Origin of the sequence: Mesorhizobium sp. M0698 (genome assembly GCF_040320455.1) — a bacterium.
Classification (GTDB): Bacteria; Pseudomonadota; Alphaproteobacteria; order Rhizobiales; family Rhizobiaceae; genus Mesorhizobium.
In genome coordinates this window covers 55,551-110,855 of record NZ_JAMYPQ010000002.1, presented here as the reverse complement: position 1 = coordinate 110,855, position 55,305 = coordinate 55,551, and the positions used below count along the sequence as shown (strand labels likewise).

The 55,305-nt window shown below is 63.3% G+C and carries 55 protein-coding genes, 2 pseudogenes and 1 riboswitch (1 of these 58 cut by a window edge); of the genes and pseudogenes, 32 read left to right on the top strand and 25 right to left on the bottom strand.

The window, feature by feature from the left end; all coding sequences use genetic code 11:
* Positions 1–31: 31 nt before the first annotated feature.
* Positions 32–1,891: pseudogene (locus NKI16_RS05140) on the bottom strand (ABC transporter ATP-binding protein).
* A gap of 374 nt (positions 1,892–2,265) precedes the next feature.
* On the opposite strand from NKI16_RS05140, the gene NKI16_RS05135 reads away from it, so the two are divergent.
* Positions 2,266–2,853, top strand: a complete 588-nt coding sequence (locus NKI16_RS05135; protein ID WP_023677958.1) for a YqaA family protein — start codon at positions 2,266–2,268, stop codon at positions 2,851–2,853.
* A gap of 29 nt (positions 2,854–2,882) precedes the next feature.
* Complete coding sequence (locus tag NKI16_RS05130) at positions 2,883–3,401, top strand: disulfide bond formation protein B (protein WP_352621668.1); 519 nt, start codon at positions 2,883–2,885, stop codon at positions 3,399–3,401.
* A 151-nt stretch (positions 3,402–3,552) separates the two neighbouring features.
* On the opposite strand, the gene NKI16_RS05125 is transcribed toward NKI16_RS05130, so the two are convergent.
* Together NKI16_RS05125 and NKI16_RS05120 are read right to left on the bottom strand one after the other, a co-directional pair.
* Positions 3,553–4,110: an HNH endonuclease gene (locus NKI16_RS05125; protein WP_023677956.1), complete on the bottom strand. Its 558-nt coding sequence runs from the start codon at positions 4,108–4,110 to the stop codon at positions 3,553–3,555.
* A 129-nt stretch (positions 4,111–4,239) separates the two neighbouring features.
* Positions 4,240–4,881, bottom strand: coding sequence for a DNA-3-methyladenine glycosylase family protein (locus NKI16_RS05120; RefSeq protein ID WP_352621666.1), 642 nt, complete (start codon positions 4,879–4,881; stop codon positions 4,240–4,242).
* 122 nt (positions 4,882–5,003) lie between these two features.
* Between NKI16_RS05120 and gluQRS the strand changes: the two genes are divergently transcribed.
* The gene (gene gluQRS / locus NKI16_RS05115; RefSeq protein WP_352782650.1) at positions 5,004–5,879 is read left to right on the top strand and encodes a tRNA glutamyl-Q(34) synthetase GluQRS; all 876 of its coding nucleotides are present in this window, start codon (positions 5,004–5,006) and stop codon (positions 5,877–5,879) included.
* A gap of 149 nt (positions 5,880–6,028) precedes the next feature.
* The gene (locus NKI16_RS05110) at positions 6,029–6,919 is read left to right on the top strand and encodes a DMT family transporter (protein ID WP_352456675.1); all 891 of its coding nucleotides are present in this window, start codon (positions 6,029–6,031) and stop codon (positions 6,917–6,919) included.
* Here the strand turns inward: NKI16_RS05110 and NKI16_RS05105 are convergent.
* Positions 6,886–7,740 (bottom strand): YihY/virulence factor BrkB family protein, encoded by an 855-nt coding sequence (locus NKI16_RS05105; protein ID WP_031212039.1) that lies wholly within the window; start codon positions 7,738–7,740, stop codon positions 6,886–6,888. The two genes, NKI16_RS05110 and NKI16_RS05105, sit on opposite strands and share 34 nt — an antisense overlap.
* Positions 7,741–7,797: 57 nt before the next feature.
* Between NKI16_RS05105 and NKI16_RS05100 the strand changes: the two are divergent.
* The 7 genes and pseudogenes from NKI16_RS05100 (at position 7,798) to NKI16_RS05070 (ending at position 13,219) form a co-directional block, all read left to right on the top strand.
* Positions 7,798–8,663: pseudogene (locus tag NKI16_RS05100) on the top strand (SDR family oxidoreductase).
* A gap of 24 nt (positions 8,664–8,687) precedes the next feature.
* Positions 8,688–8,879 carry a twin transmembrane helix small protein gene (locus NKI16_RS05095; RefSeq protein WP_023677950.1) on the top strand — a complete coding sequence of 64 codons (192 nt, stop codon included), beginning with the start codon at positions 8,688–8,690 and terminating at the stop codon, positions 8,877–8,879.
* A 29-nt stretch (positions 8,880–8,908) separates the two neighbouring features.
* Positions 8,909–9,490: a cob(I)yrinic acid a,c-diamide adenosyltransferase gene (locus NKI16_RS05090; protein ID WP_352621660.1), complete on the top strand. Its 582-nt coding sequence runs from the start codon at positions 8,909–8,911 to the stop codon at positions 9,488–9,490.
* A gap of 25 nt (positions 9,491–9,515) precedes the next feature.
* Positions 9,516–10,319, top strand: coding sequence for a rhomboid family intramembrane serine protease (locus NKI16_RS05085; protein WP_352456677.1), 804 nt, complete (start codon positions 9,516–9,518; stop codon positions 10,317–10,319).
* A gap of 208 nt (positions 10,320–10,527) precedes the next feature.
* Positions 10,528–11,277 (top strand): electron transfer flavoprotein subunit beta/FixA family protein, encoded by a 750-nt coding sequence (locus NKI16_RS05080; RefSeq protein ID WP_352456678.1) that lies wholly within the window; start codon positions 10,528–10,530, stop codon positions 11,275–11,277.
* A 19-nt stretch (positions 11,278–11,296) separates the two neighbouring features.
* A complete protein-coding gene (locus NKI16_RS05075; RefSeq protein ID WP_352577196.1) occupies positions 11,297–12,226 on the top strand; it encodes an electron transfer flavoprotein subunit alpha/FixB family protein in 930 nt (309 codons plus the stop codon).
* Positions 12,227–12,340: 114 nt separating this feature from the next.
* The gene (locus NKI16_RS05070; RefSeq protein WP_023677945.1) at positions 12,341–13,219 is read left to right on the top strand and encodes a 3-hydroxybutyryl-CoA dehydrogenase; all 879 of its coding nucleotides are present in this window, start codon (positions 12,341–12,343) and stop codon (positions 13,217–13,219) included.
* Between the two features lie 8 nt (positions 13,220–13,227).
* Here NKI16_RS05070 and NKI16_RS05065 read toward each other — a convergent pair whose 3' ends face one another.
* Both NKI16_RS05065 and NKI16_RS05060 read right to left on the bottom strand, forming a co-directional pair.
* Positions 13,228–13,866 carry an NrsF family protein gene (locus NKI16_RS05065; protein WP_352456681.1) on the bottom strand — a complete coding sequence of 213 codons (639 nt, stop codon included), beginning with the start codon at positions 13,864–13,866 and terminating at the stop codon, positions 13,228–13,230.
* 1 nt (position 13,867) lies between these two features.
* Positions 13,868–14,410 carry a sigma-70 family RNA polymerase sigma factor gene (locus NKI16_RS05060; protein WP_352621657.1) on the bottom strand — a complete coding sequence of 181 codons (543 nt, stop codon included), beginning with the start codon at positions 14,408–14,410 and terminating at the stop codon, positions 13,868–13,870.
* Between the two features lie 202 nt (positions 14,411–14,612).
* Here NKI16_RS05060 and NKI16_RS05055 point away from each other — a divergent pair, with 202 nt between their 5' ends.
* The 3 genes from NKI16_RS05055 (at position 14,613) to NKI16_RS05045 (ending at position 18,452) form a co-directional block, all read left to right on the top strand.
* A complete protein-coding gene (locus NKI16_RS05055) occupies positions 14,613–15,620 on the top strand; it encodes an iron ABC transporter substrate-binding protein (RefSeq protein ID WP_352922305.1) in 1,008 nt (335 codons plus the stop codon).
* Between the two features lie 169 nt (positions 15,621–15,789).
* Positions 15,790–17,373, top strand: coding sequence for an ABC transporter permease (locus NKI16_RS05050; RefSeq protein WP_352621655.1), 1,584 nt, complete (start codon positions 15,790–15,792; stop codon positions 17,371–17,373).
* Positions 17,370–18,452: an ABC transporter ATP-binding protein gene (locus NKI16_RS05045; protein WP_352621653.1), complete on the top strand. Its 1,083-nt coding sequence runs from the start codon at positions 17,370–17,372 to the stop codon at positions 18,450–18,452. The genes NKI16_RS05050 and NKI16_RS05045 overlap by 4 nt, the downstream gene beginning before the upstream one ends.
* Before the next feature lie 22 nt (positions 18,453–18,474).
* Here NKI16_RS05045 and ugpC read toward each other — a convergent pair whose 3' ends face one another.
* From ugpC to ugpB, 4 genes are all read right to left on the bottom strand, one after another.
* Positions 18,475–19,542, bottom strand: a complete 1,068-nt coding sequence (ugpC, locus tag NKI16_RS05040; protein WP_352621652.1) for a sn-glycerol-3-phosphate ABC transporter ATP-binding protein UgpC — start codon at positions 19,540–19,542, stop codon at positions 18,475–18,477.
* A 7-nt stretch (positions 19,543–19,549) separates the two neighbouring features.
* Positions 19,550–20,398 carry a sn-glycerol-3-phosphate ABC transporter permease UgpE gene (gene ugpE / locus NKI16_RS05035; protein WP_352621650.1) on the bottom strand — a complete coding sequence of 283 codons (849 nt, stop codon included), beginning with the start codon at positions 20,396–20,398 and terminating at the stop codon, positions 19,550–19,552.
* A gap of 8 nt (positions 20,399–20,406) precedes the next feature.
* Positions 20,407–21,291 carry a sn-glycerol-3-phosphate ABC transporter permease UgpA gene (ugpA, locus tag NKI16_RS05030; protein ID WP_023677936.1) on the bottom strand — a complete coding sequence of 295 codons (885 nt, stop codon included), beginning with the start codon at positions 21,289–21,291 and terminating at the stop codon, positions 20,407–20,409.
* A gap of 81 nt (positions 21,292–21,372) precedes the next feature.
* Entirely contained in the window at positions 21,373–22,683 is a 1,311-nt protein-coding gene (gene ugpB, locus NKI16_RS05025; protein WP_352618936.1) for a sn-glycerol-3-phosphate ABC transporter substrate-binding protein UgpB, read from the bottom strand.
* A gap of 296 nt (positions 22,684–22,979) precedes the next feature.
* Here ugpB and NKI16_RS05020 point away from each other — a divergent pair, with 296 nt between their 5' ends.
* Positions 22,980–25,412, top strand: a complete 2,433-nt coding sequence (locus NKI16_RS05020) for a bifunctional diguanylate cyclase/phosphodiesterase (RefSeq protein ID WP_352621648.1) — start codon at positions 22,980–22,982, stop codon at positions 25,410–25,412.
* A gap of 2 nt (positions 25,413–25,414) precedes the next feature.
* On the opposite strand, the gene tlpA is transcribed toward NKI16_RS05020, so the two are convergent.
* Positions 25,415–26,098 carry a thiol:disulfide interchange protein TlpA gene (gene tlpA / locus NKI16_RS05015; RefSeq protein ID WP_023677933.1) on the bottom strand — a complete coding sequence of 228 codons (684 nt, stop codon included), beginning with the start codon at positions 26,096–26,098 and terminating at the stop codon, positions 25,415–25,417.
* A gap of 35 nt (positions 26,099–26,133) precedes the next feature.
* Here tlpA and argH point away from each other — a divergent pair, with 35 nt between their 5' ends.
* The 3 genes from argH (at position 26,134) to lysA (ending at position 29,096) form a co-directional block, all read left to right on the top strand.
* Positions 26,134–27,534, top strand: a complete 1,401-nt coding sequence (gene argH, locus NKI16_RS05010; RefSeq protein WP_023677932.1) for an argininosuccinate lyase — start codon at positions 26,134–26,136, stop codon at positions 27,532–27,534.
* Between the two features lie 71 nt (positions 27,535–27,605).
* Positions 27,606–27,812, top strand: coding sequence for a hypothetical protein (locus NKI16_RS05005; RefSeq protein ID WP_023677931.1), 207 nt, complete (start codon positions 27,606–27,608; stop codon positions 27,810–27,812).
* A 15-nt stretch (positions 27,813–27,827) separates the two neighbouring features.
* Entirely contained in the window at positions 27,828–29,096 is a 1,269-nt protein-coding gene (lysA, locus tag NKI16_RS05000) for a diaminopimelate decarboxylase (RefSeq protein ID WP_352621646.1), read from the top strand.
* A 92-nt stretch (positions 29,097–29,188) separates the two neighbouring features.
* Here lysA and NKI16_RS04995 read toward each other — a convergent pair whose 3' ends face one another.
* Entirely contained in the window at positions 29,189–29,491 is a 303-nt protein-coding gene (locus NKI16_RS04995; protein ID WP_352621645.1) for an ArsR/SmtB family transcription factor, read from the bottom strand.
* A gap of 50 nt (positions 29,492–29,541) precedes the next feature.
* Between NKI16_RS04995 and NKI16_RS04990 the strand changes: the two genes are divergently transcribed.
* Together NKI16_RS04990 and NKI16_RS04985 are read left to right on the top strand one after the other, a co-directional pair.
* On the top strand, positions 29,542–30,483 hold the full coding sequence (locus tag NKI16_RS04990) for a threonine/serine dehydratase (protein ID WP_352621643.1): 942 nt from the start codon (positions 29,542–29,544) through the stop codon (positions 30,481–30,483).
* A gap of 209 nt (positions 30,484–30,692) precedes the next feature.
* Positions 30,693–33,308: a TIGR02302 family protein gene (locus NKI16_RS04985; protein ID WP_352621641.1), complete on the top strand. Its 2,616-nt coding sequence runs from the start codon at positions 30,693–30,695 to the stop codon at positions 33,306–33,308.
* A gap of 73 nt (positions 33,309–33,381) precedes the next feature.
* Here the strand turns inward: NKI16_RS04985 and NKI16_RS04980 are convergent, their stop codons facing one another.
* Positions 33,382–34,239, bottom strand: coding sequence for a LysR substrate-binding domain-containing protein (locus tag NKI16_RS04980; RefSeq protein WP_352621639.1), 858 nt, complete (start codon positions 34,237–34,239; stop codon positions 33,382–33,384).
* 222 nt (positions 34,240–34,461) lie between these two features.
* Between NKI16_RS04980 and NKI16_RS04975 the strand changes: the two genes are divergently transcribed.
* Positions 34,462–35,412: a DMT family transporter gene (locus NKI16_RS04975; protein ID WP_352621637.1), complete on the top strand. Its 951-nt coding sequence runs from the start codon at positions 34,462–34,464 to the stop codon at positions 35,410–35,412.
* Positions 35,413–35,431: 19 nt separating this feature from the next.
* Here the strand turns inward: NKI16_RS04975 and NKI16_RS04970 are convergent, their stop codons facing one another.
* The 3 genes from NKI16_RS04970 to NKI16_RS04960 form a co-directional block, all read right to left on the bottom strand.
* On the bottom strand, positions 35,432–35,803 hold the full coding sequence (locus NKI16_RS04970) for a response regulator (RefSeq protein ID WP_023677925.1): 372 nt from the start codon (positions 35,801–35,803) through the stop codon (positions 35,432–35,434).
* A gap of 179 nt (positions 35,804–35,982) precedes the next feature.
* On the bottom strand, positions 35,983–36,525 hold the full coding sequence (hpt, locus tag NKI16_RS04965; protein WP_254816654.1) for a hypoxanthine phosphoribosyltransferase: 543 nt from the start codon (positions 36,523–36,525) through the stop codon (positions 35,983–35,985).
* Positions 36,526–36,710: 185 nt separating this feature from the next.
* A complete protein-coding gene (locus NKI16_RS04960) occupies positions 36,711–37,001 on the bottom strand; it encodes a hypothetical protein (protein WP_352456694.1) in 291 nt (96 codons plus the stop codon).
* 236 nt (positions 37,002–37,237) lie between these two features.
* On the opposite strand from NKI16_RS04960, the gene ftsE reads away from it, so the two are divergent.
* From ftsE to NKI16_RS04945, 3 genes are all read left to right on the top strand, one after another.
* Positions 37,238–37,897 carry a cell division ATP-binding protein FtsE gene (gene ftsE / locus NKI16_RS04955; RefSeq protein WP_023677923.1) on the top strand — a complete coding sequence of 220 codons (660 nt, stop codon included), beginning with the start codon at positions 37,238–37,240 and terminating at the stop codon, positions 37,895–37,897.
* The gene (locus tag NKI16_RS04950; RefSeq protein WP_352621635.1) at positions 37,890–38,873 is read left to right on the top strand and encodes a cell division protein FtsX; all 984 of its coding nucleotides are present in this window, start codon (positions 37,890–37,892) and stop codon (positions 38,871–38,873) included. Before ftsE ends, NKI16_RS04950 begins: the two co-directional genes overlap by 8 nt.
* 262 nt (positions 38,874–39,135) lie before the next feature.
* Positions 39,136–39,726: a YdcF family protein gene (locus NKI16_RS04945; RefSeq protein WP_502897573.1), complete on the top strand. Its 591-nt coding sequence runs from the start codon at positions 39,136–39,138 to the stop codon at positions 39,724–39,726.
* Positions 39,727–39,741: 15 nt separating this feature from the next.
* On the opposite strand, the gene NKI16_RS04940 is transcribed toward NKI16_RS04945, so the two are convergent.
* The gene (locus NKI16_RS04940; protein ID WP_352621631.1) at positions 39,742–40,362 is read right to left on the bottom strand and encodes a pyridoxamine 5'-phosphate oxidase family protein; all 621 of its coding nucleotides are present in this window, start codon (positions 40,360–40,362) and stop codon (positions 39,742–39,744) included.
* Positions 40,363–40,493: 131 nt separating this feature from the next.
* On the opposite strand from NKI16_RS04940, the gene NKI16_RS04935 reads away from it, so the two are divergent.
* Positions 40,494–41,402 (top strand): LysR family transcriptional regulator, encoded by a 909-nt coding sequence (locus NKI16_RS04935; protein ID WP_352621630.1) that lies wholly within the window; start codon positions 40,494–40,496, stop codon positions 41,400–41,402.
* Positions 41,403–41,509: 107 nt separating this feature from the next.
* Complete coding sequence (locus tag NKI16_RS04930; RefSeq protein ID WP_352621628.1) at positions 41,510–42,310, top strand: lysophospholipid acyltransferase family protein; 801 nt, start codon at positions 41,510–41,512, stop codon at positions 42,308–42,310.
* A 27-nt stretch (positions 42,311–42,337) separates the two neighbouring features.
* Here the strand turns inward: NKI16_RS04930 and NKI16_RS04925 are convergent, their stop codons facing one another.
* Together NKI16_RS04925 and NKI16_RS04920 are read right to left on the bottom strand one after the other, a co-directional pair.
* Entirely contained in the window at positions 42,338–42,958 is a 621-nt protein-coding gene (locus NKI16_RS04925) for a LysE family translocator (protein ID WP_352621626.1), read from the bottom strand.
* A gap of 78 nt (positions 42,959–43,036) precedes the next feature.
* Positions 43,037–43,984, bottom strand: a complete 948-nt coding sequence (locus tag NKI16_RS04920; protein WP_352621624.1) for an aldo/keto reductase — start codon at positions 43,982–43,984, stop codon at positions 43,037–43,039.
* Positions 43,985–44,329: 345 nt separating this feature from the next.
* Between NKI16_RS04920 and NKI16_RS04915 the strand changes: the two genes are divergently transcribed.
* Positions 44,330–45,310: a quinone oxidoreductase family protein gene (locus tag NKI16_RS04915; protein ID WP_023677915.1), complete on the top strand. Its 981-nt coding sequence runs from the start codon at positions 44,330–44,332 to the stop codon at positions 45,308–45,310.
* A 44-nt stretch (positions 45,311–45,354) separates the two neighbouring features.
* Here the strand turns inward: NKI16_RS04915 and NKI16_RS04910 are convergent, their stop codons facing one another.
* The gene (locus NKI16_RS04910; RefSeq protein WP_352616048.1) at positions 45,355–45,888 is read right to left on the bottom strand and encodes a gamma-glutamylcyclotransferase; all 534 of its coding nucleotides are present in this window, start codon (positions 45,886–45,888) and stop codon (positions 45,355–45,357) included.
* Between the two features lie 114 nt (positions 45,889–46,002).
* On the opposite strand from NKI16_RS04910, the gene NKI16_RS04905 reads away from it, so the two are divergent.
* A complete protein-coding gene (locus tag NKI16_RS04905) occupies positions 46,003–47,004 on the top strand; it encodes a DUF2125 domain-containing protein (RefSeq protein WP_352621622.1) in 1,002 nt (333 codons plus the stop codon).
* A gap of 134 nt (positions 47,005–47,138) precedes the next feature.
* Here the strand turns inward: NKI16_RS04905 and NKI16_RS04900 are convergent, their stop codons facing one another.
* Complete coding sequence (locus NKI16_RS04900) at positions 47,139–48,074, bottom strand: prephenate/arogenate dehydrogenase family protein (RefSeq protein ID WP_352621620.1); 936 nt, start codon at positions 48,072–48,074, stop codon at positions 47,139–47,141.
* 6 nt (positions 48,075–48,080) lie between these two features.
* Positions 48,081–49,190, bottom strand: a complete 1,110-nt coding sequence (gene hisC, locus NKI16_RS04895) for a histidinol-phosphate transaminase (RefSeq protein WP_352621618.1) — start codon at positions 49,188–49,190, stop codon at positions 48,081–48,083.
* A 138-nt stretch (positions 49,191–49,328) separates the two neighbouring features.
* Positions 49,329–49,406: riboswitch (SAM riboswitch) on the top strand.
* A gap of 92 nt (positions 49,407–49,498) precedes the next feature.
* Here hisC and metX point away from each other — a divergent pair.
* Positions 49,499–50,668, top strand: coding sequence for a homoserine O-acetyltransferase MetX (gene metX / locus NKI16_RS04890; protein ID WP_352621616.1), 1,170 nt, complete (start codon positions 49,499–49,501; stop codon positions 50,666–50,668).
* 115 nt (positions 50,669–50,783) lie between these two features.
* On the top strand, positions 50,784–51,398 hold the full coding sequence (gene metW / locus NKI16_RS04885) for a methionine biosynthesis protein MetW (protein ID WP_352621614.1): 615 nt from the start codon (positions 50,784–50,786) through the stop codon (positions 51,396–51,398).
* 25 nt (positions 51,399–51,423) lie between these two features.
* On the opposite strand, the gene NKI16_RS04880 is transcribed toward metW, so the two are convergent.
* Positions 51,424–51,744: a DUF1330 domain-containing protein gene (locus NKI16_RS04880; RefSeq protein ID WP_352621612.1), complete on the bottom strand. Its 321-nt coding sequence runs from the start codon at positions 51,742–51,744 to the stop codon at positions 51,424–51,426.
* A 270-nt stretch (positions 51,745–52,014) separates the two neighbouring features.
* Here NKI16_RS04880 and NKI16_RS04875 point away from each other — a divergent pair, with 270 nt between their 5' ends.
* Together NKI16_RS04875 and NKI16_RS04870 are read left to right on the top strand one after the other, a co-directional pair.
* Entirely contained in the window at positions 52,015–52,761 is a 747-nt protein-coding gene (locus NKI16_RS04875) for an SDR family NAD(P)-dependent oxidoreductase (protein ID WP_352452472.1), read from the top strand.
* 42 nt (positions 52,762–52,803) lie between these two features.
* Positions 52,804–53,829, top strand: coding sequence for an RNA polymerase subunit sigma-70 (locus tag NKI16_RS04870; protein WP_352621610.1), 1,026 nt, complete (start codon positions 52,804–52,806; stop codon positions 53,827–53,829).
* An 18-nt stretch (positions 53,830–53,847) separates the two neighbouring features.
* On the opposite strand, the gene NKI16_RS04865 is transcribed toward NKI16_RS04870, so the two are convergent.
* A complete protein-coding gene (locus NKI16_RS04865; RefSeq protein WP_023677905.1) occupies positions 53,848–54,654 on the bottom strand; it encodes a DUF1194 domain-containing protein in 807 nt (268 codons plus the stop codon).
* A 76-nt stretch (positions 54,655–54,730) separates the two neighbouring features.
* On the bottom strand, positions 54,731–55,305 hold the 3' end of the coding sequence (locus tag NKI16_RS04860; protein WP_352621608.1) for an ABC transporter ATP-binding protein/permease. Its footprint extends 1,258 nt past the window's final position; only the last 575 of its 1,833 coding nucleotides appear in the window; its start codon lies beyond the right edge, outside the window; the stop codon is at positions 54,731–54,733.

Sequence of the window (55,305 nt, the reverse complement as noted above, 5' to 3'; positions counted from 1 at the left end):
CCATGAGCAAAACATCATCACCGAGGGCGGCTCACATCTCCTCGAGGGCGTCGGCAATATAGCCGCCGGTCTGAAGCTTCCACAGTCGGGCATAGAGCCCGTCGCGCTCCAGCAGCGCCGATGGTTTTCCCTCCTCGACGATGCGGCCTTTGTCGAGGACGACGATCCGGTCCATCCTGGCAATCGTCGACAGGCGATGGGCGATGGCGATCACAGTTTTGCCTTCCATCAGAAGAGCGAGCTTGTCCTGGACCGCCGCCTCGGCCTCGCTGTCCAATGCGGACGTCGCCTCATCGAGAACCAGGATTGGCGCGTCCTTGAGCAACACCCGGGCGATCGCGACGCGCTGACGCTGGCCGCCGGAAAGTTTTACCCCGCGGTCGCCGACGAAAGCGTCGTAGCCGGTGCGGCCTTCGCCATCTCTGAGATCGGCGATGAAGCCGTCGGCCTCGGCCAGCATCGCGGCGCGCTCCAACGCCTCCGGCGGGGCATCGGGCCGGCCATAACGGATGTTGTCGCCGACGGAGCGATTCAGCAGTGAGACGTCCTGGGTGACGACGCCGATGCTCTCCCGAAGGCTGGCCTGGGTCACGCTGCGGAGATCCTGCCCATCGATCAGGATCGCGCCGCCCTTCAGCTCGAAGAACCTCAGGAGCAGGCTGACAAGGGTCGACTTGCCGGCCCCGGAGAGGCCGACGAGCCCGACCTTCTCGCCGGCGCGCACGGTGAGCGACAGGTCTTCGATCACCCGTTGACCCTCGCGGTATTCGAACTGGATGTTCTTGAACTCGACTTCGCCGGCCGTGACGTCGAGCGGCTTGGCGTTCGGCGCGTCTTTTATGGTCGGCGGCGTCGTCACGACCAGCATTGCGTCGCGGATCGTGCCCACCGCCTGGAAAATCTGCTGGCCCATCTGCAGGAAGGCACGGGAGTTGGCATTGAGCCGCTGCACGATGGCGATCGAAGCGGCGAACTGACCAACCGTGACGAAGCCGGCGACAAATCCCCAGAGCCCTATGGCAACGTTGGTGAGAAAGAGGGCAACGTTGAGCAGGACGACGCCCATATCGGTCGTCAGATAGATGCGCCTTTCGCGCTGCTGGGTCTCGATGGCGTTTTCCATCACGGTCCGCATCGCGCCCGCCTCGCTGTCTTCCGCCGCAAACAGCTTGACCATCTGAATGTTGCTGTAGAGGTCGGTCATGGCGCCGACCACGAGGCTTCGCCCCGCGCCGAGCGGCGCGACCGCTCGGAATATTGGGGTACCGCCACCACCGCAATGGCGATGTTGGCGGAGATCCAGAGGAAAACCGGAAGCGCCAGCGGCCAGGACAACGCGCCAAGCAGAACGAGCGACCCGACGAGTTGCACCAGAAACAGCGGTATTCTGTAGAAGGCCACGACGATCTGCTGCTGCACGGCGGATGCGACTTGCGAAATGCGCGACGCCACCTGACCTGCGAAGAGGTCGTGGAAGAAGGCAAGATCCTGACGTTCCACCGCCTTGTGGCCCTGCCACTGCATCGCCGCCGGCATGCATACGGCCACCGTCTGCGAGTTCAGCGCATTGCCCACGAAGATGAGCAACGGCAGCACGGGGAAAACCAGCACGCCGAGCACGACCAGCGTCGGCCAGTCCTCCTGCAGGAAAACCGCCGCGCCCTTCGCGCTCACCCCATCGACGACGAACGAGGCCCCCCCAAATCGTCGCAAGGTTGATCCCCTCGACCGCCATCATCAGGACGGTAATGGCCGCAAGGGTGCCGCGGAACATCCGCGCAAAATGCAGGAGCAGTGCAAACGGCCCGCTCGCAGGCAGCGGCGCGGGTGGAATATCCAGCGGACGGATGAGCTTCTCAAAGGGGCGATAAATGAAATCAGACAACGACATGGCGGCGCAAAGGGCGAAGCAGGGAGAGAGGATGCGACAGGAATCGCCGGTATTTAAACACGGATCGTGTTCGACCGGAAAACCCACGATGTAATTGGAAACTGCCTTGACGCACTTCAGGCGGGCAAGTGTTCGACGCCATGGCTTGCTCGTCAACTGGCCAAATCCCGACATCTGGGCTCGCTCAAGCCTCAGCCTTTCGATTTCGTGAAGCAGCTGCCATTGTGCAGCGCGGAAAATCTTTCTAGACAGGCGGCGCATGTCATTGAAGCGCACCTTGTCCGACGAGGTTGATGCGGGGCGCTTCCAAGTCTTGTTTGTACATGTCGTGATCCCAAGACCGCTTCTGGTTTGGGCGTGCATTAGGAGTGCCGATGCTTCGCGGACTTTACGACTGGACCTTGTCGCTGGCGGCGAGCAAATCGGCCGAATGGTGGCTGGCCTTCATCGCCTTCGTCGAGAGCTCGGTGTTCCTGGTGCCGGCCGACGTCCTCTATCTGCCGATGGCGCTGTCGCGGCCGGATCGCGCCTATCGTTACGCGCTGGTCGCCACCGTCGCCTCGGTGCTGGGCGGCATCGCCGGCTGGTTCATCGGCCATTATGCCTATGATGCGGTGGCGCGGCCGATCCTCGAATTTTATGGCAAATATGACGAGTTCGAAGCGATGCGCGTCTCATCGGGTGTCGGCTTCATCATCCTGATGCTGGTCACCTCCGGCCTCGCCCATCTGCCGCCGATCAAGGTTGTGACGATCCTGTCGGGCGTCATCGGTGTTCCTTTGCTGCTGTTCATCGTGCTCGCAATCGTGGCGCGCGGTGCTCGCTTCCTGTTTCTCGCGTGGCTGTTGCGCCGCTATGGCGAGCCGATCCGCCACTTCATCGAAAAGCGCCTTGGCCAGATTGCAGGCGCCGCCGCCGCTGCCCTGATTTTGCTCTATATCGTCGTCAAATACGCCGTCTGAACGGCATCGAACCGAATGGACTGAGTCCGATGACAGCGACCGTGAATGCCGATACCGGACGCCAGCGGCTGCGCACCGCCCTGTTTCTCGCTGTCGCCATGGCCGCCACGGTCGGCTCGGCGCTGGCCTTCCAGTATCTCGGCGGCTACATCCCCTGCAAGCTCTGCCTCGAGCAGCGCACCCCTTACTATGTCGGCGTGCCTTTGATGCTGCTGGCGGTGCTTGCGTCGGCCCTCAAGGCGCCCGCCTGGGTAAGCCGTGGCCTGCTGGCTATTGGCGGCCTGCTGATGCTCTACGGCGTCTATCTCGGCGTTTATCACTCCGGCGTCGAATGGGCGTGGTGGCCAGGCCCGACCGATTGCACCGCAGCCGCCGGGCCGGTGGACACCGGCGGCAAGGGCGTGCTCGATGCGCTCGACAAATTCGTCCCGCCCTCCTGCGACAAGGCGGCGCTCCGCATCCTCGGCCTGTCGCTGGCCGGCTGGAACGCCATCGCCAGCTTTGTCCTGGCAGTCGTAGCCTTCCGCAGCGCCTTTGCCCGCGACTGATTTAGCGCGACACGAGATCATCCAAGAATTCGGCAGGCTGAGTCGGGTGGAGTGATTGTCGAGAACCGAAGCGGAGCGGACATTGGTCCGTGAGCATCGGAAGCGCAGACAATCGCTTCAGACGGCCAGCCTCCCGAATTATCGGATGATCTCACGGCTCGAGTTCGACATCCCAGTACAGATAATCCATCCAGCTTTCGTGTAGATGGTTGGGCGGGAACAGCCGGCCGTTATTATGCAAATCATGCACCGTCGGCTGGTAGGGCTTCTGCAGCGGCCACATCTTGGCGTGGGCCGGCATCATGCCGCCCTTCCTCAGATTGCAGGGCGAGCAGGCAGCGACGACATTCTCCCAGGTCGTGGCGCCGCCGCGATGGCGAGGAATGACATGGTCGAACGTCAGATCGTCCGGCGTGCCGCAATATTGGCATTGGAAACGGTCACGCAGGAAGACGTTGAAACGGGTAAACGCCGGATGCCTCGACGGCTTCACGTAAGCCTTCAGGCTGACGACGCTCGGCAGCTTCATCGAAAAGGTCGGTGAAGAGACGGCGTGTTCGTATTCGGCGACGATGTTCACCCTCTCGAGAAACACCGCCTTGATGGCATCCTGCCAGGACCAGAGCGACAGGGGGTAATAGCTGAGCGGACGGTAATCCGCATTCAGCACCAGCGCTGGAAGCCCATCCGGAGATACGGCAACCGTCACGTCGTTGACCTCCTTCACCCTAGAACCGGTCGACGCGGATACTGTAAGCCCGACATGACAGGGATGTGAAGCGGATTGTCGATCATGCCGGGTCTCAAAAACGCATGATTTCAATGCTTTTTTGCGGATTCAGGCCGGAGGCGCGGCATCCCTGCCCTTCAATTCGCGATAATAAGCCCAGAAAAGCCGCGATGCGACACCGCGCCACGGGCTCCATGATTCGGCAAGCCGGATCAGCATTTTCTCCGGCGGACGCGGGTCGATGCCGAGCGCATGGCCGACCGCGCTCTGCAATGCTACGTCGCGCGCCGGAAAGATATCTGGATGTCCGGCGGCAAACAAAAGGTAGACTTCAGCCGTCCACGAGCCGATCCCCGGCACCTTGGTCATGGCCGCGATCGCCTCGCTTGCATCGAGCCGGCACAGGTGATCGAGGTCGAGTCCCTCGGCCACCGCCCGGGCGACGGCAACCAGGCCGCGCTGCTTGGGCCGCGACAGCCCGGCCTCGCGAAAGATCGCCTCGTCGGCGGCAAGTATCGCCTGCGGCGCCAGCGGATCGAGCAGTCTCGTCAGCCGGCCGAAGATGGCATCGGCGCTCGCGCGGGACACTTGTTGTGAAACGACGATCGAGGCAAGGCTCCTGAACCCCGGCTCCGACAGCCTGAGCGGCACCTCGCCGGCCATGCCGCGCACTTTTTCCAGGCGTGGGTCGAGTAAGCATAGCCTATCCAGCCCTTGCGCAATGTCGTCGAGACTGGCGATGCGTTGCATGTCTGCTTGTTCCAAAATCAAAAGTGCCGCACGCTTCGTCACGTGTCCCTCTGGACGCACGACGCCACCGGCGCAAAGTAGCAATTGGCGAAAGCGCCACACAACCCGATTGCCGCCGGACAATGACACTGCTGACATTCCGCTTCGCGCCGAGCCCGAACGGCGAACTGCATCTCGGCCATGCCTATTCGGCGCTGCTCAATCAGAAATTGGCAAAGGCGGCGGGCGGACGCCTGCTGCTGCGCATCGAGGATATCGACACGACGCGCTGCACGCCGGAATTCGAGGCAGGCATTTTTCGCGACCTGAAATGGCTGGGGCTTGGCTGGGAGGAACCGGTGCGCCGCCAGTCCGAGCATTTTGCCGAATATCGGGCGATGCTCGAGCGGCTGATCAAGGAAGAACTTGTCTACCCGGCCTTCATGAGCAGAAGTGAGATCCGCGCCTTTATCGCCGACAGCGAGAAGCGTGGCCGCGACTGGCCGCGCGACCCGGACGGCGTGCCGCTCTATCCCGCCGCCGACAAGGCGTTGACGGCGAGCGAACGCGAGCGGCGCGTCGCCGAAAATGTGCCATTTGCCTGGCGGCTGGACGTCGATGCTGCAATAGCGCGCGCCGGCAAGGACCTGTCATGGGCCGAATACACGGACGAGACGCTCTCCGCGACGCGTCGTGTCGAAGCCCATCCGCAGGATTGGGGCGACGTGGTCGTGGCGCGCCGCGAAATCCCGACCAGTTATCACCTCGCCGTCACCATGGACGACGCGCTGCAGGGCGTCAGCCATGTCGTGCGCGGCCAGGACCTTTATTCCGCGACCAGCGTGCAGCGGCTGCTTCAGCAACTGCTTGGCCTGCCGCAGCCGGCCTATTTTCACCATCGCCTGATCCTCGGCCCGGACGGACGAAAACTGTCGAAGAGCCTTGGCGATACCGGCCTTGCCGCCCAGCGTAAGGCGGGCGCATCGCCCGCCGATCTCAAGTGGCTGGTCGGTCTCTAGACTAGACCGGTGAGCTCGCGGCCATCAACGGCGCTCCTTCAATTCAAATGACTCTATGGATCAACCGTTTGGTTTTGCTTGCCGGCCCGAACGGCATTAAGCAGTCGCCGCAGTCGATCCCTCACCCGAATTCATCGCGGCCTCCGGAAATGCACAGCCTCAAGCGGTTCATCCCCGCCTCTTTCGTCGTCCTGTGGGCGACCGGCTTCATCGGCGCGCGCTATGCCATGCCGTGGGCGGAGCCCTTTACGTTCCTGGCCGCGCGCTTTGTCCTGGCCGCAATCCTGCTTGTCGCTTTGATGGCCGCACTTGGTTCGAGCCGCGCCACCCGCGATGAGGCGCTGCACGCGACCGGTGCCGGCATCCTGATGCATGGCATCTATCTCGGCGGCGTGTTCTGGGCAATCCACCGGGGCATGCCCGCCGGACTTTCAGCCCTGATCGTCGGCCTGCAGCCGCTGATCACGGCAGTGCTCGCCGGCCGGCTTCTCGGCGAGGCCATCCTGCCGCGCCACTGGGCCGGTCTCGGCCTCGGGTTGATCGGCGTGGTGATCGTGCTTTGGCCGAAGCTCGGTGCGCTCGGCGGCGGCGTGACGGCCGAGACACTGGGCGCCTCGCTGGTCTCGGTACTCGGCATGAGCGCCGGCACCATCTGGCAGAAGCGCTTTGCTTCCGGCGGCGATCTGGTGGCTGCCACGTTCTGGCAATATGTCGGCGGCGCATCGGTGATGGCTCTGGCCTCGCTCGCCTTCGAGACCCGAACGGTCATCGTCAACGGCGAGCTGATCTTCGCCATGACCTGGCTCGTGCTGGTGCTGTCGATCGGCGCCATCTTCCTGTTGATGGTGATGATCCGCGACGGCGAAATGTCGAAGGTCGCCTCGCTGTTTTACCTCGTGCCGGCTGTCACCGCGGTCATCGCCTGGGCATTGTTCGGTGAGCACTTGAGCCCGCTCCAGATCGCCGGCATGGCGATCGCGACGCTCGGCGTCGGGCTGGCGACGGCTCAGCCGCCGACGCGGGCACGCGCCTCTAAATAGCGGCTGATCGCGGCGTTGAGCTCGCCACCGAGGATGAAGATCGCTGAGACGATATAGAGGAACACGACGGCGATCATGATCGAGGCGAGGCCGGCATAGGTCGTCACATAGGACGAGAAATGATCGAGATAGGCGGCGAAGATGGTCGACCCGATGAGCCAGCCGACCAGCGTGAAGATGATGCCAGGCACGATCGAAACGAGGCGGCGCTTGCCGGCCGGCAACCAGAAATGCACGGCGAACAGGCCGCCGATGATGACTACAGAGGCGATGACGTAACGCCACAGCGTGATCGTGCCCATATAGGGTTTTATCCATTCGAAATGCGACTCGGCCAGCCGTGCCAGCAATGGCGCGAAGACCAGCAGCACGCTGATGGCCAAAAACCCGGCCGTCGCGATCAGCACGAAGATGATGCTCTGCACCCGCCGATAGATGATGCCGCGCGTTTCCGAGACACGATAGGCCCGGTTGAGCGAGGTGCGCAGCGCCTCGATGCCGTTCGAGGCGAAATATCCGGCAAGCACGATACCGTAGGTCAACAGGTCACTGCGCCGGACGGTAAGCACGTTGAGCACCTCGCGCGCGATCGGTTTGGCGATCTGCTCGGGCCATGTGTCGAACACAAGGTGCACGGCGGTGTCGGCGAAAGCCTGCGCGCCGAAAAAACTCGCCAGCGTCGTGGCGAAGATCAGGAAAGGAAAAAGCGCCATCAGCGCGGTGATCGCCAGATGGCTGGCCATTGCCCAGCCGTCGTCGGTGTTGAAATGGCCGAGCGCGTCGTAGAGGACGCGTTTGAGGGCTACGATCTTCCGCAACAAGAACCGCGTTCCCTTCGATTGTCCCGACGCCGCGAATATGGGAAGGGTTTGCGGTAAATGACAACCCTAGGCCAAACCACCATTCCTCCCGGAGAAGAGTTGCGCACCATCATTGTCACAGGTGCCTCTTCCGGTATAGGCGCCTATTGCGCCCATGCTCTTAAGAAGGAAGGCTGGCGGGTGTTCGCAACGGCCCGAAAGCCCGAAGATATCGCTGCGCTCGAGGCCGACGGCATCGAGGCCTTTTATCTGGACTACACCGAGCCCGGATCGATCGAGGCGCTGGTGGCGTCGGTGCTGGAACGGACCGACGGCCGGCTCGATGCGCTCTTCAACAATGGCGCCTACGGACAGCCCGGCGCCGTCGAGGACCTGCCGGTCGAGGCTTTACGGCAGCAGTTCGAGGCCAATGTCTTTGGCTGGCATGACCTCACTCGCCGTGTCGTACCGGTGATGCGCCGCCAAGGCCATGGTCGTCTCGTTCATTGCTCGTCGATCCTCGGCCTGGCGCCGGTGCCTTTCCGCGGCGCCTACTCGGCATCGAAGCACGCTATCGAAGGGCTGATGCTGTCCCTCTACCAAGAACTCCTCGGCAGCGGAATCCATGTTTCGCTGATCGAGCCGGGGCCGGTGAAATCGAAGATCGCCAGCAACAGCCTTGCGTGGTTCCTGGCGAATATCGATCACGAGAAGTCCGTTCATCGCCTCGCCTATGCGGCGCAACTCGAACGGCTGCGGGCCGGCGGCAGCACACGCGGCTGAAGCCCGGACCGGAGGTGGTTTATTCCGCCTTGCACCATGCGCTTCTGTCGCGGCGCCCGCGCCCGCATTATGTGGTAACTGTGCCGGCCAGGATCGGTGCGATCCTTAAACGCATCCTGCCGTCATCGGCACTCTACCGTCTGCTCGCCAAACGCGCCTGAACGCAATCCAACCTGGAACACACCATGGCAACCGTCTTCAACATCCTCGCCGTTCTCGTCATGGTCGCCGTGGTGATCGTGCTGATCCGCGGCCTCATCAACATGATGCGCGGCGGCTCCAGCATGACCTCCAACAAGCTGATGCAGACGCGCGTGCTCTTGCAGTTCGTGGCCTTGGTGCTGATCATGCTGGCGGTGTATTTCACCCGTAAGTGACGCAGCAGCCACCAGCCGGGAGGTAACCCGTGGTCAAGCTCAACAAGATCTACACCCGCACTGGCGACGATGGCACCACAGGCCTCGGCTCTGGCGAGCGGCGGCTGAAATCCGACCTTCGCATCGACGCCTACGGCACGGTCGACGAGGCCAATGCCTGCATCGGCATGGCCCGCATTCATACCGCGGCAGTAAATCCGGCGATCGATGCGATGCTCGGCCGCATCCAGAACGACCTTTTCGACCTCGGCGCCGATCTGGCAGTCCCCGATAATGGCAAGCCGCTCGACTACGAGCCGTTGCGCATCATCGCCTCGCAGACCGACCGCATCGAACAGGATATCGATCTCCTCAACAAGGACCTTGAGCCGCTCAAATCCTTCGTGCTCAACGGCGGTACGCCGGCAGCGGCTGCCCTTCACCTCGCCCGCACGGTGGCCCGCCGCGCCGAGCGCGTCATGGTGGCGCTGTCGCAAGACCCGGACGAGCACGTCAACCGCGAGGCGATAAGATACATAAACCGTGTCTCGGACTTTCTGTTCGTCGCCGCACGCGCGGTCAATGACAACGGAAATGCCGACGTGCTATGGGTTCCCGGCAAGAACCGCTGAATCCGCCGGAAGCGGGAGAGGCCCGATGTTCATCCCGCTTTACGACACCAACCGGCTGCGGCACATCAAGCTGCAATATGTGACGATCAGCCTGATCGCGCTCAACGTGCTGATCTACTTTGTCACCACACTGGGCGGCGAAGATTTCGCCAACGCCGCGGTGCTGGGCCTCGGTTTCATCCCGTCGGTTGTGCATGACAGCGTCGAGCTCGCTCCGCAATTTGTCGTCATTCCGGAGAGCCTGAGCTATCTGACCTATTCCTTCCTGCACGCGGATATCTTCCACCTCGGCGGCAACATGCTGTTCCTGTGGGTGTTCGGCGACAATGTCGAGGATGCACTCGGCCATGTCCGCTACCTCGTCTTCTACCTGCTTTGCGCCATCGCCGGCGCTTTCTTCCAGGGTCTGGTTGCCTGGGATTCGCAGGTGCCGCTGATTGGCGCGTCGGGCGCCATCGCCGGTGTGGTCGCCGCCTATCTGATCCTTTATCCGCGGGTGAAGGTATGGGTGCTGGTCTTCGCGCGCATCCCGTTGCGCATCCCGGCCTTCATCCCGCTGATCCTGTGGATCCTGTTCCAGATCTTCATGTTCGCCCAGGGGGGCGAGGATCAGGTTTCCTGGGCCTGCCATATTGGCGGCATCATCGCTGGAGCCGTGCTGGTGCTTGTCTTGCGCAGCCGCGGCGTACCGCTACTCGCCGGCGCAGACGAGGAGCCGGCCGTGGTCGCCGGTCCGGTGCCCGTAGCCGTGGAGCCGGCGCCAAGCGACCCACAACCTGCGCAGCCGGCGCCGCGCTGGGGCCGGGGGACCGTTTCCGGTCCGGACTGAACCGATTTGAGTGCTTCGCCGAGGATCCGAGTGCGCCCCGGATATTGACGCGCGGGGTCGCCGCAACTACGGAAGCGCCACCCTACTGGCGTGGCGAAGACCAGAATTCCGTCCGGAATGTCGGCTTTCGACAACTCTGAAGAGGTGCACGCTGCTATAGCGCGCCCGACGAGCGTGAAGAGACTATCGTGAAAGAGGTGACAGGCAAATGAAGATCCTTGTGCCCGTGAAGCGGGTTGTGGATGCGAACGTCAAGGTCCGGGTGAAGGCGGACGGTTCGGCGGTGGAACTCGCCAACGTCAAGATGGCGATGAACCCGTTCGACGAGATCGCGGTCGAAGAGGCGATCCGGCTGAAGGAAGCTGGCAAGGCCGAAGAGATCATCGTCGTGTCGATCGGGCCGCAGCAGGCACAGGAGACCTTGCGCACGGCGCTCGCCATGGGCGCCGACCGCGCCATCCTGGTCAAGACCGACGAGCAGACTGAGCCGCTGGGCGTCGCCAAGGTGCTGAAGGGCGTCGTCGAGGCAGAACAGCCCGGCCTTGTCATTCTCGGCAAGCAGGCGATCGACGACGATTCCAACCAGACCGGCCAGATGCTGGCCGCGCTTCTCGGCTGGGCGCAGGGCACCTTCGCCTCCAAGATCGTGCTCGACGGTGACAAGGCCACGGTGACGCGCGAGGTCGATGGCGGCCTGCAGACGCTGGAACTGAAGATGCCGGCGATCGTCACGGCCGATTTGCGGCTGAACCAGCCACGCTACGCGTCTCTGCCCAACATCATGAAGGCCAAGAAGAAGCCGCTCGACGAGAAGAGCCCTGCCGATTACGGCGCCGATGTCAAGCCGCGGCTTAAAGTGATCAAGACCGAGGAGCCGGGCGGCCGCAAGGCGGGCGTCAAGGTCAAGAGCGTCGCCGAACTGTTAGACAAGCTGAAAAACGAAGCCGGCGTGCTGTAAGGCCAGGAAGGGATAAAAAATGACAATTCTTCTGATTGCCGAACACGACAACGCTGCGCTTTCCGACCAGACCGCCAAGGCGCTTTCGGCGGCGCTGCAGATCGGTTCGGACGTGCATGTGCTGGTTGCCGGCAAAGGTGCCAAGCCGGCAGCGGACGCCGCCGCCAAGCTCAAGGGCGTCACCAAGGTGCTGCTCGCCGACGCCGACGAACTGACCGAGCGTCTCGCCGAACCGCTGGCGGCACTCGTCGTTTCGCTTGCTGAGCCATACGAGACGATCATCGCGCCGGCGACCTCGTCGGGCAAGAACGTCGCGCCCCGCGTGGCAGCGCTGCTCGATGTCGCCCAGATATCTGAAATCATCGAAGTCGTGTCGCCCGACACCTTCAAGCGGCCGATCTATGCCGGCAACGCCATCCAGACGGTGCAGTCCAGTGACGCCAAGAACGTCATCACGGTGCGTACCGCTTCCTTCCAGGCAGCACCCGAGGGCGGTTCCGCGCCGGTCGAGACGGTCCAGGCGGCGGCCAATCCCGGCCTGTCGAGCTTTGTCGAGAACAAGCTCTCCGAGACCGACCGTCCAGAGCTGACCTCGGCCAAGATCATCATCTCGGGCGGCCGTGCGCTGGGCTCCTCCGAGAAGTTCCAGGAGGTCATCCTGCCGGTCGCCGACAAGCTCGGTGCGGCGGTTGGCGCATCTCGCGCCGCCGTCGATGCCGGCTATGCGCCGAACGACTGGCAGGTCGGCCAGACCGGCAAGGTGGTAGCGCCCGACCTTTATATTGCCGTCGGCATCTCCGGTGCCATCCAGCACCTTGCCGGCATGAAGGATTCGAAGGTGATCGTTGCCATCAACAAGGACGAGGAAGCGCCGATCTTCCAGGTCGCCGACTACGGTCTCGTCGGCGATCTCTTCGTCATTCTGCCGGAACTGCAAAAGGCGCTTTGACGCCTTCTGCCAAAGCGTATTAAATTCTGAGGGGTGGGGTAGACGAAGTCGCCCCGCCCTTTTAGTTTGCACTGCACAAAAAACGGGCCGCAAAGGCCTCGACGGGATCGGGTAATGAGCAAGATCGAGACGATCGGCATCATCGGCGCGGGCCAGATGGGTGGCGGCATCGCCCATGTGTCGGCGCTGGCGGGCTATAAGGTGCTGGTTTACGATATTTCGCCCGACCGCATCGAAAAGGGCATCGCTACGATCAGCGGCAACATGGCCCGTCAGGTCGGCTCCGGCAAACTCGAGGAAAAGCTGCGCAATGAGGCGATGGCGCGCATTTCGGCGGCACCGGCCATGGCCGACCTTGCGGGCGCCGATCTGGTGATCGAAGCAGCGACCGAGGACGAGACGGTCAAGCGCAAGATCTATGCCCAGCTCTGCCCGCAGCTCAACCCCGAGGCCATCCTGGCGACGAACACGTCATCGATCTCGATCACACGGCTGGCTTCGCAGACCGACCGGCCGGAACGCTTCATCGGCATACATTTCATGAATCCGGTTCCGGTGATGAAGCTGGTCGAACTGGTGCGCGGCATCGCCACCGAGGACCAGACCTTCGAGGCGGCAAAAACCTATGTGAAGCAGCTCGACAAGACGATCACCGTCTCGGAGGATTTCCCGGCCTTCATCGTCAACCGCATCCTGCTGCCGATGATCAACGAGGCGATCTACACGCTCTATGAAGGTGTCGGCTCGGTCGACGCGATCGATACCGCCATGAAGCTCGGCGCCAACCATCCGATGGGGCCGCTGCAGCTTGCCGATTTCATCGGGCTCGATACCTGCCTGTCGATCATGCAGGTGCTGCATGACGGGCTGTCGGATTCGAAATACCGCCCCTGCCCGCTGCTGGTCAAATATGTCGAGGCCGGCTGGCTCGGCCGCAAGACCGGGCGCGGCTTCTACGACTATCGCGGCGAGCATCCCGTTCCGACACGCTGATCGCCTCGCTACCAGCGCACAAAAAGTCGTCCGCCGAGCGCCCCGAGCACGGCAAGGATGGCGACCGCGATCGTATACCAGGTGCCGACGAAAAGCGGCGAATCGTCGAAGCAATGCGCCGCATAGAAGGTCGCCGCCAGCCCGCCGGCAAGCAGGCCCGCGGCCGCACCGGCAAGCACCGGCCTTGTCGGCGCGCCATGGCGCAGCACCGCGAGAAAGACGGCAAGCGGGCCGATCCCGATCAACGGAATGAAGGTCAGGCAGATGACCATGTTCGTGCCGACCAGACGCGTGCCCCAGTCGGACGCAGGCACGGCGAAGAGTTCGAGAATCACAGCCACAATCACCAGCAGCGGCGCGGCGACCATCCAGCTCACCGCCCGGCCGGTCGATGCACCGGGCGTCGACAGCCCACGCACCAGGACAAAGGCGCTGGCGGCAAGAGCAATCGTGAAGACGAATTTGGACAGGAACCGCATCGTGTGCATGGCGATCGCAATGTCGGGGCGCGGGCCGATCGTCAGCCAGAAAACCGCGGCCGCGATCACGATGGCCGCGCCGGCGGCAAGCCACCAGGCGGTGCCTAGCGGCAGCGCCTTGCTGCGGGCATCGGCGTCGAGCGCCTTGATGAAATCTTCGGTCCTCATGTTATTCCCGCCCCGCCCTGAACCGTTTGGCAATGGCGGCAAGCCCGCGGTGCAGTGACACCCGCACAGCCGTCTCGCTGATGCCGAATTTGGCCGCGATCTCACCGATTGACCGGCCTTCGACCGATACGGCCGAGACGACGGAACGCTGTGCCGGCGACAGGCTGTCGAGCGCCCGGTTGACGTCGCGCTCGCTGACCGTCTCCGATTCCGGCTCGGCAAAGGTCTCGGCGATTTCGTCGATCTCGATCTCGATCCGCCGACCGCGCCGCCGGAACGCATCGATCAGCTTGAAGCGGGCTATTGCATAGACCCAAGGCAGCACCGGCGCATCATGGCGCCAGGTGTGTCGTTTCACATGAATGGCCAGCAAGGTTTCCTGCACGACATCCTCGGGATCCACCCCGCCCTGCACGATCTTGCGCCGGGCAAAGCCACGAACGAGCGCGGCGATCCGGTGCAGAAAGTCGGCATAGGCCCTTTCGTCTCCGGCGATCGCGGCCCGCAGCAGGCGTGAAAGCTCGGCTTCGTCCTTGCCGCTCACAAGAGTTCACTCCCCGATATTCGCGTCTCGGCGCTGATTTGTTACGGGGCCGGCGAAATAATGTCCAAGGCAAATTAGCTGAGCATCACGAAAGTTTGCTCCTTTTGAGCGATTGAGTGGGCCAGCAATGTTGACTGCACCAGTCAGGTATTGGTAGGTGCAGCGTGCCAAGCCAAAGACCATCGAAATCGAGGACGACGCCATGAAATATGCTCTTTCCGCCCTTGCCGGTGCGACAGCACTTGCAATCAGCCTGATCGCCGGCCCGGCAATAGCAGAGGACGAGGGCATCGTCGTCTACAACGCCCAGCACGAAAACCTGACCAAGGCCTGGGCGGAGGGATTCACCAAGGAAACCGGCATCAAGGTTACCGTCCGCAATGGCGGCGACAGCGATTTCTCCAATCAGATCGTTGCGGAAGGCACCGCTTCGCCCGCCGATGTATTCCTGACGGAGAATTCGCCGGCCATGGCATTAGTCGAGGCGGCCGGCCTGTTCGCACCGGTCGGCACCGAGACGCTGGCCCAGGTTCCGCAGGAGTACCAGCCGGCGAGCGGCAAATGGGTCGGCGTCGCCGCGCGCAGCACCGTCTTTGCCTACAACAAGCCCAAGCTGAGCGCCGACCAGCTGCCCAAATCGCTGCTCGATCTCGCCGATCCGAGCTGGAAGGGCCGCTGGGCCGCTTCGCCCTCCGGCGCCGATTTCCAGGCGATCGTCAGCGCGCTTCTGCAGCTCAAGGGTGAGGCGGCGACGGCCGAATGGCTGAAGGCGATGAAGGAGAATTTTACCGCCTATAAGGGCAACAGCACGGTGATGAAGGCGGTCAATGCCGGCGAGGTCGAAGGCGGCGTGATCTATCACTATTACTACTACGGCGATCAGGCCAAGACCGGCGAGAACAGCAAGAACGTCGAGTTGCACTATTTCAAGCATCAGGATCCCGGTGCTTTCGTCTCGATTTCCGGCGGCGGCGTGCTGGCCTCGAGCAAGCACCCGAAGGAAGCGCAGGCTTTCCTGAAATGGGTCACCGGCAATGGCGGCCAGGACGTGCTGAAAACAGGCGATTCGTTCGAATACGCAGTCGGCAAGGGCGCCGAGTCCAATCCGAAGCTGGTGCCGCTGGCCGATCTGCAGGCGCCGAAAGTCGACCCGACGACGCTGAACTCGAAAAAGGTGACCGACCTGATGACGGCGGCCGGCTTGCTTTAGCCGGCGTTCGTCCTAAAAGGGCAACCGACTGCGCTCCTGTGGGAATTCGCTTTCCACAGGAGCGCTCTGTTTTCAAGATGGCATTTGCCTATGACCACAAGCTACCCGCGAGATTATCCGCCGCCGATCGTTTCCGCCTCCGGGCGGAGCTGGCGCAACGTCTGATCTGATGCAATCCGCGATCGATCTCGCACGCCCAGGCTTGCCGGCCGACGCCACGGCCGTGCGGGCACGTCGTTGGTCGGTCTCATGGATTGCGTTGGCTGCCGTCTTTGTCTCGCTTTTCGCGCTGCTGCCGCTTGCCTTCATCGTCTGGGTGGCGGTGCAGACCGGCTGGGAAACGGTGGCGGCGCTGGTGTTCAGGCCGCGCGTCGGCGAACTTCTGGTCAACACCAGCCTGCTGGTGGTGTTGGCGGTGCCGATCTCGATCGTGCTGTCGGTCATGCTGGCCTGGCTGACCGAGCGCAGCGATCTGCCGGGTGCCCGCCTATGGGCCTGGCTGTCGGTGGCGCCGCTCGCCATTCCGGCCTTCGTCCACAGTTACGCCTGGGTCACCATGGTGCCCAGACTGCACGGCCTGTGGGCCGGCGTGCTTGTGTCGGTCATCGCCTATTTCCCCTTCCTTTATCTGCCGGTGGCGGCGGCATTGCGCCGGCTCGATCCCGCTCTCGAGGATGCAGCGGCAGCCCTTGGTCTCGGCCCGTGGCGTGTGTTCAGGCGTGTCGTGCTGCCGCAGCTCCGGCTCGCCATTTGCGGCGGCTCCCTGCTGGTCGGCCTGCATCTCCTGGCCGAATACGGGCTCTATGTCTTCATCCGCTTCGACACCTTCACCACCGCGATCGTCGACCAGTTCCAGTCGACCTTCAACGGTCCCGCCGCCAACATGCTGGCCGGCGTGCTGGTGACCTGCTGCCTTGTGCTGCTCGGGCTGGAGGTGCTGGTGCGCGGCGAGGAGCGCTATGCCCGCGTCGGTTCGGGTGCTGCGCGCCAGCAGCAGCGCACGGGCCTTGGGCGCGCCACCATTCCTTGCCTGCTGCTGCCTGCCATTACCACTCTGCTGGCGGTCGGCGTGCCGTTCGCCACTATCGGCCGCTGGCTCATGGCCGGCGGCGCCGATGTCTGGCGGCTCGACGAGATCGGCCTGGCGCTTGGCCAAACGCTGTTCCTAGCAATTGCCGGCGCACTGCTCGCCACCGTCGCGGCAATGCCGATGGCGTGGATTTCGATCCGCGCGCCGGGGCGGCTGCAACGCGTCCTGGAGGGCTGCAACTATATCGTCGGCGCGTTGCCCGGCGTTGTCATCGCCCTGGCGCTGGTCACCATCGCCGTGCGTATCGCCATGCCGCTCTACCAGACCCTGTTCACCATCCTGGTCGCCTATGCGCTGATGTTCCTGCCGCGCGCTCTGATTAGCCTCAGGGCGTCGATCGCACAGGCGCCGGTCGAGCTCGAACGCGCCGCCTCCAGCCTCGGCCGGTCGCCGCTCAAGGCGTTGTGGTCGACGACCATCCGCCTGTCGGCGCCGGGCGCCGCAGCCGGTATGGCGTTGGTCGCGCTGGGTATCATGAACGAATTGACCGCAACCCAGATGCTGGCGCCCAACGGCACCCGCACGCTGGCCATGGCGTTCTGGTCCTATAGCGGCGAGATCGACTATGCGTCAGCGGCGCCTTATGCCCTGATCATGGTGGCGATGTCGCTGCCTTTGACCTGGTTGCTCTACGTCCAGTCGAAGCGGATGGCCGGGCGATGAGCTTTCTCGAGCTGAGCGGCATCCACAAGCACTACGGGCCGGTCGCAGCACTTGCCGGCGTCGACCTCAGCGTGGCCAGCGGCAGCCGTACGGCTGTCGTCGGGCCGTCCGGTTGCGGCAAGACCACCTTGCTGCGGCTGATCGCCGGCTTCGAGGCGCCGGACCAGGGCCGCATCGTGCTTGATGGCGAGGTGCTGGCCGAAGGCGACACGGCCGTGCCGGCGCATCGCCGCGGCATCGGGCTGGTGGCGCAGGACGGCGCTCTATTCCCGCATCTGAGCATCGCCGCCAATATCGGCTTCGGCATGGGGCGTCACGAGGAAAAGCGCAGTGAGCGCATCGCCGAGCTCGCCTATGTCGTCGGGCTGGACAAAGGTATCCTGAAGCGCCGTCCGCACGAACTCTCCGGTGGCCAGCAGCAGCGCGTCGCGCTCGCCCGCGCCATGGCCATGAAGCCGCGGCTGATGCTGCTCGACGAGCCGTTCTCGGCGCTCGACACCGGCCTGCGCGCCTCGATGCGCAAGGCCGTGGCCGAGCTCCTTGAAACCGCCGGCATCACCACCATCCTGGTCACCCACGACCAGGCCGAGGCGCTGTCATTCGCCAGCCAGGTCGCGGTGATGCGCGACGGCAAATTCTCGCAGGTCGGCACGCCGCGCGAGCTCTATTTCAAGCCGAAGGACAGGATGGTCGCCGAGTTCCTTGGCGACGCCATCGTCCTGCCGGCAAGGATCGCCGATGGCTTCGCCATCTCGCCGCTCGGCCGCATCGCTGTCGACAGCTCGGAGCGGCGCGACGTCGCCCGCATCATGCTGCGGCCGGAGCAGGTGTTGCTGAAACGCACATCGCGTGAAGGCATGTCCGGCACGCCGGACATGCTGTTCGGCGAGGTGACGGAATCGGAGTTCGCCGGCTCGATGTGCACCATCGCGGTGCGTCTGTTGAACAGCCCCGATCCGCCCGACGCCGCCGCCATCGGCAATACGCCGTTGATCCTGCGCAAGCCGGGCATGGACGCGCCGGCGATCGGCGAGATCGTCCGGCTGACCGTGTCAGGCAAGGCGCATGTGTTTGTCTGAACGGTTTTGCGCAAGGCCGACTTCAATCGACCCGTTTGCCCGCCTGATCGAACCAATGCAGCTTTTCGGACCTGGCCACGACGCGCAATTGGTCGCCTGGCTTGGCGCTGGCGCGGCCTGAGACGCGCACCACGATGCGGCTGCCGGCTGCCACGCAGTGGAGAAAGCTTTCGGCACCGACCGGTTCGACCGCTTCCACTGTTGCCGGCAGCGCGAGCGCGCCGGCCGGCGCCTCTGCCGCGAAGGTGATGTCGGCGTCCTCCGGACGAAAGCCTAGTGTCACTGCCTTGCCCTGTCGAGGCGCCAAGCAAATCACAGTACCGTCCGCCAATACCGAGCTTGGGGAGGCCCCTGTGAGCGCCAGCAGATTCATCGGCGGTGCGCCTATGAACGAGGCGACGAAGGTCGAGGCCGGTTTTTCGTACACATCAAGCGGCGCGCCGGTCTGCTCGACCAGGCCGGCGTTCATGACGACGAGGATGTCGGCCAGCGTCATCGCCTCAAGCTGGTCGTGCGTGACATAAACCGAGGTGACGCCAAGCGAGCGCTGCAGATTCTTGATCTCGATGCGCATCTGCCCGCGCAATTTCGCATCGAGGTTGGACAGCGGTTCGTCGAACAGGAAGACCTTCGGGTTGCGCACGATGGCGCGACCCATGGCGACGCGCTGGCGCTGACCGCCGGAAAGCTCGCGCGGGCGCCGGTCGAGCAGCGCCGAAAGCTCCAGCACCTTGGCAGTCGAGCGTACCCTGCTGTCGATCTCGTCATTCGGCGTGCCGCGGTTGCGCAGGCCATAGGCCATGTTGTCGTAGACCTTCATATGTGGATAAAGCGCGTAGTTCTGGAACACCATGGCGATGTCGCGCTCGGTCGGGCCAATGGCGTTGACCACCTTGCCGTCGATGGCGACTGTACCGGCAGAAATCGTCTCCAGCCCGGCGATCATCCTCAGCAGCGTAGACTTGCCGCAGCCGGAGGGGCCGACCAGCACGCAAAGCTCCTTGTCGGGAATGGCGATGGAAACGCCCTTCACGGCTTCGACGCCGCTGGGATAGATTTTCCTGACATCCTTCAGATCCACGGTCGCCATCGGCTTCTCACTTTTCGGATTCGACCAGACCGCGCACGAACCAGCGTTGCATCAGCACGACCACCAGGATCGGCGGCACGATGGCCAGCATTGCCGTGACCATCACGAGGTGCCATTGGGTGTCGGCATCGGCGAAGGAAACCATCTTTCTCAGCGCGATGACGATGGTGTTCATGTCGTTGCTGTTGGTGACGAGCAGCGGCCAAAGATACTGCGTCCAGCCATAGATGAAGAGGATCACGAACAGCGCGGCGATGTTTGTCCGCGACAGCGGCACCAGAATATCGAAAAAGAAGCGCCATGGCCCGGCACCGTCGACACGCGCCGCCTCGACCAATTCGCCCGGTATGGTCATGAAGAACTGGCGAAACAGCAGCGTTGCGGTGGCCGAGGCGATCAGCGGGACGATCAGGCCGGCATAGGTGTCGATCATGCCGAGATCGACCATCACCTTGTAGGTCGGCAGGATGCGCACCTCGACTGGAAGCATCAAGGTGATGAAGATCAGCCAGAAGAAGGTCATGCGCAGCGGAAAGCGAAAGAACACGATCGCGTAGGCCGACAGGATCGAGATGAAGATCTTTCCCACCGCAACGCCGAGCGCCATGATCGTGGTGTTGAGGAGCAGCCTGCCGACGCTGACGCCGCCGATACGACCGATGCCGGCGAACAGCGCCTCGTTGTAATTGTTCCATAGCTGGCCGCCGGGCAAGAGCGGCAGGGGCGGCCTGAGGATCGTTTGCAGCGTGTGCGTCGAGGCAACGAAGGTGTAGTAGATCGGAAAAGCCACGATCAATATGCCGAGGATGAGCACGGCATGGGCGATGAAGGTGCGGAGCGGGGACTGGCCGATCATCGCTTCCCTCAGCCGTAATGGACTTTGCGTTCCACATAGCGGAACTGGATCGCTGTGAGCGCAATGACGATGGCCATCAGGATGACCGACTGCGCCGCCGAATCGCCCAGGATCAGATTGACGAAGCCGTCATTGTAGACCTTGTAGACCAGCGTCTCGGTCGTCTTGCCGGGCCCGCCGCCGGTGACGGCATGAACGATGCCGAACGTGTCGAACAGGGCATAGACGGTGTTGACGACCAGCAGGAAAAAGGTTGTCGGCGCAAGCAGCGGGAAGACGATGGTCCAGAAGCGCTTGGTTTCGCCGGCGCCGTCCATGGCCGCCGCTTCGATCAGCGTTTTCGGCACCGCCTGCAGGCCGGCGACGAAGAACAGGAAGTTATAGCTGATCTGCTTCCAGGCAGCAGCCGACACCAGCAGGATCATGGCGTGGGTGCCGTTGAGCAGCGGGTCCCATACGATGCCGAGGCTTCTCAGCAAATAGGCCAACGAGCCGATCGAGGGATTGAACAGGAAAAGCCAAAGCATGCCGGCAATCGCCGGCGCCACGGCGTAAGGCCATATCAACAGTGTGCGGTAGAGGCCTTTGCCGCGCACGGCCTTCTCGGCCATGACCGCGAGCAGCAGGGCGACAACCATGGCAACGATCGCGGTCGCAAGAGAGAACACTACGGTGACCTTGATCGAGTTGAGGTAGGCCGGATCGGCCAGCACCTTCCGGAAATTGGCAAACCAGACGAACCTGCTCTTCAGCCCGAACGGGTCTTGCCTGAGCATCGACTGGTAAAGCGCCTGACCGGCCGGCCAGTAGAAGAAAACCAGGGTGATGGCGAGTTGTGGCGCCACCAGCAGGTAGGGCAGGATCTTGTTGGGAAAGACGACGCGTGGAGACAGGCTGATTTCCCTCGCTATCCAGGTGTCGCCCACGCGAGCCCGCGTGGGCGATATTCCAACCGACTAACCGAGATAATCCCGTCAGTTCTCCAGCGCTTCCTTGATCGCCGCGTTGCCGCGCGCGACGGCATTGTCGAGCGCCTGCTGAGCGGTTTGCTGGCCAGCCAGCATCTTCTCGATCTCCTCGTTCTGGATATCACGCACCTGCGGCAGATTCGGCAGGCGCACGCCCTTCGAGTTGTCGGTCGGCGCCTTGCCTGTCATCTGCAGGATGGGTGTCTCGCGGCCGGGGTTTTTGTCATAGAAGCCTGATTTCTTGGTCGCCTCGTATGCGGCGAGCGTCACAGGCAGGTATCCCGACTTCTGGTGCAGATATTCCTGCACATCGGTCTTGGACAGATAGACAAAGAAGGCCGCGACGCCCTTGTATTCCTCGTCCGACTTGTTGCCGAACACCCACAGGCTGGCACCGCCCGGCGTCGTGTTCTGCGGGGCACCCTTGGCGTCACTGTCGTAAGGAAGCTGGCCGATGCCATAGTTCATGCCGGACTTGACGATATCGCCGAGGCCGCCCGACGATTCGGTGAAGATGCCGCATTCGCCGGCGAGGAATATCTGCTTGGCTTCGGAGGTGCGCCCGCCATATTTGAATGTGCCGTCCTTGGCCAGGTCAGCGAGCGCCTGGAAGTGGTTGACGAAAATCGGCGCATTGATCTTGAGTTCGACATCACCGCCGGCCAGGCCATTCTGCTGGGTGGCCCAAGGCACGTCATTCCACGCCGCGAAATTCTCCAGGTGGATCCAGGTCAGCCAGGTCGAGGTATAGCCGCAAGGGGCGGCGCCGCTCGTCTTGATCTTCTTGGCAGCTTCCCACACCTCGTTCCACGTCTTGGGCGGATTGTTCACGTCGAGGCCTGCCTTCTGGAAGATGTCCTTGTTGTAGTAGAGGATCGGCGAGGAAGAGTTGTAGGGGAACGATAGCATGGTGCCGTCCGGCTTCGAATAATAGCCGACGATGCCGGGCAGATACTGGCTCTTGTCGAAAGTCATCCCGGCGCCGGTCATCACATCGGCCACCGGCTTTATCGCACCCTCGGCCGCCATCATCACGCCGGTGCCGACGTCGAACACCTGGAGGATATCGGGCGCTTGCCCGGCACGAAAGGCAGCGATGCCGGCATTCAGCGTCTCCGGATAGGTGCCCTTGAACACCGGAACGAGCTCATAGTCGCTCTGGCTGGCGTTGAAATCCTTGGAGATCTTGGCGACGACCTCGGCGTTGGCGCCGGTCATGGCGTGCCACCAGCTGATCTGCGTGACGGCGAAGGCGGAGGTGGTGGAAAGCAGGGTCACGGTGGCGGCGATACCGGCCGCAAAGCCGAAGAACTTCATGTTTCATCTCCCGTTTGTCATTGGCGAAAGGGGCACTTCCGCAAAGCCAATATGTGGCGCTGATGACAATCGGACAACGGTTTTATTGCGGATCAATGAACATCATTCCTTCCTAAAGTGCACTCGCTACCGAAACCGGGCGCAAGAAATCACATCACCGTCTTTTCGGCGCAGCGGCGTCGGTTTTCCCCCGAAAAGACCCGCCTCATGGCCCGCGGGTTAACCATTCGTTAAAATCTCCAAGAACTAATCAGTCACACCTCCCCTGTTAGTTTTGGCAGACCGAGTGAACCAGGATGCTGACGGTCTATAATTGTATTGTAAGTCAGCACGATCCGAGACTGGTTGCGCTTGCCGCACTCGTCTGTGGAATTTCTTGCTTCTCAGCGGTTAATCTCCTTAAGCATGTCGGCCGATCGACCGAGCGAAACCGGCTTGTCTGGCTGATGATCGCCGCAGCCTCGACCGGGTTCGGCATATGGGCGACGCATTTCATCGCCATGACCGCGTTTACGCCGGGAATACCGAACGCATACAATCCGGGATTATCCGCCTTTTCGCTTGCCGCCGCCGTTATCATGACCGCGCTTGGGATGTGGGTCGCCACCTTGCGCCGCGGCATCGACCATTTCCTCGTCGGTGGCGCCATTCTGGGCGGCGCCATCGCGACGATGCACTACATCGGCATGGCAGCTTTCGAGGTCGAAGGCCGGGTCGTATGGAACCTGCTCCTTGTCGCGATATCGCTTCTGGCCGGCGTGACCCTCGCGGCACTGGCGCTCCTTGTCGTCTTGCGCCGTCCGTCAGCGCTCGCGACTTTCGGCGGCGCCGCGCTTTTAACGCTGGCGATTTGCAGCTTGCATTTCATCGCGATGGCTGCGGTGTCGATCATTCCGGATTCCTCGATTGAAATATCCGAACATTCCATCGAGCCCATTTCCCAGGCCTTTGCCGCAGCGGTCGCCAGCCTGATAATCCTTGTGCTATCGGGTGCCGCGCTGTGGATCGACCTGCGCTTTCGCCGCCAGAAGCTCGAGGCCGATCGCATGCACGATCTCGCCAATGCGGCGGTGGAAGGTCTGATCGTTTGCGATGGCACCCGCATTGTCAGCGCCAATGACAGTATGGCGAAGCTGACCGGAACAGCGACAGCCACCCTGAACACGATGCAATTCGGCGAGCTTTTCGACGGACAGAGCGCAGCCGATATGTCCGGCTTCGGCGAACAGGCGCAGGAAGCGAAGTTAAGGGGCAGCGACGGGGCGAGAATTCCTGTCGAGCTGATCGCCAGGAAAATCACCTACTGCGGCAGGCCTCATACGGTGCTTGCCGTTCGCGACATCCGTGAGCGCAAGAAGGCAGAACAAGAGATCCTCCGCCTCGCGCATTTCGATCCGCTTACCGGGCTTGCCAATCGGCGGAGCTTTTCTTCCCGGCTGGAAGCAGAATTCGCCTCGATGGATCGTGGCGGCAAGGATGGACATCTGGCGCTCCTGCTGCTTGACCTTGACCGGTTCAAGCAAGTCAACGACCTCTATGGCCACGGGGCCGGCGATGCTATGCTGCAGAAGCTGGCGCACTGCATTTCCGGCATCCCGCGCCACGGACAGATGCTCGCGCGTCTCGGCGGCGATGAATTTGCCATCATAGCTCCGAACCTCCCCGACCCCCTGGCCGCAGGCCGGATAGCCGAGGACTTGCTGGCGGCGATCCGGGAGGAAAACAGGGTTTCGGTCGGCTCCGGCCTCGTCTCGGCCAGCATCGGCATCGCCTTCTTTCCGCTGGATGCCGAAGACCAGGCCGGCCTGATCAGCCATGCCGACACGGCACTCCATCGCGCCAAAACCGAAGGCAGGGACACTTATCGGTTTTTCGAGATAGCCATGGGCACCGCGGCCCGCGACAAGCGCGTGATGGAGCATGAATTGCGCCAGGCGATCGCCCGCAAGGAGTTCCACCTCGTCTATCAGCCGCAGAAGGAGATCCGCGGCGGCAGGATGATCGGCTTCGAAGCCCTGGTCCGTTGGCAGCACCCTGAGCGGGGTGACATTTCTCCGGCCGTTTTCATCCCCGTGGCCGAGGACAGTGGCACTATCGCGCAGATCGGCGACTGGGTGCTGACGACGGCTTGTAACGATGCTGTTCGCTGGACAAACCCGCTGATGGTCGCCGTCAACGTCTCCGCCGTGCAACTTCACAATCCGAACTTCAGCCGCAAGGTGCACGACGCATTGACGAGATCCGGCCTGGCCCCCGGCAGGCTCGAACTGGAGATCACCGAAACGGCCCTGGTGAAGGACATGCCGCGCGCGCTGGCAACCTTGAGGCAGGTCAAGGCGCTTGGCGTGCATGTGGCGATGGACGATTTTGGCACCGGCTATTCTTCGCTGTCCAACCTCAGCGCCTTTCCCTTCGACAAGATCAAGATCGACGGGTCGTTCATCAAATCGGTCGACAAGAACGCCCAGTTCGCGGCGATCGTTCGCGCCGTGCTGGGGCTTGGACGCGGTCTCGGCCTACCGGTTCTGGCAGAAGGCATCGAGACGCCGGGTGAATTGCAGTTCCTGGACGCCGAGGCTTGCGAGATCGGGCAAGGCTACTACCTCGGCAAACCGGCTCCGATCGAGACATTCGGGGAACTGACGGGCGTGGCCGCTCCGGCAATCCGCACCGCCAGCCGACGCGGCGCAAGCATTGCCGCGCTCAAGCCGCGCCTGCGCACGGTCTGAGCCTATCCCGGCTGAAGCGCCGCCTCGACCAGACGCTTGGCATCCGGCCCCGACCATTCGGCCGGGCCATTCATATGGGCGATCAGGCAGCCTTGCCCATCGATCAGCATGGTGACCGGCAGACCGAGCGCCAGGCCGCGCGTCTTGACGTCGTTGAACAGCGCCATCGTGGCATCGCGATAGTAGCCGAGCGACTTGACGCCGGTGTCCTCCAGGAACTTCTTCGGTTTGGCATCGTCGCCGGCATCGACGTTGACGGCAACAACCTGAAACGCATCGCTGCCCATCTCCTTCTGCAGCGCATCGAGCGCCGGCATTTCGGCGCGGCAAGGTGCGCACCATGTCGCCCACAGATTGAGCAGCACCGTCTTGCCGGCATGATCGGCGATCGTCGTCGGCTTGCCGTCGGGGCCGTTGAAGGCAAGGCTTTTCAGCGATTGCGGCGGATCCGCCGGCAAAAGCGCGGCAACCTGGCCGGTGGCAGCGGCGGCGATCTTCTTGGCACGGTCGGTCTTGGCGGCGCAGGCGACGTCGTCCTTGCCGCCGCCGGCGGCCACTTGCGCGGGCGCCTTGTTGCCAGAACTGCTTTCCCTGACATATACCGCGACCGCGCCGGCCAGCACGCCCGCAACCAAAGCGGCGAGGATGAGACGCAAAGCCGGGAAAAATCTATTGCCGTCTGCCATTTTTGAAAAACTGCTCCGGAGCACGGGTTATAGCGATGAACGACAAGAAGGCCAGCAACCAGATGTGGGGCGGACGTTTTGCCTCGGGTCCGGCCGCAATCATGGAAGCGATCAACGCGTCGATCTCGTTCGACCGCAAACTCTATGCGCAGGATATTCGCGGCTCGATCGCCCATAGCCAGATGCTGGCGCAAACGGGCATTATTTCGGCGGCCGATCAAGAAAAAATCGCTCACGGGCTGAACACGATCCTCGCAGAGATCGAGGCCGGCACATTCGAGTTCTCGACCAGGCTGGAAGACATCCACATGAATGTCGAGGCCCGTCTGGCCGATTTGATCGGCCCCGCCGCCGGCCGCCTGCATACCGCCCGCTCGCGCAACGACCAGGTGGCGGTCGACCTCAGGCTGTGGGTCAAGGACGAATGCTTTCGTGTCGCCGAGGCGCTGAAGGGCCTGATCACGGCGTTCCTGGATCGGGCCGAGGAGCATGCGGCAACGGTGATGCCGGGCTTCACCCACATGCAGGCGGCGCAGCCGGTGACCTTCGGCCACCACTGCATGGCTTATGTCGAGATGTTTGCACGCGACCTGTCTCGCGTCCGCGATGCGATTGAGCGGATGGATGAAAGCCCGCTCGGCGCCGCCGCCCTTGCCGGCACCAGCTTTTCCATCGACCGGCACCAGACAGCGAAGGCGCTTGGCTTCCGCGAGCCGATGCGCAATTCGCTCGACAGTGTTTCGGACCGCGATTTCGCGCTCGAGTTCCTGGGCTTGGCGGCGATCTGCGCGACGCATCTGTCGCGGCTGGCCGAAGAGATCATCATCTGGTCGACGCCGCAATTCGGCTTCGTCAGGCTGTCGGATAGTTTCTCGACGGGTTCGTCGATCATGCCGCAGAAGAAGAACCCGGACGCTGCCGAACTGGTGCGCGGCAAGACCGGCCGCGTCACCGGCCATCTCGTCGGCCTGCTGACGGTAATGAAGGGCATGCCGCTGACCTATGGCAAGGACATGCAGGAAGACAAGGAATCCGTCTTCGACGCGGCCGAGACGCTCGACCTGATGCTGGCGGCAATGACCGGCATGGTGCGCGACATGACGGTGAACACTGCCGCGATGAAAAAGGCGGCCGGCGCCGGCTATTCGACTGCGACCGACCTCGCCGACTGGCTGGTGCGCACGCTCGGGCTGCCGTTCCGCGAGGCGCACCATATCACTGGCCGGGCGGTGGCGCTGGCCGAGGACAGGAAGATCGGGCTCGACAGGCTTTCGCTGGAGGATCTGCAGTCCATTCACCCCGGTATCAGCGCCGACGTGTTTTCGGTTCTTGCCGTGCAGAATTCTGTTAAGAGCCGCACGAGCTTCGGCGGCACCGCGCCGTCCGAGGTGCGCAAGCAGATCCGCTACTGGAAAAAGCGGCTCGCCAAGGCGTAAGACGCGGGGTGCAATGGCCGCAAAACTCGGCTAGAAGCGGCTGCGGGCAACAGTTTCGGACGGATGGCACGATGACCGGAAGCAGGATTTTGGTGACGCTGACGCTGCTGGCGGCAATGGCCACCGTTGCGGCCTGCGGCAGGAAGGCTGCGCTCGACACGCCGTACGCGGCAGCCGTGCAGGCCCGCAAGGACGCCGAGAAGGCCAAGCAACCTTTGCCGCCGGAGCCGGAAAAACCTGTCGAGGACAAGAAATTCATCCTCGACCCGCTGCTCTGATTTCGGACCAATCTCGTGAACCATTTCGACTACCGCGACGGCGCGCTGCATGCCGAGGACGTGGCGATATCAGACATCGCCGCCAGCGTCGGCACGCCGTTCTACTGTTATTCGACGGCGACGCTGACCAGGCATTTTCGCGTCTTCACCGAGGCCTTTGCCGGGCTCGATGCTCTCGTCTGCTATGCCATGAAGGCGAATTCCAACCAGGCCGTGCTGAGGGTGCTGGCAAGGCTCGGCGCCGGCGCCGACGTGGTCTCGGAGGGCGAATTGCGCCGCGCTTTGGCGGCCGGCATCCCGGCAAGCAAGATCCTGTTTTCGGGCGTCGGCAAGACCGCGCGCGAAATGGATTTTGCGCTCTCGGCCGGCATTCTCTGTTTCAACGTCGAATCCGAACCGGAGCTGGAGCTGCTGTCGGCCCGCGCCACCGCGCTGGGCAAGATCGCGCCGATCTCGCTGCGCATCAATCCGGATGTCGACGCCAGGACGCACAAGAAGATTTCGACTGGGAAGGCCGAGAACAAGTTCGGCATTCCGTGGCAGCATGCGCGGAAGGTCTATGCGCGCGCGGCTGAGCTGCCGGGCATCAAGGTCACCGGCATAGACACCCATATCGGCAGCCAGATCACCGAATTGCAGCCCTTCGACGACGCCTTTGCGCTGCTGGTGGAGCTGGTCGGCGCCTTGCGCTCCGACGGTCATGCCATCGAGCACATCGATGTCGGCGGCGGCCTTGGCATTCCCTACCGCGTCGACAACAACCCGCCGCCTTTGCCCGATGCCTATGCCCAGATCGTCAGGAAGCATGTTGCCAAACTTGGGCTGAAGGTAATGTTCGAGCCAGGCCGGCTGATCGTCGGCAATGCCGGCATCCTGGTCTCGCAGGTGATCTTCGTGAAGGAGGGCGACGCCAAGAACTTCCTCGTCGTCGACGCCGCGATGAACGATCTGATCCGGCCGACGCTTTACGACGCTTTCCACGACATCAAGCCGGTGGCGCAGCAGCCGGCCGCAGCACCACGCATGAAGGTCGACGTCGTCGGCCCGGTTTGCGAGACCGGCGACTATCTCGGGCTCGACCGTGACCTGCCCCGGCTGAAATCCGGCGACCTGATCGCTGTCTCCACCGCCGGCGCCTATGGCGCCGTTCAGGCCGGCACCTACAATACCAGGCTGCTGGTACCGGAAGTGCTGGTCGACGGCGACCGCTTCCACGTTGTGCGCCCGCGCCAGACCTATGACCAGCTGATCGGACTGGACTCGGTGCCGGACTGGTTGGAGTAGACCATGATCCCGAACCGAAGGTCCGCGTCAGCGAAAAGTGGAAACCGGTTTTCGGAACCGATCATGGTCAAACAAAAATAGATACCTGAGCGCTACAGCCGGTGCTGAATGAGCGCCCTGGTTTCGGCGACCCTGTCTTCGTTCCGGCGATAGAATATCCACTGCTTGATGCGCTTGCTACGCAAAAGCCCTGTCTGGGTGAGCACGCGCATGTGCTCGCTGAGCGTCGCCTGGGTGATCCCCAGCTTTTCCGCGATCAGCAGCGCGCAGACGCCGTCCTCGACCAGATCGCCGTCCGCCTGCGGCGGAAAATGCGCGCGCGGGTCCTTCAGCCAATCGAGGATCTGGAGCCTGCGCTCGTTGGCAATCGCTTTGAAAACGTCGACCTCTTGCATTTAGGAACTTTGCCAAGTTACTAAGTAATGTCAACTCTGGGAGTGAAAACATGCTGCACGGCCACACGATCACACGCGAGCGCATTGCGGCGATAGAACCCCGCATCCGGCCCTTCGTGCGCCACACGCCGGTGCTGCGCGTCGACATGGCCGATTTCGGCCGCCCGCCTCTGCCTGTCGACCTGAAGCTTGAGTGCTTGCAGCATTCCGGCTCGTTCAAGGCGCGCGGTGCGTTCACCAATCTCCTCGAACGGCCGGTTCCTGCGGCCGGCGTCGTCGCCGCGTCGGGCGGCAACCACGGCGCCGCGGTCGCCTATGCCGCCATGCAACTCGGCCACAAGGCGACCATCTTTGTTCCCGAAGTGAGCCCGCAGGCCAAGCTGGACCGCATCCGCGGCTACGGCGCCGAGCTGATCGTCGGCGGCGCCCGTTATGCCGAGGCGCTGGCCGCCAGCGAGAGCTTCGCCGAAAAATCCGGCGCGCTGCAGATCCACGCCTTCAACCAGGAGGAGACGCTGGTCGGGCAAGGCACGCTCGGCCTCGAGATCGAGGCCGACCTGCCGAAGCTCGACACCCTGCTGGTCGCCGTCGGCGGCGGCGGGCTGATCGGCGGCATCGCTGCCTGGTTTTCCGGCCGCATCAGGATAATCGCGGTCGAGCCGGAGGGTGCGCCGACGCTTCATCGCGCCTTCGAGGCGGGCCGACCCGTCGACGCGCCGGCTGAGGGCGTCGCCGCCGATTCGCTCGCGCCAAAGCGTGTCGGCGAAATGATGTTTCCTATCGCCGAGGCATTCGTCGAGCGCTCGATCCTGGTCGGCGACGACGACATTATCGCCGCCCAGGCGGCGCTGTGGGACCGCGTGCGAATCATCTCCGAGCCGGGCGGTGCGGCCGCCTTCGCGGCGCTCCTGTCCGGCCGCTACGCACCGGCTGCAGGCGAGCGCGTTGCCGTACTGGTCTGCGGCGCAAACGCCAATCCGGCGAAATTCTGACAATATCCGGGGCATTATTGTTCACGTTTTGGGGAACCGCCTCGCCTTCGCCGTGTTTGTTGGTATCCTTAGGATGTGCATCCGCTTGGACGCACGAAGTACGCGCTAAGATTTTAGGTCTTCGCATCGTGCTTCCCGAAAATCGACTTTTCGGGCCCATGCGATAGACTCGTGAGGCCTGGGCTATCCCGCCCGGCCAGGAAGGGCCGATGACACAACGACCCATTTTCACCAGCGATCGCAGTCTGGCCAGGCGCCTTGCCTTGAGCCGGCTGGGGACGCAGGTCTCGATAATCGTCGAACGCGGCTGGCCATTGCTGCTGCCACTGATCATCGTCGCGAGCCTGTTCCTCAGCATTTCGTGGCTCGGCCTGTTCCCATTTTTGCCCGATCTGGCGCGGATCGGTCTTATCACGGCATTCGGCGTCGCAGCGCTTGCCGCACTCTATCCACTGCGTTTCTTCCGCACGCCATCCAGTGCCGAGGTCGACCGCCGCATCGAGGCGGCCAACCGATTGCTGCACAGCCCGGTGCAGGTCCAGACCGATCGCCCGAGCGGCAAGGAAAGCATTTTTTCGCAAGCCCTGTGGCGCGAGCATCAGCGGCGCATGGCGGACCGGCTGGGCGAGCTTGGCGGCGACGTGCCACGCACACGCGTGCCGGAACGCGACCCGTGGGCGCTGCGCGCCGTTGCCGCGCTTTTGTTGGTCACTGCCTTTGCCTTCTCCTTCGGGCCATCGGGCGGCAGGCTGAGCGACGGTTTTGTTGCCCGTGCCGCCCGCGACGTCGTGCCGCCGCGCATTGATGCCTGGGTGACGCCGCCGGCCTATACCGGCAGGCCGCCGGTATTCCTGAACGCCCCGGTCCTGGCCAACAACGCCACTCAAGCGCCGCCGACCTTCACGGTTCCGGAGGGCAGCGATGTGTCGCTGCGCGTCACCGGCGGTTCGGGCGAGGAAACGCTGAGCTACGCCGACACCGGCGGCAACACCCGCGCCATCGATCCGACCGGGCCGCAAGCCGCCAAGACTGAGGCAAGTCCGGCAATGCCTTCCACCGTGCGCCAGTTCAGCGGCAAGTTAACGGCCGACGGCACCCTGACGCTGCAGTCCAGCGACGGCGAGCTCGGCCGCTGGGCCTTCGCCATAATTCCCGACAAGCCGCCGCAGATCCGCTTTGTCGGCGAGCCGAAGCGCGCCGTCAACGGCGCCTTCGAACTCAACTACCAGATCGACGACGACTATGGCGCGGCCTCCGCCAAGGCGGTTTTCGCATTGGCCGATCCGCAGGTGCCCAACGCGCATCCGCTCTATGGCCCGCCGGAAATGCCGCTGACGTTGCCGCGCCGCGGCGGCAAGGCCAATGCCGCTAAGACGACGAAGGATCTGACCGACCATGTCTGGGCAGGTGGCAACGTCAAGCTGTCACTTGTCGCCACCGACGGTGCCGGACACACGGCGACCAGCGAAACCAAGACGCTGGTGATGCCGGAGCGGCCATTCTCCAACCCGTTGGCGCGGGCTGTGGTCGAGCAGCGCCGCATACTGGCGCTCGACGCCTATGCCAAGGACCGCGTGCTCGACCTGATGGATGCAATCACGCTCAGGCCGGAAGACACGTTCGACAACATGGCGCACTACCTCGCCATCATGAGCGCCCGCACCCGGCTGAAGATGGCAGACAGCGACGACCAGTTGCGCGACGAGGTCGCTTACCTCTGGGAGATCGCGCTCGGTATCGAGGAAGGCAATCTGTCCGCGGCCGAGAAGCGGCTGCGCCAGGCGCAACAGGCGCTGCAGGATGCGATCAAGAACGGCGCCAGCGACCAAGAGATCGAGAAGGCGATGAAGGAACTGCGCGAGGCGATGAACCAGTTCCTGCAGGAATTCGCGGCGCGGGCGCAGCAGAATCCGAATGCGCCACAGATGCAGCAGAACGGTCAGGAACTGCGCCAGAGCGACATCGACCGCATGATGGACCAGATCGAGAACCTGGCGAAATCCGGCAATCGCGACCAGGCGCAGCAATTGCTGTCCGAGTTGCAGGACATGATGAACAATCTGCAGGCAGGCCGCCAGCAGCAAGGCGGCCAGCAAGACAGCGAGATGCGCCAGCAGATGGACAAGCTGGGCGAGATCATGCGGCGCCAGCAGGAGATGATGAACGACACTTTCCGTATGGACCAGATGCAGCGCGGCCAGCAACAGCGCGGGCAGAACCGCGACGAGCAGCTCGGCGAGAACGGTGAGCCAGGCCCGATGGGCGAAGAGGGCAAACCCGGCCCGGGTGACGACCGCGATCCGCTCGGCCGGCCGAAGCCGATGACGCCGCAGGAATTTGCTGATGCGCTGAAGCAATTGCAGGAAGGCCAGGGCAAGCTGCAGGGCGAGCTCGATCAATTGAGGAAGAGCCTCGAAGGCATGGGCCTCGACCCCAATGAGGGGTTTGGCGAGGCCGGCAAATCCATGGGCAATGCCGAACAGGCGCTCGGCGAGGGCGAAGGCGATCAGGCCGTCGGTCACCAGGGCCGCGCATTGGAAGCCTTGCGCAGGGGCGCCAAGGACATGATGAAGCAACTTCAGGCGATGCAAGGCGACCAGGGCGGCAACGGGCAGGGCGGACGCCAGCAGAATGCCGACCGTGACCCGCTCGGGCGGCCCCGCACCAGCGAGGGTCCCGATGACGGAAGTTCGGTGAGAGTGCCCGACGAGATCGATGTGCAGCGTGCCCGCCAGATCCTCGAAGCGATCCGCAAGCGGCTCGGCAACGCACTCAGCCCCGATATCGAGCGCAGCTATCTGGAGCGGTTGCTGGAGCTGAAGTAAGGCTGCCCCCCAATATTCGGAAGATCGCCGTGCGGTCCGTGGAGGCCGCCACCGCCGGACTGAGCGGCACGTTTTAACGGTTGGCGAACGCCTCGCGGATCGCCTCTTCCATGCCGTCGATGGCCTCGCCGGAAGCGTTCGGATTGCGCCGCAGCACCACGTTCGAGGAATCGATGTCGCCGAACCCGTCGGCGGCCGTAAGCTCGCGGCAGCCGGCCGGGATGTTGCTGCGCGAGATCGGCGCGATCGCCAACCCGGAGGTGACGGCGAGCCGCAGGCCGCCATTGGTATCGCTGGTGTAGGCGACACGATAGGCGAGACCGCGCTGTTCCAGCGCCTTTATGGCGAAATCCTTGCACCAACCGGCACGGTTGTAGAGCGCGATCGGCACCGGCCGCTCCTCATGCATGTGATGCAGCTCCGACGTCACCCATACGGTCGGGTCATGCATCAGCACCTCACCGCCTGACAGATCCTGCCATTCGAACACCACCGCCAGATCGAGCTCGCCGGCGGCGAGCGCCGCGATCTGCGCACCGGAATGCGCGTAGCGGACGGTGATGTCGACCTGAGGATGGCGCTTGGCAAAAGCGCCGAGTGCCCGCGACAGGATCGCGTGGCCATATTCCTCCGGGATACCGATGCGCACCGGCCCGCCAAGCGGCGCCGCGACCATCGATGCCGCCGTCTCGTCGAGCAGTGAAACGATGCGCCTGGCGTTGGCGATGAGTTCGCCGCCGCGCTGCGTCAACGCTACACCGCGCGACCCGCGCTCGAACAGGCTGTCGCCGATCATGCCTTCGAGCCTCTTCATCTGCATCGAGACCGCCGACTGGGTGCGGCCGGCCCGCTCCGCCGCTTTGGTGAAATTGCCGGTGTCGGCGACCGCCACGAAGGTGCGCAACAGGTCGCTGTCGAGATTGGGTCGCATGTGCCCGCCATAAGAAAATCTGATTGCTGGCATCATTCCAATTCGTTTGCAACATGTCAAACGGCGGACGATAGTCCCTTACCCATTGGATATGCGGCCGCGAAATCGGCTGCGGACCAATCAAAAGTCCTCACTCGTACCCGCTGCCCGAAACGGTGGCGGGTTCTTTTTACCCGGATGCAGGCCTGCTTTCGGCCGCGCACGCGGGAGACAGGAGCGCCTATGCAAAATCGGCTTGTGCTCGGCATCCTCAGTCTCTGTCTCGGCGTGCTGGTCTTTTCGCTGCAGGACCCGCTGGTCAAGGCGGTGTCGAGCCACTATCCCGTCACCGAGGTGATGGCGATCCGCTCGATCGTCGCCCTGCCGATCCTGGTTTTCCTTGTCCACGCCGATGTCGGATTGCAGGCGATCCTGTCGAAGCGGTTCGGCATGCTGACGATGCGCGCCTTCATCCAGTTCACCTCCTACACGGCCTACTACCTGGCAATCGCCGCCCTGCCGCTGGCTGACGCGGTGGCGCTCTATTTCATGGCGCCGCTGTTCATCATGGCGTTGGCCGGCCCCTATCTCGGCGAACGCGTATCCTGGCAGGCGCTCGCCACCGTCCTGGTCGGCATGCTCGGCGTGCTGGTGATGGTGCGCCCGGGCGCCGGCTTGTTCGACTGGGCAGCGCTGCTGTCGCTAGGTTCGGCTCTGCTCTACGGTTTCTCGCAGCTGATGGCACGCAAGATCGGCGACACCGAATCCTCGACTGTCATGGCTTTCTATCAGAACGGCGCCTATCTGGTCGGCGCCGCCTTGGCGGCGGCATTGTTTTGGCTGGCAGGCATTGACCACGCCGTGCATCCGAGCCTCGAATTCCTCGTCCGGCCATGGGTCTGGCCGGCGACGCCGGATCTCCTCAAGATGGGGGCATGCGGCTTCGTTGCCTCGGCCGGCATGATCCTGTTGTCGCAGGCCTACCGGCTGGCGCCCGCCAACAGCGTCACCACCTTCGAATACACCGGTATCATCTGGTCGCCGCTATGGGGTTTTCTGTTCTTTGCCGAAGTGCCGCGACCAGCGACGGCGGCAGGCGCAGCCCTCATCATCGGCGCCGGCCTGTTTGCGCTCAATGCCAGCCGGCGCCGGAGCGGCGCGCCAGCCATTACGGCGACCTGCGACCCCGCCTGAAGGCGGTCGGCCTTGGGCTTTAGGCGAAGCAGGCGAGCGCCTGTTCGACGCGGGCGCGGATTTCAGCCAGCGTGAACGGCTTTTGCACGACGTCGAGAATAATGCCGTCCAATTCCTCGGCGCGCTCGCGCTGGTCGGCATAGCCGGTCATCAGCATGATCTTCATCGCCGGGAACAGCGCCGCTGCCGCCTTGGCCATCTCGATGCCGTCTATTTCCGGCATGCGGATGTCGGACAGCACAAGGTCATAGCTCCCTTGCGCCGCCCGGATCAGAGAAAGGCCATGTGCGCCGTCGGCGGCAACAGTGACATTATGCCCGGCGCGTTCGAGCGCGCGAGCGGCGAGAGTGCGGACGGATTCATCGTCCTCGACGATCAGGAGCTTTGCCATGGGCAGGATATTTGGCGGGGAAAAGTTGATGTTTCCTGAAGGCGCCAAGGGTCGATGAGGGCTTTTCAGAATTCGCTCCGGCGAGTCAGATGGCGTGGTTTTCGAGAACCGGAGCGGAGCGGACGTTCGAGTCGGAGAGCACCGGCAGGTGGCCGCCGGAGTAGAATTATCAAAAGGCCTCAAGCGTCGCCCTTGACGATGCCGACGAAGGGCAATTCCCGAAACGCGTGGGCGACGTCCATGCCATAACCGACGACGAAATAATCGGGGCAGTCAAAGCCGACATAGTCGGCGTTGAGCGTGGTCTGGCGGCGCATGCGCTTGTCGAGCAGCACGGCGATGGCACAGCTCCTCGCGCCGCGCGACAGCATGAGGTCGCGGGTGAAACTCAGCGTCTTGCCGGATTCCAGAATGTCATCGATCAAAAGCACATCGCGGCCGGCGACCTCGTTGTCGATGTCGCGCAGCACCCTCACCTCACCGCTGGTCGTGCCGGCGCCATAGCTGGAGATGAAGATGAACTCGACCTCCGGCGACAGGCCGACATCGTGCATGGCACGGATAAGATCGGCGGCGAAGATGAACGATCCCTTCAGCACCGAGATTACCAGAAGGTCGTGGTAGTCGTGCCCGGCGATCTCCTTGGCAAGTTCCAGGTTCCGCCGCGCGATGGCGGACGCCGAAAACAGGACTTCGATGTCCTTGCCGCGCACAACTGGCATTGGCTGCCCTTCCAGAAATGATCGCCTTGTAGGCGAAGCCGACCGAAACGGTCTTCAATCTGTTTCTAGGCATGTCGAGCCGGCTGGCAAGGCCAAATCTTTCGCAGGACGCCCGCGAACGGTCGGGTGTCCGCAGCGCGTCGCGGATCGTTTATCTGGTGACCTGTCGATTTTCTGGCGCCGCTCTAACGAACCAGCGCATGGCCGCCCGAAATCCAGAAGGCGGCAAAGGCGGCACCGACGCCGACAATCCAGAAGATCGGCCCACCATGCACCCACAACGGCCGTTCGACGGCGGTTTCGGGCTTGCGCAACATGTCCATGCCTTCGATCGATGGCATGGAAATCATGCGCGCAGGCGGCGGCGCAAAGTCTGGACGTGTAAAATGGCGGGGCAGCACCTCATAGTCGGCATCGATGACCTCGGCGGTCACGTCGCGCATGATGCGTTCCGGCTCGGCGGCCGGATCGGTCATGATTTCGCCGGAAACCGGGCGCGCGGTTCGATCCTCAGCCATCATGGCCCAACACTACCGCACCTGTTCGCTGTTCGTTTCTTTTGGGTAAACGGAAATGGTTAACGCTTCCCCACCGGAACCCCTGTGACTCGCTCGAAAAGCCCCCAAATTAACCGTCGGTTAACCATGCCGGCCGATGGTCTTTCCACAGAAAGGGCTGGCATCTTGCCGCCGAGAATTTCAGGTCGTCGAAAGTGATCCGCTTCGAAAATGTCGGCCTCCGCTATGGCATGGGTCCGGAGATTCTCCGCGACATCTCCTTGCACATTCCGGAGCGCTCCTTTCAGTTCCTGAGCGGACCTTCAGGCGCCGGCAAGACGACGTTGCTGCGGCTTTTGTTCATGTCGCTGAAGCCGACGCGCGGCCTAATCACCATTTTCGGCAAGGACCGCTCGCGCATCTCGCGTACCGAATTGCCGCATCTGAGACGTCGCATCGGCGTGGTGTTCCAGGATTTTCGCCTGCTCGACCATATGACCACCTACGAGAACGTGGCGTTGCCGCTGCGCGTGCGCGGCCGCGAGGAGGCGACCTATCGCACCGACGTCACCGAGCTGCTGAAATGGGTCGGCCTCGGCGAGCGCATGCATGTGCTGCCGCCGGTGCTGTCTGGCGGCGAGAAGCAGCGCGCCGCCATCGCCCGGGCGTTGATCGAGCAGCCCGAGATCCTGCTCGCCGACGAGCCGACCGGCAATGTCGACCCGCCGCTGGCACGACGCTTGCTGCGGTTGTTCATCGAGCTCAACCGGCTGGGCACCGCCGTGGTGATCGCCACACACGACCTCGGCCTGATGGAACAGGTCGACGCACGGCGAATGATCCTGGCCGGCGGAAGGCTGGACATCTATGACTGAGCTCTCCGTCGAACATTTCGAGGGTCAGGACGCCGCGGCGGCAAAGCCCCGCGTCCAGCGCAAAATGGCCCCGATCGTGCCGGCGCAGAACATCGCCGGCCGGGCGCTGGTGCTGGTCATCGCCATCATGACGTTTCTGTCCTGCCTGACGTTTGGCGCCGTCACGCTGGTGCGTGACACCGCCTCCGTCTGGGAGAACCAGATCTCGCGCGAAGCGACAATCCAGATCAAGCCGGTCGACGGCCTCGACATGGAGGCCGCACTTGCGCTGGCCTCGCAGATCGCCGGCGAATTCCCTGGCGTGAAAAGCGCCCGGATCGTCGACCGCGAAGCGACGGCCCGGCTGCTCGAGCCTTGGCTAGGCTCGGGCCTGAACATCGATGAGCTGCCGGTGCCGCGCTTGATCATCATCACCATCGACGAGAATAGTCCGCCCGATTTCGCCGCACTGCGCGCGGCGATCACGCCGAAGCTGCCGAGTGCCTCGCTCGACGATCATCGCACCTGGGTCGACCGGCTGGTTGCCATGGCCCGCACCACGGTAACAATCGGTGTCGCAGTGCTGGCGCTGATGCTGTCGGCGACGGTGCTGACCGTTGTGTTCGCAACGCGCGGCGCCATGGCCGGCAATGGTCACATCATCGAGGTGCTGCATTTTGTCGGCGCCGAGGCGCGATTCATCGCGCGCGAATTCCGCCGGCATTTTCTGGTCACCGGCATGAAGGGCGCCGCGGCAGGCGGCGCCGCGGCGATCCTGGTCTTCATCGTCTTCTCCTGGTGGTCGTCACGCAACATGGCAACGCCGCAGGCCGACCAGGCGACCGCCCTGTTCGGCAATTTCGCCATCGGCTCGGCGGGTTATCTCGGGGTCGCTGTCATGGTGCTGGTGATCGGCGCGTTGACGGCGGCAACCTCCCATTTCACCGTGGTTACCTATCTCAGCGACATCGACATTCGCCAGCCGGACGCCGGCTAAAGGAAAGATCGATCACGGATGAAAACGCATCGTCACGAAAATTGCATTTTTTTCCTACCAAAGGCCTTATTTCGGGATTAACCATTTCATGATGGACGTTCGGGACTCGACCGATACCGCTGGATGCATGCCAGTGCTGGTTGCGCGCCCGCCTGTATTCGCCGAGCCTGATGAATTTGCCAAGCCGGATCAGTTCGCCAAACATGGGCGGCTGCTGGCAGCCCGCTCCTTGCGCATCTCGGCTCTCCTTCTGCTCGCCTTTATGGCGCTGTTTGTCGCCGGCTTCGGCTGGTTCGCCAATACCGTCAGCCGCCTGACTACGCCCGCCAATCCGGCAAGGGCCGACGCTATCATCGTGCTGACCGGCGGCCAGTCGCGCCTCGACGCTGCGATGGGCCTGCTTGCGTTAGGCAAGGGCGAGCGGCTGCTGATCAGCGGCGTCCATCCCTCCGCCAGCCGCCGCCAGCTTCAGGCCGCGACCGGCGGCGACAAGAGGCTGTTTTCCTGCTGCGTCGACATCGACCGCGCCGCGCTCGACACGATCGGCAATGCCGAGGAAAGTGCCAAATGGGTCGAGGACCATGCCTACGGCACGGTCATTCTCGTCACCAACAATTATCACATGCCGCGCAGCCTGCTGGAAATGGGCCGGCTGCTGCACGGCGCCAGGCTCGAGCCCTATCCGGTGGTCAACACCAACCTCGAGAATGGCGGCTGGCTGACCAAGCCAGAAGCGCTGCGCGTGCTGTTCACCGAATACAACAAATACCTGCTGGCGCTGGCGCGCGGCATCATGCCGGTGAAGCAATCGCCCAACGGCGTCACGCTGGCCGACGCCGCGGGCGGAAGCTGAACGGCACCGGCACTTTTATTCCCTGGCTGCTGCATCTGATCGCAAGCGTGCGATCTCCTGTTCGAGCCGTTCGATGCGCTTGTCGCGTTCGCCCAGCGCCGCCGCCACGTCGGCCGCTTCGAAACGCTGCGGGATGTGCTGCGAGCAATTTGAATCCCAAGCCGAAACCGTAAACAGGATGACCTGCTCGGGTCGCGCCTTATAGTCTTGCGGCATCAGCTTTGCCGTCAGCTCGGCATCGCCCTCGACGACTTGCGCTTTGCCCCAGATCTTGATGCGCTGCCGGTGCGCATAATCGATCAGGAATAGGAAAGCCTGTGGGTTGTCGCTGAGGTTGCCCTGGGTGATGAACTGCCTGTTGCCGGAAAAATCGGCAAAGCCGATCGTCCGTTCGTCGAGCACCTTGAGGAAACCGGCAGGCCCGCCGCGATGCTGGATGTAAGGCTGCCCGCCCGCATTGGCGGTCGACAGAAAGACGCTGGTCTGCGCCTCGATGAAGGCGGCGAGATCGGGCGTGATTGCCGCCTGCCAGCCGCCACGTTCCTCGACACGGGCATAGGCCTGGCGCGAGCCCTTGCGCGCCTGAATCGCCTTCACCGTCGGGGTGAAAGCAACATCGCTGGTGTGAGCGTTCATGGAAGCCTCCTCAAGCGCCGAGCTGCGCTGCATTGCTAGTCAGGAAATAGGTCCTTCCATCTTCGAGATGCAGATGCCATATCTGCAATCTATCCTTCCGTTTTTCGGGAGGGCAACTTTTCGGGAGAGCTATGGATCGCCTCCAGTCCATGTCGCTTTTCGTTGCCGCGGCAGAGACAGGCAGCCTCTCGGCTGCCGGGCGCCGCTTCGGCATTCCGCTGACGACGATCAGCCGCAAGGTTTCGGACCTGGAAAAGCACCTGAAGACACGGCTGTTGAACCGCACGGCGCGGCAGCTGTCGCTGACCGATGCAGGCCACGCCTATCTCGCCGCCTGTCGTCGCATTCTCGATGAGGTCGGCGAGGCCGAGCGAATAGCCGCCGGCGAATACAGCGCCCCGACCGGCGAACTGATCGTCACTGCGCCGATCGTCTTCGGCCGCCTGCATGTGCTGCCGGTCGTCACCAGCTTCCTCTCCGTCTATCCTGAGGTAGGTGTGCAGCTGACGCTCGCCGACCGGATAACCCAGTTGGTCGAAGAGCACATCGACCTCGCCATCCGCATCGGCGAGCTTGCCGATTCGAGCCTGATCGCCACCCGCCTGGGCTCAATCCGCCGCGTCGTTTGCGCGAGCCCGGCCTATCTCGCCGAGCACGGCACACCGAAAACGCCGCAGGAGCTTGCAGCACACAGTGCCATCACCTTCGAAGGGCTCACCGCCGCAGCCTGGAGCTTCGCCACCGGCAAGACCGAATTCAGCGTGCCGGTCCGCTCCAGGTTACGGGTCAACACGGCTGAGGCAGCGATCGATGCGGCGATTGCCGGCGTCGGCGTGACGAGGCTGCTTTCCTATCAGATCGCCGCCGCAGTCCGGTCGGGTACGCTGCGCCCGGTGCTGCAAGAGTTTGAGCCAGACCCATGGCCGGTGAGCCTCGTCCATGCCGGCCAGGGGCTACTGCCGGTGAAGCTGCGCGCATTCCTCGACTTCGCCGCCCCGCGCCTGAGACAGCGCCTGCTGCAGGCGGCGTGGCAAACGTGACGAAGACGGCCCATCGCAAGGCCGGGCCGATCGCCCGCCTTGCAGCGTTTCCTTTTTGCCGGCGCTTGGTGTAACCAACGCACACCTCCTCACCGGGCACTTGCTGTATGCTGTATTTCCGCTCGCTGGCGTTCAATCTCGCCTTCTACCTCAATTTGATCGTCCAGATGATCCTCTGGACCCCGTATTATTTCCTGTCGCCACGCCATCGCGCCTGGTTCGTGCCGAAATTCTGGTCGCGCACCAGCATGTGGCTCTACGACAAGATCGCCGGCACCAGAAGTGAGATCACCGGCCAGGAAAACCTGCCTGACGGCTCCTGCATCCTGGCGCCGAAGCACCAGTCCTTCTGGGACACGATCGCTTTCCTGCCTTATCTCGACGATCCCGTTTACATATTGAAACGGGAGCTGACCTGGATCCCGTTCTTCGGCTGGTACATTTTGAAGATGCGGATGATTCCGGTCGACCGCGGCAGCCGCTCGAAGGCATTGAAGACGGTGATCGCCGCGACCAAACAGGAATTGGCGCGCAATCCGCGCCAGCTGATCATCTATCCCGAGGGCACCCGCCGGGCGCCGGGCGACGAACCGGTCTACAAATACGGCATCGTCGAACTCTATGCCCAGCTCGGCATTCCGGTGGTGCCGGTCGCCCACGTCGCCGGTCTCTATTGGCCGCGCCGCAAATTCCTGCGCTATCCCGGCACGATCAAGGCGCGCTTCCTGCCACCGATCCCGCCCGGTCTCGGCAAGGACGAATTCATGCAACGGCTGATCGGCGAGACGGAGGCCGCCTGCGACCAGCTCCTCGTCGAGGCGTCGCAGACGCCGAACCCGCCGCCGATGCCGCCGACGGCGGTGAAACGGCTTGGCGAGCTGGACGCGAAACCTGAATTGAAAGGCTGAGACACCCGCGGCGGATGCCAGAAAGGCTCACGGCAAGGCAGCCAAGGCAGCTGTTGCAACCAGCGTCACGGCAAACACCAGATTGATGATCCGCGACGCCAGCGGTTTGCGCAACAAACGTGCAAAGGCCGTGCCGGCGAGAAGCCACAAGAGATGAATGGCAACAATCATCAAGGCGAGGACCGCCAGCTTGGCTGAAATAGCAAGACCGCCGGCGCCGGAAGACGCGCCGGCAAACACGGCGGCAATCGCCACATAGGCTTTCGGATTGGAAACGGCCAGAAGGAACCCACCCAGGAAAGTGGGAAGCGCCGCCCCACCAATGCGTGCCGCCAGCGGCGGCGCCGTCGCTATCTTGAACGCCAGATAGAGGATGTAGGCTGCTGACGCGACCGCCAACAGCGCGGCGAGCTTCGGCAGCGCGGTGAGAACGGCCATGATGCCCGTCGCCACCACCAAAAGCACGAGGACCGTCCCGACAACGATTCCCGAGGCATAACGGAGCGAATCGCGCAGGCCGAACGCGGCGCCGATCGCGGTGACGCTTATCGTCGCCGGCCCCGGGCTGCCCATAACGATGGCCGATGCCAGCACAAGCGCCAGCAATTGCTGCCATAGCTGCTGATCGAGAAGACCCTGTCCGGTCATGCGGCGTCCCTGCATCCTGCGACGATGCAGGGACGGTAGGGCAAGGCAGCGGCGCCGGTCTTGAACGATCGTGCGCGGCTATGCGCTGGCCTTGTCGAGCTCGGCGATATCGTCCGGGCTGAGCTGCAACGACGCGGCACGCACCAGGCTGTCGAGCTGGTCGAGCGTCGTCGCGCTGGCGATCGGGGCGGTGACGCCGGGCCGCGCCATGACCCAGGCAAGCGCCACTTCCGCTGGCTTGGCCGAATGTCTGGCTGAAATGGCATCGAGCGCTGAGAGAATGCGCACGCCGCGGGTGTTGAGATAGCCTTTCACACCGCCACCGCGCGGGCTTTTGCCGAGGTCGGCCTCGCTGCGGTACTTACCGCTCAGAAACCCCTTGGCGAGGCTGAAATAGGTGATCACGCCGATGTCCTCGGTCACGCACAGATCGCGCAGCGGACCATCGAAGGACGAGCGGTCGTAAAGGTTGTATTCCGGCTGCAGCACCTCGTAGCGCGGCAGGCCGCGCAGGCTTGCTACGTCAAGTGCGGCCCGCAACTGGGCGGCGTCGAGGTTGGAAGCGCCGGCATTACGGATTTTACCCTTGTCGAGCAGTTTCTGGTAGGCGCCGAGCGTTTCCTCATAAGGGGTCGCCGGGTCGGGCCAGTGCGACAGATAGAGATCGACGCCATCTACCTGCAGCCTCTTCAGCGAAGCATCGATGGCCTTTTCGATATAGGCGGCGGACAGGTCCCTCTTGCCCTGTCCCATATCCGAACCGACCTTGGTGATGACGACAACCTTGTCGCGGTTACCACGGCTCTTCATCCATCGGCCGATGATGGTTTCGGATTCGCCGCCCTGGTGGCCGGCAATCCAGCGCGAATAGGAATCGGCCGTGTCGATGGCGTTGAAACCGGCTCCGACAAAGCGGTCGAGCAAGTCGAACGAGGTTTTCTCATCGGCGGTCCAGCCGAACACATTGCCGCCCAGGACCAATGGCGCGATGGATAGGTCGGTGCGACCGAGACGACGTTTCTGCAAGGCTGATCTCCATGGTGATTCATGCTGGGGCGGATGGGAGCCGCCGACCGGGCTAACCTATGTCGCGCCGTAACAACGTCAAACGCATAGCCTCTTTTCCAACCCGCCGGCGCTTCACAAAGCCGCGACCCGCCGCGGCGTGTCCGGCCTCAAGGCGGTGGTCCGGGATATCCAAACCAGCATTCTCTGAAGAAACAATCTGGCAAGTTTGGCATATAGATTGTCAAATCTGCCAATTCTGACTTTTGCCGGCCGACCGTAGGTTCCGCCGCGCCGACGCAAGTCTCGGCACGATCTGGCCAAGCACAGACTGTTTGCCCCGGATCGTTTGTCGTGGAGACCGGAATGAAAGCAATTGTATTTGACGCTATCGGCTCGCCGCGCGACGTGCTCTATGTGGACGACCTGCCGATGCCGCGGATCGGCGACGGCGAGGTGCTGGTCAGGATGGTCTCGGCATCGATCAATCCGGGCGACTTCCTGTTTATCCAGAACCTCTATCCCGAACCGAAGAAGCCGCATTTTCCCCGGCAGATCACGGGAAACCATGGCGCCGGCATCGTCGAAGCCGTTGGCGCGGACGTTTTGCTGGAACCGGGGACGCTTGTCGCATTCAGCTATTATGGCAGTTGGGCCGAGTACGCGGCGATTCCCGCCGAATGGCTGATCCCGTTGCCTGCCGGCTATCCGGTCGAACGCGCCGGGCAGATGGTGAACCCCATTACCGCGTGGGATCTGCTGGTGGATTCCCGTGTGCGGCCTGGCCAGTGGCTGGCTGTCACGGCCGGCTATTCGTCAATTTCGACAATGGTGATGCAGTTCGCCCAACGACGCGGCATCAACGTCATCGCTCTTGTGCGGCGCTCGCACCAAAGCTTCGACCTGAAGGCGCTTGGCGCCGCCGCCACTCTTGACCTTTCGGAGTTGAAGGCAAGCATCCGGGAAGCGGTGATGGATATCACCGGTGGCGCCGGATTGAACGGGATTATCGACAATGTCGGCGGACCTGTCAGCGGCGAATTGATCCGCACCCTGGCGCTTGGCGGACAGATGGTGATCAATGGCGGCATGAGTTCCGAGCGCTTCGAACTGCACAATTTCGATGTCTTGCTGAGCGGCGTCGAAATCAGGGCAAATATCTATCGCTACTTCTTTTCGCCGCCTGCCGAAGCCGACCGGCCTGTCCTACGCAAGATCATCGACACCTTCGGCCAGCCGGGCTTCCACGTCCCTGTCGGCGGTCTCCACGCGCTGACCGAGTTCAAGCTTGCCGTGGCAAACAGTCTGGATCGCGCCGATCTCGGAAAACAGATTTTCAGGATGTAGCCCGCTTCACGACACCGAAAACATCATGGTAACGATAAAAGGCGCTACGTCGCGATCCGTCTCGTCACGTCTTCCAGCCAGTGGTCGCTTATACCCAGTGCTTCGAGGTGCTCCAGCGTGCTGAGCACGTAATCCTCATTCCTCCCCGACTGGCCGACGGCGCCGCGAACGACGGCCGCCGCCTCGGCCGGGTCGAGCGCACCGGCATATTGCTCATGGCTGCGGTCCACGACATAGGCGACGGCGTCGACCGTCTTGCCCCCATCCGTTTCACCCTTGTCGAGGCGAACGCTGAGCACACGTTCGAGATAGACGTTGGTGACCAGCTCGCGTTCGCGCAGATAGGTAATGACCTCGTTGCGCAGCTCGCCTGGAACCCGGAACGCCAGCCCGATGCAGGAGCCTCCGCGGTCAAGGCCGAGCACCAGGCCCGGCCGTTCGCGCGTGCCGCGATGCACGAAAGAATAGACGCAGAGCGAACGGCGGTAGCCATGCAGGCGGGCGCGCCGCGTCTCGACATGTGCGAATCCCGGTCGCCAGATCAGTGAGCCGTAGCCAAAAACCCAAAAATCGCCCATATCGCCAAGCCTGATTGTGACGACTACCTCACCGGTGGTGTTTCAGTCCGTCTACCTGTTGGTGCCGCAAGCGACAGCCCACCCGTGCCACCCCGCGTTAACGAAAGCCGCAGCATGACGTCAAGTGACGAGCGCCCGCCGCCCAGCCAACGTCGCCGCCTGTTGTGGCTTGCCGCTTTCATTCTCGTGCTGTTCGGCATCTACAGCGCGGGCTGGTTCTACCTGGCGGACCTGGTCGAGAGCGCAACCAAAAAGGCGGTCGCCGATCTCGACGACAAAGGCATCAAGGCCGACTGCGCCAATCTCGCGGTCAGCGGCTATCCCTTCAGCTTCACCGTTTCCTGCGACAGCCTGGCTTACGAGGACGACAGCCGCAACGTCGCGGCATCGACAGGCAAGATCAACGCCGCCACGCAGATCACCCGGCTTCTGTCGCCTGCCGCCGAGCTCAGGGGGCCGCTCAGGACCTCAGTTCCCGGCATGACCCCGCTCTGGATCGACTGGGATGATCTGCGGGCCGACATGAAGCTGTCCTGGCCGCTGCCGAGGCGCCTCTCGCTGCAGGCAGAAGGCCTGTCCGGCCAGACCGATCCGGCAGACGACACCGATCCCGTCTCGCTGTTCAGCGCCGGAACCGCCACCGGGCAATTGCGCCCAAACGGCCCGGACATCGACTATGCCGGCAATTTCACCGATCTTGAAATCGACGCGGCGGCCATCGGCGGCCGCGTCTTGCCGCCGCTCGACGGCAGCGGCGACGTGACGCTGAAGAACGGCGTCACGCTGATCAAGGCAAATCCGAAGAGCCTGCGCGGCAAGGCGGCCGAAATCCACGAGCTCGATCTGTCGTCCGGAACTGCGCGCATCACCGTTTCCGGACCGCTGTCGGTAGATGACGACGGTCTCATAAATGCCGACCTGACGATCAGGCTCAATGATCCAAAGGCCGTGGCGGCGATCCTCGCCACCGCCATCCCCGAGCAGAAGAAAGAGATCCAGACCGGCTTTGCCGGACTGGCGCTGCTCGGCAACCAGCCGTCGATGCCGCTCAAGATCGTCAGGGGCAAGGCCTCGCTCGGCTTCATCCCGCTCGGCAAGATCAAGCCGCTCGACTAGAGCAATTCCAGGAAAAGTGTGAAACGGTTTTCCGTCCGGAATTGCGCAAAAACAAAGAGATAGAGCGGTTCGGCGTGTCTGTGAAACGATGAACCGCTCTAACCCGGGCCGGCCTGCGATCGGCCTGCCGCGGCTTATCCCTTCGGCGGGTGTTCGACTGCCTGGCGGCCGAAATCCGGTACGTCGATATCCTGGCCGGCCTCGATGATCGAGCGGCGGACGGCGCGGGTGCGGGTGAACAGGTCGAACAGTTTTTCGCCGTCGCCCCAGCGGATCGCCCGCTGCAGCGAGGACAGATCCTCGGAAAACCGCGCCAGCATTTCGAGAATGGCGTCCTTGTTGTGCAGGCAGACGTCGCGCCACATGGTCGGGTCGGACGCCGCGAGACGGGTGAAGTCGCGAAAGCCGGAAGCCGAGTATTTGATGACCTCGGACTTGGTCACCGACTCCAGATCGTCGGCGGTACCGACGATATTGTAAGCGATGATATGCGGCAGGTGCGAAACGATGGCCAGCGTCATGTCGTGATGCTGCGGGTCCATCGTGTCGATGTTGGAGCCGCAGCAGCGCCAGAATTCCGAGAGCTTTTCCAGTGCTGCGGGATCGGTACCGGGCAGCGGCGTGAAAATGCACCAGCGGTTCTCGAACAGTTCGGCAAAACCGGCGTCCGGTCCCGATTTTTCGGTGCCGGCCAAAGGATGGCCGGGGATGAAGTGCACGCCATCAGGCACATGCGGCTGCATCTGCGCGATCACCGACGCCTTGGTCGAGCCGACATCGGTGAGGATGGCGCCCTTCTTCAGCGCCGGCGCGATCTCTGCGGCGACCGTGCCTGAAGAGCCGACCGGCACCGAAACGATAACCAGATCAGCATCGCCAACCGCCTCTTTCGCATCCGTCGTATAGGTGTCGCCAAGGTCGAGTTGGCTCGCGCGTGCCAGCGTCGCGTCGCTGCGCGTCGAAATCGCGACTTGGCCGGCGAGTCCCTCGCGGCGGATGACGCGGGCCAGCGACGAGCCGATCAGGCCGATGCCGACCAGCGCGATCTTTTCGAACATCGGTGAGGTCATGGTGTTCTAGCTTTTCAGGAATGTCGCGAGTGCTGCGACAACGCCGCGATTGGCCTCTTCGGTGCCGATGCTCATGCGCAGCGCGCTCGGAAAACCGTAGCCGGAAACGCGCCGCAATATGTAGCCGCGCGCACTGAGGTAGTCGTCGGCGGCCGCCGCCGAATGCTTTTTGTCCTCGGGAAAGTGGATGAGGATGAAATTGCCTACGCTCGGCGTCACCCGCAGCCCGAGCTCGCTTAGTTGCTCGCTCAGCCAGGCTAGCCAGGTCTCGTTGTGCGCGACGCTGCGTTCGATATGGGCGCGGTCGTGGATCGCCGCGATGCCGGCCTCGATCGCCGTCGCATTGACGTTGAAAGGCCCGCGCACGCGGTTGATCGCGTCGATGACGTGCATTGGCGCATACATCCAGCCGATCCGCGCCCCGCCCAGGCCCAATTTGGAGAAAGTGCGGGTCATGACCACGTTTTCCGCGCTGCCCACCAACTCGACGCCGGCTTCATAATCGTTTCGCCGGACATATTCGGCGTAAGCTGCATCCAGCACCAGAAGCACGTTTCGCGGCAGGCCGGCATGCAGGCGGCGCACCTCCTGGAACGGCACGTAGGTGCCGGTTGGATTGTTTGGATTGGCAAGGAAGATGATCCGGGTAGCCGGCGTCACCGCGGCGAGGATCGCATCGATGTCGGCGCGCTCATCGGTCTCCTTGACCGTTACCGGGACGGCACCGGCCGACTGTATGTAGATCTTGTAGACCATGAAGCCGTGTTCGGTGATGATGGCTTCGTCGCCGGGTGCGAGATAGGTCTGCGCCAGCAGGCCTAGAATCTCGTCGGAGCCGTTGGAGCAGACGATGTTCGCCGGGTTGAGCCCGTGCACCTCGGCGATCGCTTCCCTCAGGCGCCTGGCGCTGCCGTCGGGATAGACCGCGAGCTTGTCGGCGACCGCGCGCGCGGCCTCAATCGCCTTTGGCGAAGGACCGAGCGGGTTCTCGTTCGCCGACAATTTATGGACCTTGGCGACACCTTCAGGCGCCGCGCTCTTGCCGGGCACATAGGCTTCAATGTCCATGATGCCGGCGCGGGGCCTTGGACGTGTCTGATCCGGTGTCTGGCTCATTCCATGAAATCCGTCGAGGATGCCTCCATCCGGAGGCCGCAGCGGAAATACAAGCCGTGGCCCGGAATGTCGAGGGGCGGCAATTCGGGATCAAGAACTTGCCGTTGACGAACCCACGCGCGAGTCATAGAAGAGCATCGACAGTTCCGTGGTGATTTGGCCGGTCGGCTTGCAGCCACGTTAAACAACTTGCTAAAGGGCCGTTTGCATCTTGTAACCGGCTTTGCGAAGGCATGGCCGGTTTTTTGTTGCCCTGACTGGCTGTTGCCCGGACCGGTGGACAACGGAAGGCCGGGCAAGGAGATGTGATGGTCGCTTTGCGCGCTCGAAAAACCAACAACGAGGCCGACCAGCCGTCGAGCCCGGTGTTGCGTTTCGGCGCCGACAAGCCGCTCAAGCTCGACGCCGGCACGCTGCTGTCGCCGTTCCAGATCGCCTACCAGACCTACGGCACGCTCAACGACGCGCGCTCCAACGCCATCCTCGTCTGCCATGCGCTGACCGGCGACCAGCACGTCGCCAACACCAATCCGGTGACCGGCAAGCCGGGCTGGTGGGAGGTGCTGATCGGCCCCGGCAAGATCATCGACACCGACCGTTTCTTCGTCATCTCGTCAAACGTCATCGGCGGCTGCCTCGGCTCCACCGGCCCCGCCTCGACAAGTCCCGCCACAGCCAAGCCCTACGGGCTCGACCTACCAATCATCACCATCCGCGACATGGTGCGGGCGCAGTTGATGCTGGTCGAGCATTTCGGCATCGAACAGCTGTTCAGCGTGCTTGGCGGCTCGATGGGCGGCATGCAGGTGCTGCAATGGGCCTCCAGCTATCCCGAGCGCGTCTTCTCGGCGCTGCCGATCGCCACCGGCGCCCGCCATTCCTCGCAGAACATCGCCTTCCACGAGGTCGGCAGGCAGGCGGTGATGGCCGACCCCGATTGGCACGGTGGCAAGTATTTCGAGCATGGCAAGCGGCCGGAAAAGGGGCTGGCGGTGGCGCGCATGGCCGCCCACATCACCTATCTGTCGGAAGCAGCGCTGCACCGCAAGTTCGGCCGCAACCTGCAGGACCGCGAAGCGCTGACCTTCGGTTTCGATGCCGACTTCCAGATCGAGAGCTATCTGCGCCATCAGGGCATGACCTTCGTCGATCGCTTCGATGCCAACTCCTATCTCTACATGACCCGCGCAATGGACTATTTCGATCTCGCCGCCGACCATGGCGGCCGGTTGGCCGATGCCTTCGCCGGCACCAAGACGCGCTTCTGCCTGGTTTCGTTCACCAGCGACTGGCTGTTCCCGACCGAAGAGAGCCGCTCGGTCGTGCACGCGCTGAACGCGGCCGGCGCTTCGGTCTCGTTCGTCGAGATCGAGACCGACCGCGGCCACGACGCCTTTCTGCTCGACGAGCCGGAACTGTTCGCCGCCATCAAAGGCTTCATCGCCTCGGCCGCTCGGGCGAGAGGGCTCGGCGCATGACCCCGAAAAGTTGCAGGCTGTTCGGATCAGGACCATGCGCCAGGCATCAGCGCATGACCCCGAAAAGTTGCAGACTTTTCGGATCAGGATCATGCGCCAGGCAGGAGGCGAACGCATGAGCGTCAACCGCGCCCAGCGCGTCGACCTGGAAGTCGTCGCCGATCTCATCCCGCCGCAGTCGCGGGTGCTGGATGTCGGTTCCGGCGACGGCCTGCTGCTCGAATTGCTGCAGGCGACCAAGAAGGTCGATGGCCGCGGCATGGAGCTTTCGCAGCGCGGCGTCAACGAATGCGTGGCGCGTGGCCTGTCGGTCATCCAGGGCGATGCCGACAAGGATCTCCAATTCTATCCCGACAAGGGCTTCGACTTCGTCGTCTTGTCGCAGACCTTGCAGGCGACCCGCAATCCGAAGCTGGTGCTCGACGAACTGCTCCGGATCGGCAACCGCGCCATCGTCTCATTCCCGAATTTCGGCCACTGGCGGGTGCGCTTTTCGCTACTGTTCAACGGCCGCATGCCGGTGACCAGGGACCTGCCCTATTCCTGGTACGACACGCCGAACATCCATTTCTGCACCATTCGCGATTTCGTCAATCTGTGCGACGAGCTTGGCGCGACGGTGGAAAAGGCGACCGCGCTCGACGCCAATGGCCAGCGGATCGGCTTCTCGATGCCGTGGTGGTTCTGGAATTTTTTCGGCCAGCAGGCGGTGTTTCTGCTGAAACGATAAGAGCCAATCGTGGCAGATCGTCCCTCTATTCGAGAACGTCGGTGGCCTTGTGCGGGTGCTGGACGCCGTCGACGAAGACCACGTCGGACTGGGAATTGCCGGTGCGCAGCGGCAATATCTCCTGATAGGCGGGCGAGTCGTACCATGCACGTGCCTGCTGCCGGTTGGGAAACTCGATGACTATGAGATAGCCCGGCCAGGTGTTTTCAACGACTTCCACCTCGCTGCCATGCACAATGAAGCGCCCGCCAAACGGCTCCAGCGTGGCATCGATCTTCTGCAAATATTCGACGATTTGCGGCCCCGGCGTGACCTGGCGCATATGGGCGACGGCATAGGTGGTCATGGCTGTACTCCTAGTGGTCGAAGCCGAACCACCGGCTTGATAGGAGCAATTTGCCGAGGCCTTGCGCGCTGGTCGATTACCCCCGAGGTAATGAAGCTGAATACAAAACTGGCGCGCCGTTGCCGTTGCTGCTCCGAGCTGCCTTTGCACGAGCTCTGCCGTCACCTGAAAAATATTTTCCGCCTGGCACCGATGATTTCCACCCACCTGCGCTGTCCTTATCGATGAGCGCGCCTGGATGGTCCGGCGGCCGGGAACGAGAGGTGATCTATGGGATCGTTGCAAAATCAGAATGTCGTCGTCGTCGGAGGCAGCCGTGGTGTCGGCCGCTCGATCGCGGAGGCCGCTCTCAAGGAGAAAGCGACGGTGCTGGCCGTTGCCCGCGGAAAACAGGCCCTGGCGCAATTTGCCTGGGAGGTCTCGGGCGTGAAGACGCTCGCGGTCGATGCTACGGTGGACTCCGCCCCGGATAAGGTCTTCGCCGCGCTTGAGCCGGACGTGCTGGTGATCTGCGCAGGTGCGCTGGCGCCTTCTGCGCCGGTGCATGAACAGAACTGGAAGGCGTTCTCGGCAAATTGGGACACGGACGTCAAGGCGTCGTTCCTGTTTTGCCGGGCCGCTCTGCGGCGTCCGCTCAAGCCGGGGACCCGGATCGTTCTGATCTCCAGCGGCGCGGCCTTGACCGGCGGACCACCGAACGCCGGCGGCTATGCCGGCGCAAAACGCATGCAGATGTTCCTGGCCGGTCATAGCCAGAAGGAGGCCGACCGGCTTGGCCTCGGCCTGCGCTTCATGGCGCTCGCGCCGATGCGCATCATGCCGGAAACCGGCGTGGGCAAGGCCGGCGTCGACAGCATAGCGGCCTATATGGGCATCCAGCCGGCGGACTTCATCGCCGCCATGACCGACATGCAAACGCCGGCCGATGTCGGACGGGCGGTGGTCGCACTCGCCACCGGCCAGCCGCAAGGCAGTTCCTTCATGGTGAGCGGTAGCGGGCTTGCCCCGGCCGCCTGAGGGGCGCGTAATGCAACGCTCGCTCCTAACCGCACAAGCCACATGACAGACGCTCAACCACCTCTGGAACCAGCAGGCCAGCCGATCCTCGATCGGCTGGCCTTCGAGAAGGTCACGGCCGCGCATCGCCGCGAGCTCAAGCTGCATTGTTATCGCATGATGGGTTCGCTGCACGAGGCCGACGACCTCGTCCAGGACACGTTGCTTCGCGCCTGGCGCGCAAGATCGGAGTTCGACGGGCGAGGTTCGGTTCGCGGTTGGCTCTACATGATCGCGACCAACGCTTGCCTCAACGCCATCAAGGCGAGGTCGAGGGCGCGTCGCATTCTCCGGGAACCCGGACGGCAGCCCTCGCACGGGGCGGCCATAGGCGGGCCGGTAGCCGACATCGCCTGGCTGGAGCCCTACCCCGACGCCGAGCTTCCAGACGTTGCCGGCAGCGAGCCAGGTCCGGAAGCCCGTTACGAGAGCCGCGAGGCCGTCCAGCTCGCCTTCGTCGCGGCGATCCAGGATCTGCCGCCCAGGCAGCGCGCCGCGCTGCTGCTTGCCGACGTCCTCGGATGGTCGGCCGTCGAGACGGCGCGTTTGCTGGGCGGATCGACGGCTTCGATCAACAGCGCGTTGCAGCGGGCCCGCGTAACGCTGGCGGCGCGCTATCCTCAGGGACGGCCGGCCAGCCGATCACGGCCCAGCCCCGAAGAAGGCCTGCTGCTCGAACGCTACATGCAGGCCTGGCAGGCCGCCAATCTCGACGGCTTGATCGAGCTGCTGCGTGAGGACGCCATCTATACCATGCCGCCTTGGCGTGAATGGTATCAAGGCCGCGAAGCGATCCGCGGTTTCTTCGAGACCGTCTGGCCGAGGTTTGGCGGCTTCCGCACGCTGGCCACCCGCGCCAATGCCCAGCCGGCGGTCGGGGTTTATTCCCGCAGCCACGATGGCCCTGAATGGCGGGCCCATTCCCTGCATGTGTTCGACGCAGCCGAGGGCGGGATCGCTTCCTTGACGATCTTCATAGGGCCGCTCGGGCCATCTCTGTTCCCGGCCTTCGGCCTGCCACCAGCCTAGCTTACCCCTGGGCCAGCCTTATCGGTCAAGTTCCGGGAAATATGGGTCCGAGAAAAACCGCCGGTCGCGCTCGCCTTGCAGGCAGTCGATCGGTGCGTCGATGCGGATCGTCCTCGGATCCACCTTGGGATACTCGATGCCGCTGACCTCGAGGATCAGTTTGCGGCGAGTGGCGGTGGCGAATTCGGAAGCAGCATAGATCGGCAGCACGAACGAGCCCGGCCCGCCGGTAACGCATTCGGCATAATACCGGTCGAGATGGCTGAAGGTGGGTGACGGGCTGATCAGGATCGGCAGCCCGTTGATGACGATGCCCTTCGCCAGCGCCGCATCGCGTGCCGTTGTGACCGGCAAGCCGGTGTTGTTTGGGCCGTCCCCCGAGACGTCGATGACGCGGCGTTTGCCGGTGAAGGCCGTGCCGTTGAAAAGCTCGGCGCCGAAAGCCACAGCACCGGAAATCGAGGTGCCGCGAAAGCTCCTGAACGGGCGGGCCGCGATCTTGTCGGCGAAAGCGTTGGCGCTCTCCTTGCTGTCGACGACCTGCCAGGCAATGACCGCATCGTCGCGGATGGTGCCGGCCCATTCGAAATAGGCGATGGCGATGCGGCCGAAGGTGCCGGCACGCACGGCGTTGATGAAGTCGGGGTGGCGCAGCGCCGCGACATAGCCGGCGCGCTGCAGGGCAAACTCCCTTTCATCCATTGACTGCGAGATGTCGACGGCCAGCACCAGCTCGACATCGACGGCAATTGCATTGGCCGGTGCGGCCGCAGGTGCCGCCGGGGTGCAGGCAAGGCAGGCGAGCAGGGCGAGAGCGTCAAGCATGGCCGATCGGAACGTTCCCATCTGAAACGATCGCGACAGTTTTTCGCCGCGATCGCGGCGAAATAAAGCTTGCCTTCTATTTCTTTCGGCCAGCCGAAACGACAACCGGGGGCGGTTCGATGGCACCTGCCCTGATACGGGCCGGCTTGAGTGGCGGCTGGCCGGCATCCTTGACGATGGTCAACGCCCGCCGGAAGAAGCGGGCATTGTGCTGGCCGCGGCCGATATTGAGGATCGCGGCATCGGGAAGGCGCTTCTCCAGCATCGACAGCACTTGCCTCAGCGTTGGGCCGTCGAACGCGTCCAGCGCCTCGTCGATGATCACCCATTTCGGCCGTCGCAAGGCCAGCCTGGCAAAGGCCAGCAGACGCTGCTCGTCGTCGCTGAGCTCACGCTCCCAGCGCGCCGAGCGATCGAGCGAGGACGACAGGCGTTGCAGCCCGACATCGGCCAGCACCTCCGAGATCTCGGCATCGCTCGCCTCCGCCGCGCCGTCTGAATGGTTGAGCACCTCGCGCAGCTTGCCGAGCGGAAAATAGGGGGTACGCGGAACAAAGATCGGCGCTTCTCCGGCCGGCATGCCGATCCGTCCGCTGCCCCATGGCCACAGACCGGCAATGGCCCGGAAGAACAGCGTCTTGCCGGCGCCCG

Bases quoted from the DNA above. Each gene is read 5' to 3' on its own strand.
- hisC (WP_352621618.1), bottom strand. From the start codon at position 49,190: ATGAGCCAGACACCGGATCAGACACGTCCAAGGCCCCGCGCCGGCATC.
- NKI16_RS05120 (WP_352621666.1), bottom strand. From the start codon at position 4,881: ATGCAACGCATCGCCAGTCTCGACGACATTGCGCAAGGGCTGGATAGG.
- NKI16_RS05045 (WP_352621653.1), top strand. From the start codon at position 17,370: ATGAGCTTTCTCGAGCTGAGCGGCATCCACAAGCACTACGGGCCGGTC.
- NKI16_RS04905 (WP_352621622.1), top strand. From the start codon at position 46,003: ATGACGTCAAGTGACGAGCGCCCGCCGCCCAGCCAACGTCGCCGCCTG.
- NKI16_RS05020 (WP_352621648.1), top strand. From the start codon at position 22,980: ATGCTGACGGTCTATAATTGTATTGTAAGTCAGCACGATCCGAGACTG.
- NKI16_RS04900 (WP_352621620.1), bottom strand. From the start codon at position 48,074: ATGACCTCACCGATGTTCGAAAAGATCGCGCTGGTCGGCATCGGCCTG.
- NKI16_RS04880 (WP_352621612.1), bottom strand. From the start codon at position 51,744: ATGACCACCTATGCCGTCGCCCATATGCGCCAGGTCACGCCGGGGCCG.
- hpt (WP_254816654.1), bottom strand. From the start codon at position 36,525: ATGCCAGTTGTGCGCGGCAAGGACATCGAAGTCCTGTTTTCGGCGTCC.
- ugpE (WP_352621650.1), bottom strand. From the start codon at position 20,398: ATGATCGGCCAGTCCCCGCTCCGCACCTTCATCGCCCATGCCGTGCTC.
- NKI16_RS04950 (WP_352621635.1), top strand. From the start codon at position 37,890: ATGACTGAGCTCTCCGTCGAACATTTCGAGGGTCAGGACGCCGCGGCG.
- NKI16_RS04870 (WP_352621610.1), top strand. From the start codon at position 52,804: ATGACAGACGCTCAACCACCTCTGGAACCAGCAGGCCAGCCGATCCTC.
- ugpC (WP_352621652.1), bottom strand. From the start codon at position 19,542: ATGGCGACCGTGGATCTGAAGGATGTCAGGAAAATCTATCCCAGCGGC.
- NKI16_RS04865 (WP_023677905.1), bottom strand. From the start codon at position 54,654: ATGCTTGACGCTCTCGCCCTGCTCGCCTGCCTTGCCTGCACCCCGGCG.
- NKI16_RS04945 (WP_502897573.1), top strand. From the start codon at position 39,136: ATGGCGCTGTTTGTCGCCGGCTTCGGCTGGTTCGCCAATACCGTCAGC.
- NKI16_RS05075 (WP_352577196.1), top strand. From the start codon at position 11,297: ATGACAATTCTTCTGATTGCCGAACACGACAACGCTGCGCTTTCCGAC.
- NKI16_RS05085 (WP_352456677.1), top strand. From the start codon at position 9,516: ATGTTCATCCCGCTTTACGACACCAACCGGCTGCGGCACATCAAGCTG.
- ugpB (WP_352618936.1), bottom strand. From the start codon at position 22,683: ATGAAGTTCTTCGGCTTTGCGGCCGGTATCGCCGCCACCGTGACCCTG.
- NKI16_RS04980 (WP_352621639.1), bottom strand. From the start codon at position 34,239: ATGCGACCCAATCTCGACAGCGACCTGTTGCGCACCTTCGTGGCGGTC.
- NKI16_RS05110 (WP_352456675.1), top strand. From the start codon at position 6,029: ATGCACAGCCTCAAGCGGTTCATCCCCGCCTCTTTCGTCGTCCTGTGG.
- NKI16_RS04930 (WP_352621628.1), top strand. From the start codon at position 41,510: ATGCTGTATTTCCGCTCGCTGGCGTTCAATCTCGCCTTCTACCTCAAT.
- NKI16_RS04935 (WP_352621630.1), top strand. From the start codon at position 40,494: ATGGATCGCCTCCAGTCCATGTCGCTTTTCGTTGCCGCGGCAGAGACA.
- NKI16_RS04985 (WP_352621641.1), top strand. From the start codon at position 30,693: ATGACACAACGACCCATTTTCACCAGCGATCGCAGTCTGGCCAGGCGC.
- NKI16_RS04910 (WP_352616048.1), bottom strand. From the start codon at position 45,888: ATGGGCGATTTTTGGGTTTTTGGCTACGGCTCACTGATCTGGCGACCG.
- NKI16_RS05055 (WP_352922305.1), top strand. From the start codon at position 14,613: ATGAAATATGCTCTTTCCGCCCTTGCCGGTGCGACAGCACTTGCAATC.
- NKI16_RS05070 (WP_023677945.1), top strand. From the start codon at position 12,341: ATGAGCAAGATCGAGACGATCGGCATCATCGGCGCGGGCCAGATGGGT.
- metW (WP_352621614.1), top strand. From the start codon at position 50,784: ATGAGCGTCAACCGCGCCCAGCGCGTCGACCTGGAAGTCGTCGCCGAT.
- metX (WP_352621616.1), top strand. From the start codon at position 49,499: ATGGTCGCTTTGCGCGCTCGAAAAACCAACAACGAGGCCGACCAGCCG.
- NKI16_RS04970 (WP_023677925.1), bottom strand. From the start codon at position 35,803: ATGGCAAAGCTCCTGATCGTCGAGGACGATGAATCCGTCCGCACTCTC.
- NKI16_RS05065 (WP_352456681.1), bottom strand. From the start codon at position 13,866: ATGAGGACCGAAGATTTCATCAAGGCGCTCGACGCCGATGCCCGCAGC.
- NKI16_RS04875 (WP_352452472.1), top strand. From the start codon at position 52,015: ATGGGATCGTTGCAAAATCAGAATGTCGTCGTCGTCGGAGGCAGCCGT.
- NKI16_RS05095 (WP_023677950.1), top strand. From the start codon at position 8,688: ATGGCAACCGTCTTCAACATCCTCGCCGTTCTCGTCATGGTCGCCGTG.
- NKI16_RS04995 (WP_352621645.1), bottom strand. From the start codon at position 29,491: ATGCAAGAGGTCGACGTTTTCAAAGCGATTGCCAACGAGCGCAGGCTC.
- tlpA (WP_023677933.1), bottom strand. From the start codon at position 26,098: ATGGCAGACGGCAATAGATTTTTCCCGGCTTTGCGTCTCATCCTCGCC.
- argH (WP_023677932.1), top strand. From the start codon at position 26,134: ATGAACGACAAGAAGGCCAGCAACCAGATGTGGGGCGGACGTTTTGCC.
- NKI16_RS05050 (WP_352621655.1), top strand. From the start codon at position 15,790: ATGCAATCCGCGATCGATCTCGCACGCCCAGGCTTGCCGGCCGACGCC.
- gluQRS (WP_352782650.1), top strand. From the start codon at position 5,004: ATGACACTGCTGACATTCCGCTTCGCGCCGAGCCCGAACGGCGAACTG.
- NKI16_RS04915 (WP_023677915.1), top strand. From the start codon at position 44,330: ATGAAAGCAATTGTATTTGACGCTATCGGCTCGCCGCGCGACGTGCTC.
- NKI16_RS05130 (WP_352621668.1), top strand. From the start codon at position 2,883: ATGACAGCGACCGTGAATGCCGATACCGGACGCCAGCGGCTGCGCACC.
- NKI16_RS05080 (WP_352456678.1), top strand. From the start codon at position 10,528: ATGAAGATCCTTGTGCCCGTGAAGCGGGTTGTGGATGCGAACGTCAAG.
- NKI16_RS04975 (WP_352621637.1), top strand. From the start codon at position 34,462: ATGCAAAATCGGCTTGTGCTCGGCATCCTCAGTCTCTGTCTCGGCGTG.
- NKI16_RS04960 (WP_352456694.1), bottom strand. From the start codon at position 37,001: ATGACCGATCCGGCCGCCGAGCCGGAACGCATCATGCGCGACGTGACC.
- NKI16_RS04925 (WP_352621626.1), bottom strand. From the start codon at position 42,958: ATGACCGGACAGGGTCTTCTCGATCAGCAGCTATGGCAGCAATTGCTG.
- NKI16_RS04940 (WP_352621631.1), bottom strand. From the start codon at position 40,362: ATGAACGCTCACACCAGCGATGTTGCTTTCACCCCGACGGTGAAGGCG.
- NKI16_RS05135 (WP_023677958.1), top strand. From the start codon at position 2,266: ATGCTTCGCGGACTTTACGACTGGACCTTGTCGCTGGCGGCGAGCAAA.
- NKI16_RS04990 (WP_352621643.1), top strand. From the start codon at position 29,542: ATGCTGCACGGCCACACGATCACACGCGAGCGCATTGCGGCGATAGAA.
- NKI16_RS05005 (WP_023677931.1), top strand. From the start codon at position 27,606: ATGACCGGAAGCAGGATTTTGGTGACGCTGACGCTGCTGGCGGCAATG.